This is a genomic window from Clostridium sp. 2218st1_F5_2218SCRN_220325 (assembly GCF_039062665.1).
Classification (GTDB): domain Bacteria; phylum Bacillota; class Clostridia; order Peptostreptococcales; family Peptostreptococcaceae; genus Intestinibacter.
The window spans coordinates 57,672-115,342 of the sequence record NZ_JBCLNH010000007.1; the positions used below are offsets into that span (position 1 = coordinate 57,672).

Sequence of the window (57,671 nt, forward strand, 5' to 3'; positions counted from 1 at the left end):
AGCCAACCGCCACCCCAAATCCAGTGACCTGATATAGGATAGATAAATGCACTTATTGCAATTGAATAAGCTAAATAAGATTTAAATTTTGTTCTTTCTGCCATAGCTCCTGAAACTATAGTTGCAGCAGTAGCGCAAAATACTGTTTGGAATATTACATATGCCCAAGAAGTATAACTACCTTCGACACCATAATTACCTTGGATAAAAAAGTCGAGTCCGCCTATTAGTTTACCACTGCCAGCAAACATCAAACCAAATCCAAATATCCAAAAGACTAACGCTCCACAAGCGAAATCCATCAAGTTTTTCATTATAATATTACCTGCATTTTTTGCTCTAGTAAATCCTGTTTCAACCATTGCAAACCCAGCTTGCATAAAGAATACTAAAGCAGCTCCTAATAATACCCAAATCGTATCGACTGATGAATACATAATAAATCCTCCTAATAATTAAATTTTCATAATTTCCAATATAAAAGATAAAGCAAATATTGAAAAATTTATAAATCCTAAATACATAAGTTAAAAAGAAATTAAAGGCGTGTACCCACCATTTATCTAGATAGAGTACACGCCTTTGTGTAGATAGTATTTAGTTATGTTAAAATATGAATTTAAATATTTTATACGCTAAATAATAAATCTGTATAAGTTGGGAATGGCCAGTAGCCTTTTCCTACTAATGTTTCTAGTTCGTCAGCTATAGCACGAACTTCATTCATTTGAGATAATACTGTATCATGATAGTATTTAGCTAATTTTTCGCTATCATCACAATCTTTTGCACCTAAAAGAACTTTTTCTAAATCAGCAGTTTTCTTAGCTAAACAGCTACTTAGTGAAGAGATTTTAGATACTAAATTAGTTTCTAAAGATATATCTATGTCTGAAGATAAGTCTTTTTTAGCTAAAGCAGATTCTGTTAAATCTTTAGAATAATTACATACAGCTGGTATAATATCTTTTTTGATCATTTCAAGCATTGTAAGTGCTTCAATATTTATAGTTTGAGAGTATTTTTCAAGCAGTATTTCTTTTCTTGATTCTAATTCTAATTTAGTATATACTCCGTGTTTTTCAAATAATTTTATATTTTTTTCATCTGTATAATGAGGTAGAGCTTCTGCAGAAGATTTTAAATTTAATAATCCTCTAGATTCTGCTTCAACTACCCATTCAGGTGCGTAGTTATTTCCATTAAATATTATAGCTTTATGTTCTTTTAATATTTTCTTTAGTACTTCATTTAAAGCTTTATCTATATCGTCTTTTCCTTCGATATAATCAGAAACATAATCAAGAGATTCAGCAACTATAGTATTAAGTATAGTGTTAGGGCAAGCTATATTAGCAGTAGAACCTAACATACGAAACTCAAATTTATTTCCTGTAAATGCAAATGGAGAAGTTCTGTTTCTATCTGTAGTATCTTTTTTAAATGATGGCAATACACCGACATCTATTGCTAATGAATTTAAAGTTTCTTCATTGTATGGAAGGTTTTCTTCAATACATTTTAATACTTTTTCTAAATCAGTACCTATAAACATTGATAATATTGCAGGAGGTGCTTCATTTCCACCTAGACGATGGTCATTTCCAGCATCTGCAACTGATATTCTAAGTAAGTCTTGATTTTCATGAACAGCTTTGATTATTGCTACTAAGAAAGTTAAGAATACTTTGTTGTTTATAGGGTCTTTACCAGGGCTTAATATATTTTTACCTGTATCTGTTGATATAGACCAGTTGTTGTGTTTACCAGAACCGTTGACACCAGCAAATGGTTTTTCATGTAATAAACACATTAAACCGTGTTTACAAGCTACTTTTTTCATAACATCCATAGTTAATTGGTTGTGGTCAGTAGCGACGTTTGTAGTTGTAAATATAGGAGCTAACTCGTGTTGAGCTGGAGCAACTTCGTTGTGTTTAGTTTTTGCTAAAACTCCTAATTTCCACAATTCTTCATCTAAATCTTTCATATATTTAACTACTCTTGGCTTTATTGCACCGAAGTAATGGTCATCTAACTCTTGGCCTTTTGGAGGTTTTGCACCAAATAAAGTTCTACCAGTAAATTTTAAATCTATTCTTTTATTGTATAAGCTTTTATCTATTAAGAAATATTCTTGTTCAGGACCAACTGTAGTAGTAACTCTTTTTACATCTGTTTCTCCTAAAAGATGTAAAAGTCTTACAGCTGATTTATTTATAGCTTCCATTGATCTTAATAAAGGAGTTTTCTTGTCAAGTACTTGACCTCCATATGAGCAAAAGGCTGTAGGAATACATAAAGTACCATTTCTCAAGTATGCATAACTAGTTGGGTCCCATACTGTATATCCTCTAGCTTCAAAAGTAGATCTTAAACCTCCTGAAGGGAATGATGAACCGTCTGGTTCACCTTTTACTAATTCTTTACCAGAGAACTCCATGATTACTTTTCCATCATTAGTTGGACTTATAAAACTATCGTGTTTTTCAGCAGTAATACCAGTCATTGGTTGGAACCAATGAGTAAAATGGGTAGCACCATGTTCTATTGCCCAATCTTTCATTGCAGTGGCAACTACATTTGCAACTTTTAAATCGATTGGTTTACCGTCTTTTATAGTGTTTTGTAATGCTTTATAGACATCTTTAGGCAGTCTTTCTTTCATCACAGTTTCGTTAAATACTAAACTTCCAAATATTTCTGGGACTTTTGTCATAATAATTACCTCCAAAATTTAAAAATAAAAAATATTTAATAAATATAGACTTATACATCATCATATAATCTAATAATTACTTAAATATCTTGAAAAAAAGAAAAGCGCTGTAGGATACTTATAACCTACAGCGCCTTTGCTGTTTTAATTAACTTTATAAAAATATTGTATGCTTGATGGAATAATATGTCAATCAAAAATAAAGAGTTTTTTTTATTTTATATAAAATTAAAATTTTTTAATTTATAAAAATAAAAAGACTACATTATATGCGTGAAATTGCTATTATATATAATATATTACAAAAAATATCAGGAGAAATAGGAACCATATTATCAATAAGTAAATATTGACATGTATTAATAAATATTTTATAATTATCACATTGAACAAGGGTGTTCATTATAGGGTATGAATATTTATTTAATACCCTATAATGAGCGCCCTTTTTTGGGTGTATTAACAAAATTTAGGGGTAAATAGGAGGAATTTGATGGATTATAAAACTAGTGAAGTTTTAGGATTTATAGAGGAGAATGACATAAAATTTATACGCTTGGCATTTTGTGATATTTTTGGGAATCAAAAAAATATAACTATAATGCCTACTGAATTAAAAAGAGCATTTGAAGAAGGCGTTTCTTTTGATGCATCGGCAGTAACTGGTTTTATGAATGTAGAAGAGTCAGATTTATTGTTAATACCAGAGGCTAGCACAATGTATCTACTACCGTGGAGAATGCAACATGGCAGAGTAGTTAGATTCTTTTGCAATATAAAACATCCAGATGGAAGAAATTTCGAGGGAGATTGTAGAAATATATTAAAACAAGTTATAAAAGAGAGTAGAGATAAAGGGTTTGTCTGCAAAATAGGTTGCGAAAGTGAATTTTATTTATTTGAACAAGATGAATTTGGAAATCCAACTATGATTCCTTATGATAGAGGAACTTATTGCGATATATATCCAAACGATAGATGTGAAAATATAAGACGAGATATTTGTCTTTCGCTTGAAGAAATGGGAATAAAAACTACAAGTTCACACCATGAGCAAGGACCTGGACAAAATGAAATCGATTATGAATATTCAGATGCACTTACTGCAGCAGATAATTTAATCAGCTTTAGGTCGCTTGTAAAAACTAAGGCTTGTGAAAATGGGCTCTTTGCGTCATTTATGCCGAAACCTTTAAATATAGAGTGTGGAAGTGGACTACATATAAATATTTCTTTATATAAAGATGGTGTAAATCTTTTTAAAGATAAAAGTTCTGATAATTATAAATATACTAAAAAGTTTTTAGCAGGGATATTAAACCGCATAGAGGAAATTACTTTGTTCTTAAATTCATCTACAAATTCATATGCTAGATTAGGAAAAGACAAAGCTCCAAAATATATAACATGGTCAAAAGAAAATAGATCACAACTTATAAGAATACCAGCATCAAAAGGAGATAGATGCAGGATGGAACTTAGATCACCAGATTCTAGTTGTAATCCATATATAGCATTTGCACTGCTTATTAAAGCTGGGATAGAAGGTATAGAAAATAATTTAGAACTTTGTGAACCTAAGAATATCAATTTATTTGACATAGATGAAAATAAAGTAAACGATTTAAAAAAACTACCACAAGATTTAAATGAAGCGATAAATCTAGCAAAAGATAGTGAGTTTATAAAAACAGTATTACCACAAAAGACTATTGAAAATTATATAAATGACAAGAAAAAAGAGTGGGATATATATAGTTCAATAACTGATAAATTTAAAGCTGAAAAAGAATTATATTTTGAAGTGCTTTAAATTATAAAAAGGGGGGACCTATATGAGTTGTGCGCTGATAGTGTCAACGTCGGAAAAAGGAAAGAGCTTTTTTAGTGATTTAATAAAGACAGTTGGAATTTCCAATACGGTCACTGTTGGCAGTGGTAGTGAAGCGAGGCGTATATTAAATAGAACTGAATTTGATTTAGTTGTAATAAATGCTCCATTATCAGACGAATTTGGACATGAACTTGCAATTGCAATAAGTAAAAATTATAATACAGGAGTTTTATTAGTAGTAAAAAATGATATAGCTGATGCAGTTTCAGCTAAGGTAGAAGACTATGGTGTATTTGTTATAGAAAAACCGTTAAATAGACAATTTGTGTATAAAAGTATTAAGTATATATATATTTCAAGAAAGAAATTTTTAGGTCTTCAAAGTGAAAATGAAAGACTTAAAGTAAAAATTAGTGAAATTAGACTTATAGATAGAGCAAAATGTATTTTAATACAGTACTTAAATATGAGTGAGCCCCAAGCGCATAGATATATAGAAAAGCAAGCTATGGATTTAAGAGTAACTAAAAAAGAAATTGCAGAAAATATTTTAAAGACTTATGAAATGTAAGTAATTTATTAAAAATTTTTATTCGTGTAGGAGGTATTAGTATGTCAAAGTATGTATTTGTAACAGGTGGTGTAGTATCAGGCTTAGGAAAGGGTATAACAGCAGCATCTTTAGGAAGATTATTAAAAGCGAGAGGATTTAAAGTGGCAGCACAAAAGCTTGATCCTTATATAAATGTAGACCCGGGGACAATGAGTCCATATCAACATGGGGAAGTATATGTAACAGAAGATGGAGCAGAAACTGACTTAGATTTAGGTCATTATGAAAGATTTATAGATGAGGATTTAAATAAATACTCAAATTTGACAACAGGAAAAGTATATTGGAATGTGTTAAATAAAGAGAGAAAAGGGGAATATCTAGGTGAAACTGTCCAAGTTATACCTCATGTTACTAATGAAATAAAGAGCTTTATATACAATGTAGGTGAAAAAAGTGATGCAGATGTAGTTATAACTGAAATAGGTGGTACGACAGGTGATATAGAGAGTCAGCCGTTTTTAGAAGCTATAAGACAGGTATCATTAGAAGTAGGAAGACATAATTGTCTATTTATTCATGTTACATTAGTACCATACATAAAAAGTTCAGGAGAACATAAATCAAAGCCAACACAACACTCAGTTAAACAATTACAAGGTTTAGGAATTATGCCAAATATTATAGTAACTCGTTCAGAAGCTCCTTTAGATGAAGTTATTAAAAAGAAAATATCACTATTTTGTAATGTAAAACAAGACTGTGTAATAGAAAATAAAACAATAGATGTACTATATGAAGTGCCGATGATGTTAGAAGAACAAAATTTATGCGATATAGTTTGTAGAGAACTTGATTTAAAATACGATAAATGTGATTTATCAGATTGGACTAATATGTTGAGTAGAGTTAAAAATAGAGATAAAACTGTAAAAATCGCTTTAGTCGGAAAATACACTAAACTACATGATGCATATTTATCAGTAGTTGAGGCTTTATCTCATGCAGGTTATGAAAATGGTGCGGCAATAGACATAAAATGGGTAGATGCAGAAGGTGTAAATAAAGATACAGTAAATTCATTATTAGGAGATTGTCAAGGCGTATTAGTACCAGGTGGATTTGGCGATAGAGGAATAGAGGGTATGATTTGTGCTGCAAATTATGCAAGAGTAAACAATATACCTTACTTAGGAATATGTTTGGGAATGCAAATAGCAGTAATCGAATATGCTAGATATGTTTTAAATATGAAAGATGCAAACTCTACAGAATTTAATTTAGAAACAAAATATCCAGTAATAGCACTTATGCCGGACCAATTTGGAAATATAATGGGTGGAACAATGAGACTTGGAGCATATCCTTGCAAAGTAAAAGAAGGCACTATGCTTTATAAATGCTATGGAGATTTAAATATTTCAGAAAGACATCGCCATAGATATGAATTTAACAACGATTTTAGAAAGCAAATGATAGAAAATGGGCTTACTATAGCGGGAACATCACCAGACGAAAAGCTAGTTGAAGCTGTTGAAGTAAGTAATAATAAGTTTTATGTTGGAGTTCAATATCATCCAGAATTTAAAAGTAGACCAAATAGAGCAAATCCAATATTTAAAGGTTTTGTAAAAGCATCAGTTGATATGCTGTAAAACGTGGTATAATAAAATATATTTGATGTATAATCATAATAATTATTTTTGTATATTTGTAAATAAAAATTCAAAATGGGGTGAAGATATGGACAGTAAAAAATTTGTAATGTCGTATAGTGGTGGAAAAGACTGTATGCTTGCAATGCATAGAAAGATAAAACAAGGATGGACACCAGTAGCATTAATAACTACAGTAAAAAAAGATTCAGTAGATTCTTGGACACACTCAATAAATAAGAGGTTATTAGATAAAGCCAGTGAAAACTTAAATATACCGATAATATATGTTGAATGTGCAATTGATGATTATGAAGAAAAATTTGAAGAAAAGCTAATAGAAGCTAAAAAAATGGGTGCGACTACTGTAATTTATGGAGATATAGATATAGAGCTTCATAGACAGTGGGATATAGATAGAGCGACTAATGCAGGTCTTGATTATGAGCTACCTCTATGGCAAGCAGATAGAGAAGAAGTTGTACATGAATTTATAGATAATGGATTTAAAGCAGTAATCAAAAAAGTAAATCTAGAAAATATGAATGGAGACTTTTTAGGAAAAGTGCTTGATAGAGAGCTTATAAAAGAAATCAAAAAAACAGGATCTGATGCATGTGGAGAAAATGGAGAGTACCATACATTTGTCATAGATGGACCGCTTTTCAATAGCCCTATTGAATTAGATATAACAGGTAAGACTTTTTCTAATGGATATGGTATTTTAGATATAAACTAAAATTTATGTATAGAATAAAAATGTGCTATTTAATTTAAATAGCACATTTTTATTTGCTTTCTACCCAAATCGGAGCACTTATAGTTTTTTTGTTGTTTTCTTGAACTATTATTAAATAGTAATATGAGGATTTACAAAATTCTTTTAATGTAAATTCAGATTTTGTCAAATATGAATTACATTTTATATTTTTCAAAACTTTATTGTTATTGCTTATAATATAAATATTTTTGATTTTATTTTGGTAAGTTGAATCTATGGCACTTATATTAAAATTTAATTTAGATGGGTTTTTTATAATTGAGCCCATATTAGAACTATTTATAGTAAATTCTAAATTTAAATTTTGGTTATTTGATACATAAGTTCTTCTATTTTTTAAGCTATTTAAAATACTATCTTTATTTAAATCAGTTGCTAGAGTTTTTGTAAAAAACTTAGTACTTATAGGTGATATATGCCACCCGTTGTCTAAAGCTTCGTTATATATATCTAGATAAAACGGTGATGTTGAGTTTAAGTCATGGTTACTTATATCTATAGATGTAAATATCACATCTCCATAATTTGAAAACTTCATGTAATTAAAGCAGTCTAAGTCGTTTGACTTAGGAGTAAATGAACATATTAAATCATCTATATAAAATAACTTTTTATATAAGTTTTCAAGCTTTAATTTTGATATTTCATTATAGTTATCTTTTATATTATCATTAAATACAATAAAATCATTAGTATCACGAGGTATATTGATTTTATATGCGTTTAGAGATAAAGAAGCATTTTTTTTGTATTTTTGAATCGAATTAGTATTTTCGCCTATGGTATTTTTATTACTATAAATTGTGTTACATAAAATATTATAATCGCAGTTTATGTAGATATTAGGGGTATTTTGAATATCTATAAAATTCCCAGTAAAATTTTTATAAATAGGAGTACCAACAGTAAAATACCATTCTAATGATGAAGAATTACTAGATTTATCGCTTATACAAATCTTGACAATTTGTGTTCCTCTTTTAAATTTTTTATTAGGAGTATACTCTATATTATTGTTTGTTATTATAGCTTTATGTGTGACATCTTTGTTATTTACATATAGTTTTATTGATTTTAAATCAACGCCACTTTTATCATAAAAACTAGCTTTTATAGTTGGTTTAGATATTATATAATCTTGTGATTTAGTAGGCGTAATAATTTTAATTGTTGGAGGAGTATTATCTTTTGATATACTATTTAATTCAATTAAATCTTTAGACATAAAAAATACAAATAATATAAAAAATACAGCTATAAATTTATAAAATTTCATAATTTCGTCCTTTCAACAATAAAATATTTATAAAAAGTAATAATTATTTTAAAATAAGAAATCTTTTAAAAGTAGTATGCTCATATAAATTTTATAAATTCAATAAAATAAAAAATATATTCGGGGGGATTCGTTATGTTGGTCGATTTAATAGAAGTTAAAACAAATGAAAAAGAAGCATTGAAAAATTTTTTAAAGAAGATTCCGCTTTTGAGTAAGGTTATACAATTTAACAGAGGGATAAATGATATAAATTTAAAATATATAGAGTATAAAATTTTGAAATATAAAATAAATAACTACGAAAGCAGTATTTTAAAAAATAATTATAGAATAGTAGTTTTAAATACTTATACAGGATATATGAAATGTGTCGACGAAGTGCCAACTACAGTAAAAAAATATATAGCTAGGGACTGTATTCAAAAATCAAAGATAAACGAATATATTTTAAAAAATAAAATAAAAGGACAGTTAGAAAATCAATGTAAAAAATATGAAGATGAAAAATTAGTTTTAGACGAGATTTTGAGTATTTATAAGCCATTTTGGACTTGTAAATACAACGGCAAAAAGATATTTTTAGATGCATAAAAAAACTTGAGGAGTTTTTCTCCTCAAGTTTTTTATTAAATTTATTCTAGATAAAGCAGTCTATTGATTAGGTGTGTTATATAGGTTTATTATTAATTTAAGATTTTTTATTAGTTAAATAATCTAAACTCTTTATAGTATAACCTTCTTGTTCCCAATGAGTTAAAACTTCGTCTAGTATCTCTGCATTAGTTTGGGAATTAGAATGAAGTAGTACAATAGCTCCAGGGTGGGTTCTAGAGTAAATTTTATTTTTTGCTTCTTCGTGGCTAGGTTGATTAGAGTCATACCAATCTACATATGCAAAGCTCCAGAATATAGTTGAATATCCTAAATCTTGTGTGTATTTTAGAGATCTTTCACTAAATTTACCCATAGGAGGTCTGAAATATTTAGGCATTTCTTTTCCAGTAACGTCTTTATATGCATCAGCTACTGAAACTATCTCTTTTTTGAATTTATCTAAATCATCAATACTAGCCATAGAAACATGACTTTTTGAATGATTGCAGACTAAATGACCTTCATTTACCATTCTCTTTACCAAGTCGGGGTTATTTCTTATATAGCTTTCAACTACAAAGAAGTTAGCAGGTGCATTGTGTTTTTTTAATGTATCCAAAAGTAAGTTTGTATATCCGTTTTCATATCCAGCATCAAATGTCAAATATATAACTTTTTCATTTGGATCGCCTACATAATAAGTATTATAGTCCCTAAAAAAGTCGGCTTCTTTTATGGGGTCTGGTTGTTTATGGTCTTGTCTTGGATTAAAGTACCAATTATACTCAGTGCTGTCTAAACCTGTATCAAAGATTTGAGTTTTAGATTTATTAAATAAGTTTGAGTTTGTTATGGCGATTATTCCAAGAAGAAGAACAAAAAATCCTATAATAAAATAATTTCCAACATTGCTTTTTTTCAATGGAAATCCTCCTTACAAATTAAATTAAATTATTAATATTTTCTTAAAATTAGTAAAAAATATTCATGTAATATATTAACTATCTATTTATTAAAAATTATATCAAATTTAAATTTGTTAAGTTCCAAAAACACAAACTATTAACACTTATAACAAACATTTAAATTTTCTTAACATAAGTTAAATATATTAAGTCGTAAAAATTTATTTAAACATCAAGAATTATGTAGTAAAGTATAATTTAGAATATAAATTTAGGAGGGAGGAATCATTATAAATATTATAAGTATTGTAAATAATGTAGTATTTCTAGATATAAAATCAAGTGAAATAAATAAAATAAATAGCGAAATTTTAGAAATTGCAACGATAAAAATAGATAAAGAAAATAATATATCTACCTTTGAAACACTTATAAAAAACAATCACAAAGTTTCAAACGAAGTTTTCTCTCTTTATAAAAACTTTACACAAGAAGATTTAGATAAGGCACCTAGATTAGATGATATCAAATCAGATTTTTTAGATTTTATAGAAGACAAGACTATAATATGTCACGATAAAAAATTTAAAAAAGCTTGTATTGATTTTAATATAGGAAAAATAGAAAATAAATTTTTAGATTCTATAAAACTTGCTGGAGTTTTAGAACCATTTCATTCAGAATTTAATTTAGATTATTTAAAAAGTGAAATAACTACAAAGAAAGATAATAAAAAACAAGGTGGGTTATATGATGTATTAGATAATATAGATGTTGTAAATTCACTTATACTTAGATTTAAAGATAAATTAGAAAAAGAAGATAAACTCACACTATATCCGATTACTTTTGAGATAGATTCATACTTAAATAAGTTTTCACTTGAAAACTGGGAGTGGTCTGAGTTTATAAATAATGCAGACTATAGTTTAAGCAATAAGACAAAAACACTTTATATAGATGATAAAAAAACTAAGAAAAAAGATAATTTAAAAGAACAAGAGATATTTGCATTAATAGGAGAAAACAAGTCACATTATGAAGAATTATTAAAAGACAAAAGTATTTGGACAAGCAAAAAGGGATTTATATACGAGTTTAGACAAGGTCAATATGAAATGACTAAATTAATAAGAGAGACTTTTAACAAAAATACAAGTAATATAGCTTGTATAGAAGCTCCAACTGGTATAGGGAAAAGCGTTGGATATTTACTTCCGGCAGTATTAGAAGCTAGATATGCAAAAAAAAGAATAATAGTTTCAACAGCGACAAAAGAGCTTCAAGTACAATTAATACATAAGGACTTGCCAAATATAATAAATTCATTAGGTCTTTCTGGAAAGGTGAGCTACGGATATATAAAAGGAAAAAACAACTATATATGCAAAAGCAAATTTTATGAATATAAAAAAGATTATAACCCAGAAAATGCGACTTATAACGATATACTATCTATAATAATTATCGAAAATCTAATTAAAGATGGAATATATGGAGATATAGAAGAAATAAATTATCTACTTTTAGAGACTTTTCCAAATCTGCAAAGTCATATAAACAAAGTAGTATGTGATGTTGATTTGTGTAAGCCTAAAAAATGTTTTGAGAGTTGTCTTTATAAAAAGAGAGTAGAAGAGTTAAAAGACGAGGACATCACAGTAGTAAACCACTCATTACTTGCTAGATGGCCGTATACTGATGAAAAACCTATGGAAAATATTATAGTCGACGAAGCACATAATTTAGTTGAAAAGGGATATGATTTTTTCTCTGAAGAAATAGAATACAACGCCTTAAGACATTTTTTAAAAGAAATTTATCCAAGTGAATTTCATTCAAGTTCTAAATATTATAAAGATATAAAAGACAAGCAAAAGAGAAAAGTTAAACTTATAGATAGATTTTATTCTGAAATAAAATTAGATAGAAATATAAAACAAAAGATAAGTCACAATATAAACTTTACATTTGAGAAGATGGAAGAAATATTGAGTTTTGGATTAGATGAAGGATATTTTTCGCTTACAAATTATGATTTAAATTGGGAGATAAATCTCCAACAAGATGACAAAGTAGGTGTTTTATATAAAAATAATGAATATATACAAATGACGTATAGACCATATACTCAAATTATTAAATCCAACTTTGAATCTATACTATCAAATCTACAACAGATAGTAGTATTATTTGATAGAAATATAGATGAGGACTTAATAGACAAAGAAAGCGACATATATAAATATGGAAAATCTAAAATAAAAGACTTAGAAGATATAACAATAACTATTGGAAATTTCTTAGAATACGACAAAGACGACTTAATTGCGAGAATCATGACTATATCTGGAAAATACAATAATTTCAACTTAAAAGTAGTGCCACTTAATTTAACAGACTTATTTAGAGAAAATATACTATCTTCATTAGATTGTGGTATTTTTGTATCGGCAACATTAAGTGTAGATGATAAGATGGATTATTTTATAAATACATTAGGTATAAATCAAGTTGAAAATACTAAAAAAATAATAAAGCCTATATATAACTATAAATCAAGAGTTCAAGTTATAAATACTACGGATATAGGTGGTTATAAGGGCGAAGATTTTATTCCAAATATGGCTGATAATATTAAACAATATGTAAAACTAAGTAATTCTAATGTATTATCATTATTTAACAGTAAAAAGAGATTAGAAGATACGTACAATATTCTTGCAGATGACTTATATGAAACAAATATAAATGTGTATATGAATAAAAAAGGGATTAAATGTTTAAAAAATGCAGAAGATAAAAGCATAGTATTAGGTTCAAAAGGTTTTTTTGAAGGAGTAGATGTGCCGGGAGATGGTCTGGTTTTTGTAACTTTAGATAAATTACCTAACTTAAATCCTACAGATCCACTTTATTTTAGTATAATGACTAAGTTCAACAAAAATTACTTTGATGTAAACTATCCTCAGATGATAATCAAGGTTAAACAAGCTTTAGGAAGACTCTTAAGAAGCAAATATGACTATGGTGTATTTGTATTATTTAATATGGGAAATAGTACTTACATCAATAAAAGATTAGAAAACAACCTTCATGGATGTATTATAACAGAGGCAAATAGAAATAATATACAAAGATATATATATCATCATCTAAAAAAGAGCAGAAAAGAAGTAATAACGACACTAATCATAGATATCTTAAAAAACAAAGATAATGAAAATAAAGTAGATTTAGTAGAATTTATAAACTCTGAAATAAAGAAACGCTCGATAAAAGGCAGCGTAAAATACTATGAAGACAAAAGTGATAAGTTATTAGTTGAATATTATAATATAAAATATATTGTAGAAATTGATAAAATATGTAAAAATTAGAATGATAGACTTTGTAGAAGGGAGAATACTCAAAAATTTTTGAGTTGAAGACAATGAATTATATTTTATTATTAGTAGGATTTGTATTTTTAATTAAAGGAGCAGATGGCTTTGTATCAGGAGCATCATCAATAGCCAAAAAATTTAATATACCGCCATTGATAATCGGACTTACAATAGTCGCATTTGGTACTTCTGCACCAGAAGCTGCAGTAAGTGTAACAGCGGCATTAAAAGGTCAAAATGATATGGCGATTGCAAATGTAGTTGGTTCTAATATATTTAACTTTTTAGTTGTAATAGGTATAACATCTATGATTAAGCCTATTAAAGTCCAAAAAAGTACAATAATAAAGGAATTTCCATTTGTGATACTGGCGAGTTTTGTATTTTCAGTGATATCACACGATACTAGATTCCAAGATGCATCACAAAACATGTTATCTAAAGCAGATGGATATATACTGCTATCATTATTCGCAATTTTTATGTACTACTTAATTGAAATGGCATTTACATCAAAAGATAATGAACAACAAGAGGAAATAGAAGAAATACCGCTTAATAAAAGTATTATCTACAGTATTTTAGGAATAATAGGAATAATAATTGGTGGACAATTAGTAGTAGATAGTGCAAGTAATATAGCTTTAGCATGGGGCATGAGCGAAAACTTAGTTGGATTAACTATAGTATCTGTTGGGACATCTCTTCCAGAACTTGTTACAAGTATAGTAGCTGCTAGAAAAGGTGAGAGTGATATAGCTATTGGTAATGCTGTAGGCTCAAATATCTTCAATTTACTATTTGTTTTAGGATTATCATCAGCAATACATAGTATAGCAATACATCCAGAAGTATTTTACGATATGCTTATAATGATACTTGCGACAATTTTAACTTATATATTTGCTATTACTAAAAAATGTATTAATAGATGGGAAGGAACAGTTTTATTTTTACTTTATGTAATTTATTTAATTTACATTATAATGAGATAAATATAATAAATAAAAAAGACTTGAAGAGTTTTTACTTCAAGTCTTTTTATATATATGATGAAAAATTTTTAATATAATAGAGGTATAATATATTATTTTAAGGGGGAAATTCTGTGAATATACAAGTTGTAATAAATCAGATGATTATACTTTTTTTAGTTATAATTATAGGATATATAGCAAATAAAGTGGGAATATTAGATAAATCCCAAAACCAAAAACTATCTTCACTAATTTTAAATATAACATGTCCAGCACTTATTTTAGCTTCTGTCAGTGATATTGAAAGTGGTGATTTTAAAATAGTTGTTCAAATATTTATAATTTCGATTATAATATATCTAGTCTTGCCGTTTATGGGGATTTTATTGGCAAAGATTTTAAAAGTACCTGAGGAAGATAGAAATTTATACAAGTTTATGACTATTTTTTCTAATATAGGTTTTATGGGATACCCTGTAATACAATCTATTTTTGGTACACAGGCTTTGTTTTTTGCATCAATATGCAATATGGTATTTAATATATTTTGTTATAGTTATGGCATTTATTTAATATCAGGAGATGACAAATTATCTTTTGATTTTAAACAACTTATAAATCCAGGGATTATATTTTCAATAATAGCTATTATAATCTACTTGACAAAATGGAAGATGCCTCAGATAATAGGGGAAACATCAAATTTAATAGGATCTATAACAACACCTCTTGCGATGATGCTTATCGGGTCTTCATTGGCAGATATACCTCCTAAAGAAGTAATAAACGATATAAGACTTTACCCATATACAATAATAAAGCAAATTATAATGCCTATTTTATTTTGGTGGGTATTGAAATTTATTGTTGTGGATAAAGTAGTTTTAGGGGTATTAGTTGTATTAGTAGCTATGCCTGTAGGTTCAAGCACAGTTATGTTTTGCAATCAATATGAAGGAAATGTAGATCTTGCATCAAAATCAATATTTATAACTACATTAGCTAGTGTATTTACTATACCAATTTTGGTATATTTACTATTTACTTGATTTTGTGTATTTTTATATATTAAACAAAGTTTAAAGTGATTAACATAAAAGGAGAAAATTATGGCAAAGAAAAAAGTATATGCTATAAAAGAAGGATTTGATTTTTCTAAAAATGAAAGAGTACAAAATAAATTAGTGGACTCATGGAGCGAGTGTCAAAAATATATAAAAGGTGTAAAAGGAGCTATCTATAAAAGTTTTGAAGATATAGATGAAGCTCAATCTTTTTTACAAAAAGGAAGTGAACTTCTTAGAAAGGGAAAAGATAAATACGACGAAGACTGTCTACATGTATATGTAGATGGAAGTTATAATTCTGCAAGCAGAAAATACTCTTACGGTGTAGTTGCTGTAAAAGATAATGTAGTAGAGTATATACATGGAGGTTCTGGTCAAAATCCAGAAGGAAATAATATAAGACAGATTGCAGGCGAGTTAAATGCAGCACTAGAAGCTACAAAATACGCATTAGATAATAAACACGATAAAGTAGTTATCTTCCACGATTATGAAGGAATATGCCACCATGCAACAGGATTTTGGCAAAGAAAAGACAAATCTTCACAAGAATACTATGAAAAGATGAATACCTTTATAAAACAAGGAATAAAAATTCAGTTTGTCCAAGTAAAAAGCCACGAAGAAGATTTATTTAATGAAATGGCAGATACAATATGCAAAAGGGAATTAAATATAGATAATGATGGAGTATTAGAAAAATATTTATCAAAAAACACTATAAAAGTAAAAGATGAAGAGATTAAGAAAAAGCTAGACAAATTAGTCATAAAAGGAAAAGAAAATATTATAGTACAAGGGCAAGAGACAAATATAGAAAAAACACCTCAGATAGAAAGTTTACATAAATCACAAGATACAGAAGATAAAAACGAGATAATAAAAAATATAAATCAAGTACTTAAAGATTTAGAATATGAAAGATTAGAAGAAGTGCTTAAGTATGTAAAAAGAAAGAAAAATCAAAAAAAATAATTTTAAAGAGGCTATTTTAAAACAGATTTTAGATGTTTATAGTAGCCTCTTTTTTATAACAATTTAAAAATGAAATTTATGGGATGGAAAGAAAAATAATAAAAAGGTATAGAAAAGTTATTTATTAGATATAACTGGTGATTCATTAATAAATAAATTGTTTATAGATATATAGTATATAAAATATGCTATATTGTAATTAGATACAAAATGACCTATTTTATCATCTGTAGATGTGAGAAACTCGCCTTTTTTTCGAGAGGGAGCAGTATGTATGATTTTTATTACTGTCCAATTTAAGTTGGACTCTTCTAAAAGATTAAATGTATGTTCAAAATCTTTTTTATAGCTTTTATACAAAATATTATTAAGTGAAATAGAGATTAGTGGATTGATTTTGCCTGTATTTTTATTGTTTATTAATCTAGAGATAGTTATAAATCTCTTTTTATCTAATTTAATCATTTCTTTTATTATCGTTTTATTAGAAATTTTATTTACATAGTAACTTCTGTTTTTAAACATCTTAAAATCGGGTCTAAATGCGTTTATTACGATATCTGCATTTTTTATTGCTTTATCTACTAAAAGTGGATCATATGCATGTCCAACTATTATATTTAGTTTTTTTGATGGAAGTTTTATTGAACCTGGCTTATCTATAAAAGCTGTAACTTTATGGTTGTCATTTATAAAAAATTCTATTAAGTATTTACCAATAGGACTATTTGCTCCAAATATAGTTATATTCATTATTAGATTGCCAAAATTATGGCCACTCCTTTCTGTATATTTCATATGAAAATTATTTTTATAAATTTATTATATACAAAACTCATAATAATTATATTGATTTTAATTTAGTAATTTTCTATATATTATAATCTTAATATATATACGTTTTCTAACTTAATATTATTATAATAAAAAAAGTTAGAAAAAGGTATTAAAAATATAAAATATATTTTACAATACCTTTCGAATTTATAAATAATTATAACAATTAATTGTCAGGTAAGCTAGGAACATCTCCATATATATCTCTAAGCTCATCTTCAAAATTATACATATCGTGTATAGCCAAGTACATTGCTCTTCCCAAGATATTGGCTTGGTCGTAAGTTGATGTCCATGAGAAAATACCTGCTAGACAATTTTGAATAACATATTCAGCTTTTAGGAATATAGATAAATCGTTGTCAAATGACATTGCAAATGTATTATCTTTAACTAAATAAGGTACTAGTGCTTGATTGTCAAATTGATAAACATATCCATTTTTGTTTATATAGTTTTCTCTAAGTTCATCATAAGACTTAGTATTTGTAGCACCTAGTCTTCCGTAAAATGGCACGCCTAAATTGATTTTTCTAGATGGCATACCAGCATTTATAAGATTGTTGACCATAGAATTTACACTATAACCAGGAAGAGATAAATTTGAATCATATAAATTAGCTTGATGTTTTCGTCCATTCTCACCAGTTTCGCCTGCAGTAAAATCATAGCTCATAAGGTTGAAGTAGTTTATTAAAGGTGCTATTTTATCTATTTCAACACTTCTATTGATATATGCAGTTTCACCAGTACCAGCGACACTAATCCATTTGTCTTCTCCTAAAACATCTCTTAGGGCAGTTATAAGAAGTGTGAAATTTTCTCTATCTTCTGGTCTTGATTTTATACCAGATGCACCATTACCAGGATATTCCCAATCTATATCTATACCATCTAAGTCATAATCACTTACTAGTTGATTTACATTTCTAGCAAAATTATATCTTGATGTTGGAGTCAATGCTGCATCAGAAAAACCATCAGCACCCCATCCACCGATAGCTGCAATTATTTTTAAAGAAGGTTTAACTTCTTTAAGTGCTAACATCTCATTTAGATATCTTGGTGCAGGTACATATAAGTTACCATTATCATCTATTTCTACAAATGCATATATTGCAGCATCTAAATAAGTAGGATCTAAGTTTCTAGGATTTCCTAATACATATTCAAATACTATAGGATTTAGATTTGGACAATTTGAATTTATATATTCTGTATTTTGTCTATCGTCTTTTGAAGATTTTGTTTTTTTACTAGATGAAGATATACTGTTTTTAGTTTTAGGATAAATGTATTTAGGTTGATTTTTTTGATTTATATATTCTGGCATATCTTTTCTGCTTTCTTCATTTATAAAACACAAGTACCAATCTAAACATGAATATTTTTTATCACAGTTTTTTATAGTATTTTTTAGTTCTTTGTATGTCTTTGGTGGCTTAGCTATAACTGAATTTCCTGGCAACCAATTAGCAGGAGTTACAACATTATCACAATCAGATTTTTGAAGAGCATCTATAATTCTAAGAATTTCAAAAATATTTCGTCCAGTAGTCATAGGATAATACAAAATAGTTCTAAGTATTTGTTTGTCATCTATAATAAATACAGCTCTAACTGTAGAAGATGAACTCATAGGCTCTGAAATCATTCCGTATAATTTTGCAATTTGCATATTAGAATCATCTATAATAGGAAATGGTATTTCAATTCCTGTAAGTTGACATATATTATAAACCCATGCTAAATGAGATGCATTACTATCTACACTAAGTCCGATTAATTGTGTATTTCGATTTTTAAATTCATTATAATACTTTGCAAAGCATATAAACTCAGTAGTACATACTGGTGTAAAGTCCCCTGGATGAGAAAATAAAACTACCCATTTACCTGTATAATCAGATAAGTTTATTGGGCCAAATGTCGTATTAACTGTAAAATCAGGAGCTTTTGAACCCAAGTTAGGCAAACATGGCATAATATCACCCCTTTTAAATTTAATCTTTATATTTATATTATTAAAAATAAGTAGGATTGTTACTACTTGATATATATGAAAATATAAAGTGAATAAATTGGAATAGTTAACAAATTATAACGAATTTATGTCAAAATTCTTATATGAATTGATATTTATGTATTATTTTGCTAATATATATATTGAAGGAAAATATAATTTTGGGAGTGGATAATATGAAAAGTGTTTTCAAAAAACTTTTTAAAACTTTATTAACGTCTTTTTTAATATGTTTTTGTGCAATGATAATTTTAATGATAAGCAACAGGATAATGGGAGTATATCGTGTGGGAATCGCTTATATATTATTAGGTGGATTAGGATTTATAATGTTGACGGCAGGTATGATTTTAGTGAGATTTGATTATATTTTCAAAAAGGAAAAGCCAAAGCGAGTTGCTAGAAGAACTACCGAAAATCCTAAACAAAAAACTCAAACACACCCAAAAAACATACAAAGAAAAAGCCGCAGACGAGAAATATCTTAGATATAGTTTATAAAAATCAATTATGTGAATATAAAATACCATTAAATTTAAAATTTAATGGTATTTTTTTTTATTGAACTAACTAAATAATAATAGAATAAAACTAGGAGGTAGAAGATTTTATGTGTATAAATATATTTGAAGGCAACACAGTTGGATATAAAAATGTAATAAAATCTTCTTGTTCACAAGATTTCTCTATTTATAAAAAATATAAAGACTACCTTATATGCTCAGTAGCAGATGGACATAGTATGGATATGTTTAAGTATAGTCATATAGGTTCTAGACTGGCTTGTAAGGCCATTTTAGATATATCAGAAAAATATCTACAAATTGATAGTGATTTATTTATAAATAATTTTAAAAAAGGTATAATTCAAAAACAAATAAAGCTGAGATGGAGAAATCTAGTATATGAAGATTTTTACAGTAGAAACTATAGAGCATATAAATTAAATTATGGACTTTACGGGACTACATTGACATTTTTTATATTATTGAGAGATAAAATGATATTTTTTAATTTAGGAGATGGCAATATTTTAATACAGCAAGAAAATGGCTATAATTTTATATTTGAAAATAATAATTATAGAGTTGTAAATTCACTAGCACATGAAAATTGTGAAGATAAAATGCAGTATAAAATACTAAACAGATATAAAGACCTAAAGCTAGCTATATTTACAGATGGATTTATAAACTGCTTTAATACATATGAAGAAGTAAAATCGGAATTAGACTCTACGTTCGAGATGTTAAATAAAAATATATTTAGACGATATAATTTAGAAAATAAATATAAAGCTCATTTAGAAAAATTGAGCAGGTATGGCTCACATGATGATATAAGTGTTATATTTGTATTACAAAATAATGCGAAATTATAGTATTATAAAAATAGGTTAGAAGAATCTAAAATTTGTCTTCCAACCTATTTTTTGTGATATAAAGTAAAAAAGTGCAGAAATACATAATGTCCTAATGAAATAATATGGTATAATAAATTATAAAACTAAAAACAACAGGAAGGTAAAGATGGATGAATTTAAAAAAAGGTTTCGACACATTAAAAAATCAAATTGAATATTTAATTGATAATATCAAGTATAATAAAAAATATTTGGTTAGTCTATCTTTGTCATTGGTGGCTTTTTTAATACTTTTAGTAGTTCTTTTTTTTAGTAATGGAGATTTCAGTGTAAGTAAAGAAGTTAATACTCTAGTAGATAGCATATCTAGTAGAAGATATACAGAAGCATATCAATATTATGAAAATCTAGAAAAAGAATTTTCAGCATCTAAAATGAATAAGTTTAACAAGTCAGCATCAAATAAATTATCTTCATTAGTTGCAAATAGTGGAGATAAATACATAAGCGGTGAAATGTCTAGAGAACAGTATTTAGGACTTATAAACACGATAAATGCTTTAGATCATATAGAAATTGATGTAAATCAATTATTAGATATATCAAGCAGGGTAGAAGAAATGTACATTGATGAAAATATAAGCTATGAAAAGGCATCTTCTTATATGGAAGTGACAACTTCACTAAAAGGAATCTATCAAGATTTAGATGAATATAAAAATAATATAGAAACAATATGCCAATCTAGAAAAGTATATCAAGAAGGTAGTAAGTTTCAACAAATAAAAAAATATAAAGAAGCTATAGATAAATATGACAAAGTAGTAAAAGAAGATAAAAAATACTACAGCTTAGCACAAAATAAAAAACAAGAGTGTATAAAAGCTATGTATGATTATTATATATCTCAATCAAAAAATTCTTCAAAAAAGGGTAATTATGAAGAAGCATTAGTTTATTTAACTTATTTAAAACCATATTATCCAAATGATGAAAAAATAGAAGAATTAGAAGATGAATACAAAGAAAAAATATCTGTATATACTCTTACGTCTGATGATATTTTAAATTTAATAAGTAAAAGAAGTAAAATCGACTCTAGTGAATTGTCAGTTATATCATATCAACAGACAATAGACGGAACTCTTTACTATTATGCAGAAGTTGTAAGAGACAATAAAATATACAATGAAGTTTTGGTTGAACCAAAAGAGAAAAAAATATATTCATATAAATCAGAAAAAGTTGATTATGATTGTGAATATAGTGATGGATATTATAAAGTAGATGAAGATGGAAAGTACATATTTGCAATAACTTCTAAAGATGCTGCATCTATAGTGAGGGATAGATTGAGCTCTAAAAAAGAAGAATTTAATGATTTAGAAGTTAAATTTAAATCAGATATTGAAAAATATGTAAATAAAGAACAATTAAACAAGCTAGTTGAAAAAAATAATAATATTTACTATTATGTACTTGTTAAAAAAGGATGGTTTTCTTTAACAAAAGAAGTGTATTTAGTAAATATGTATAATAAAACAGTATACAAATGTGTCGACGATAAAATAAGCAAAATTTAGTTTTACGAGGAGTTATTTATGAGGAAAAAGATTATTTTAGGTGTTTTATGTTTTGTATTGGTAATCCTAGGAGTAGGACTTTTCTCTACAAAAAGTGATAAAATATCTAAAAATGTATATGTAAAAAATATTAATATTGGAAAATTAACAAAAGACGAAGCAAAAGAAAAATTAAGCAGTGAATATAAAATGGAGCCTTTTAACTTCAAATATAAAGATGATGAGTGGAAAATATCACCGGAAACAATAGATGTAAGTTATGATTTATCTAAAACAGTACAAAATGCATATGATGTTAATAGAAAGGGAAACATAATAGTAAATGTATTCAAATCATTAAAATCTATGCTCGGAGTAAAAACGCACATAAACATAGCGATTGACTTTAATGAAGATAAATTAGTAAAAGAATTAGAAAAAATATCAAAAGAAATAAATATAGAAGTTAAAAATGCAACACTAAAAATCACAGGTGGAGAAATTGAAGTAGTACAAGAAGAAAGTGGCCTAGAATTAGACATAGAAGCGAGCAAGACAAACTTCATAAAAAACCTTGAAAATACAAATTTTGACGAGGAATTAATAGTTGCAAAAATAGAACCAGAAGTAAATAGTGATGACCTAGAAGGTATAGATACATTACTTGCTAGTTATTCTACAGTAGCATCTCCAGGAGATGCTAACAGATCTGAAAACTTAAGACTAGCGACAGAAAGAACAAGTGATATCTTATTAATGCCTGGACAAGAGTTCTCTTACAACAACTATACTGGCGAAAGAACTAAAGAAAATGGATATAAAGATGCACATGTTATAAGTGGCGGTGAAGTCACATTTGGAACAGGAGGCGGTGTATGCCAAGTTTCATCAACTATATTTAACAGTGTTTTATACGCTGGATTAGATATAGTAACTAGAATAAATCACTCTATACCTTCGACTTATGTAGGTCTAGGAAGAGATGCTACAGTAAATGATTCGGGTATAGATTTTGTATTTAAAAATAATTATGAAAATCCTGTATTTATAAAAAATTACTATAACAATGGAAAAATAACATGTCAGATATTTGGTGTTGAAAGCGATAAAAAAGACATAGAAATATCTACAACAGTAAATGCGACTATAGAATACAGTACTATAAAACAAGTAGATACGAACTTAAGCGAAGGTGCTACAAAGGCTTTAGAAAGTGGAAGAAAGGGATACAGTGTTACTACTTATAGAATTTTTTATGATAAAGATGGCAACGAAATAAAAAAAGAGACAGTATGCCAATCATATTATCCAAGTAAAAATGCAGTAATTGCAGTTGGATCAAATAAATCAAATTCAAATAATAATAGTAACAATCAAAATCCATCAGAAAATAATCCTGGACAAGGCGAAAACAACAATAATGGAGAAAGTAGTGACAAAAATAACAGCGAAACTCCAACTCCAGGAGATACTACACCACCTGCTTCAGGAGAGGTCCAAACCCCACAAATCTAACTTAATAAAAATCACAAAAGTGATTTTAATGGTTTAAAGACCAATAAAAATAAATATAAATTATAGGGGGTGTTGATTTGAAACTTAATGATATAACCCAGTATATTCAAGAGATTTGCCAAAATATCTCTAAAGTACTAGATGTTGATGTTACTGTAGTATCGAAAGATTTATATAGAATAGCGGGAACAGGCATATTTAAAGATAAAATAGGCGACAAAATATCAGAAGAAGCTGTATATTCAAATGTTCTAAAAACAGGAAATTCATATATTATCAATAAAGAAATTGAAAATAGATGCAAAACTTGTTCTAGCAGAGAACACTGCAAAGAACTAGCAGATATATGTACACCTATTAAACTTGGAAGTGAAAATTTAGGAATTTTAGGTATAGCCGCATTTACAGAAGAACAAAAACAAAAGATACTATCAAAAGACAAAGAGCTTAGAGAATTTATATCTAGTATGTCTGATTTAATATCATTTAAATTAGATGAGATGTATAAAGAAGAAATCAAGACAGTAGAACAATTAGAAAAAGAAGAAATCGAAAAAGCAATAAAAAAATACGGCAGTAATACTCAAGAAATGAAAAAAGTTGCAGATGCATTGAATATAGGTATTGCAACTTTATACAGAAAAGTAAAAAAATACAACATAAAATAATCATTTAAAAATCCTTCATCTATTGCGATGAAGGATTTTTTTGACTATAATTTATAAATATGTTATCTTAGAATATATGGAATATTAGGAGGCGATTATCATTTTAGGAGAAAATATAATTTTAGATATTGAAAATATGCCTAGAAAAATAATGGACATTTCTTTAGTTGAAGAAAATAAAAGCGATTATACATTTTTTAAAATAGATGAAGATGAAGGCGAAGATAATGACACATTAAAGGCATTAAAACAAACATATGTTACTTCAAACTATAAAAATGAAACAATTTTAAACTTACAAAAAGAACTTAATACAAATTCTACGGAAATATCAAAAGAAATTAAATTAGAGTCTTATAATAAATACAACAACGCACTTGATTTAGCTATAAGACATTACATTACAAATGCAGTAGAATTTATAGAAGAGGCGCTTAAATTAAATCCAAAAGACCCAGATATATTAAATTTAAAAGGTCTTTTATGTTTATTAAAATGTGACTTCTCTAAAGCATTTGAGAGTTTTTACACAAGTCAATGTTATGGAAATAATGAATTATCTAGAAAATACGTTAACTTGTTGTCATCAAAAGAATTTAAAGTATTCTTAGAGAGATATAATCATTCAATTAGATTTATAAATGAAGAATTAAATGAAGAATCTATAGAGATATTTGACTCTTTAATATTAGAAGAGCCAGATCTTATAGAGCCATATGTTATATCTATACTACTTTACGATAGAGTAGGAGATGAAAAGAAAAAGATAGAATTATTAGAAGAACTTAGATGCATAGATAAAAACAACCCTATCTTTGAAAAATTTAATGAAGAAGGTGTAAATCTTGAAAGTAAGTCAGAAGAAAAAGAAGAGACAAAAGTAAATAAAGACGATAATAAAGAAAATAAACCTAAATCTAAAACAAAGAAAACAGATAAAAAACATATAGTATTATATACTGTAATTGCTATTTTAATAGTTTGTATGGGAGGAGCTTACTTACATAATCAAAAGAAAATAAATGATTTAAACGAACAGATAAGTTCTAAAGATACTGAAATACAAGAAAATAAAAAGGCATTATCTGAAACAGAAGAAATGCTAAGTCAAAAAGAGCAAGAAGCAAAAGATGCACAAGAATCAGAGCAAAAAGCTAAACAACAAGAAGAAGAAACTAAGCAAATAGCAAGAGGTGCAGAAGCGCTTTATTTTGATGCAACTAAGTATAAAGCATCAGGTGATTATAAAACTGCTATAAAATACTATGAGTATACATTAAAAGCAAAAGATACATCTTCTTATAATGCAGATTCAATATATAATATAGCACTTTCATATAAGAAAATGGGCGATACTGAAAATGCTATAAAATACTACAAAAAATATGTAAGCTCATATTCAGCATCTCAAGAATATTATGATGATGCGTATTATCAGCTTGCTACAATATATTATGAAAATGATAGATTACAAGAAGCAAAAGATGCTTTACGTACTTTAAAAGCTACAGACCCAAATAGTGCATATAATAGAAATGAAAAAGTATTAGCAATTTTAAAACAATAATAAAAAAGTGATATTGTAGATTTATTTACAATATCACTTTTTTAATTATAAGGAAATTATATTTATTTTGGTAATATATCGGGAAATATCTATATAAATAAAATAATATAAAAAAATTATCTTTTACAAATAATGAATGTATATAAAGACTCCCTGCATTAAATGCAAGTTAATATATTAAAAATTGCTTAAATTAGAAATTTTATAAGTAAAATACATGTGTTTAAGATATAAAAATGAAATAAAAAATAAAATAAAATCATATTAAGATTGAATAAAAACAGTGAAAGCAAAATTTCACAAATTGTATATAGAAAAAGAAAAATGACGCAAAAGTTGCACTTTACAGATTGAAAAAAGATATTATAATAATAGTTAAAGAAAAGCAAACAGGGCGATGCTTATAAAAGATATTGAGAAAGAAGGGAGAAATCAAAGTTAAGACAAAGGGGATGACTTTGATTGATAAATATTATGAGTAAGGTCAATAACATAGTAGAAAAAAATATTTTTGCAAGATATAGCATTATACTAGCAGGTATGATTATATCAAGTATAGGAATAAATGGATTTATAAGACCAGCACATCTTTTAAGTGGAGGTGTTACAGGACTTGCTACTATGATTAATTACATGACAAATATAAATGTAGGGTTACTTACATTTTTAATAAATATACCAATATTTATACTTGGATTTATATATTTAGACAAAGATTTTTGTATTACTAGTTTAATTAATATGGTATTATTTTCTCTTATATTAGGTGTAACACAAGATATAGGAACTTATATCAAAGTAGACGATATACTACTTCAAAGTGCATTTGGTGGAGTTTTATGTGGTATAGGTATAGGACTTACATTTAGAGCAAAATCATCACAAGGTGGGACAGATATTATAGGAGCTATTTTAAAAGTAAAAAGAAATGTAGAAGTTAAAAATACAGCTTTAGCTGCTAATATAGCAATAGTCTTATGTGGAAGTTTTTTATTTGGAATAAACTTAGCATTATACACATTAATAAGTATGTTCTTAAATGCACAAACAATGTCAGTAGTAAAAGATGCATTCTTTGAAGAAAAAGCAGTAATGGTATTTACAGAAAAATCTCAAGAAGTTGCACATGATATAATGCATGATTTAGTCAGAGGTGTTACATTCTTTGATGCAGAAGGTGGATATACACGTGAAAAGAAAAAAATAGTATATTGTGTAGCATTAGCAAAAGAAATACCAAAAATAAAAGAAATAGCACTTAAATACGATGAAAAAGCATTTATATCAGTAAATGATTTAAATGAAGTAAAAGGTAAAGGATTTAAAGAAAGATATCTATAAAATATAAAAAGAATATAAAAAAGTCTTCTAAAAAAAGGAGACTTTTTTTATTTGAAGGAAATTGATATTGATTAAAAGAAATCTTTATTGTTATAAAACTATTATGATTATATAATTATATTATAGAAATATGACTAATAGTTTTAATCTAAAGAAAGGGAGCATTTTATATGAGTGATACAAAAAATAATGTTTCAATATATAATGAGTATTTAAAATCTATAAATGATGTGAAGAGAAAAGTAAGAAATGCACAAAATATAAAGAGAAAAGCATTAAAAAAAGATATAAACGCAAGTGAAGAAGATATAAAATTAATAGAAAATAAAGCTCTTACAAATGAGAAAATAGGTTTTAATTGTAACGATATTAAAATTTATTGCTTTAGTAATGGAGATAAATATATAGGAAAAATAAAAGATGCACAGATGAATGGTATTGGAGTATATTCTTTTTTTACAGAAGATGAGAGAATACTTGAATATTCAGGGGAGTTTAAAGATAATATAAAAGAAGGTTGTGGTCAATATATATTCCCTAATGGAAATATATATACTGGACACTTTAAAGATGATGTAAGAGACGGTATAGGCCAGATACTTTATGCAAATGGAGATGAATATATCGGCAACTTTAAAAATGGCAAAAAAAATGGAAATGGCATTTTTAAGTGGAATGATGGATGTATGTATTATGGAGACTATAAAGATAATAAAATGGATGGCGATGGATCGTGTTATAATCCTTCTGGAATTTTGATTTATGAAGGAACTTGGAAATCAAATCAAATTCATGGATTTGGAACTTATATTTGGAGTGAAAATAAAAAATACATAGGCGAATTTAGAAATGGTAAAAAACATGGCTTTGGAAAATTCTATTTAGATGGCGAATTAGTATATGAAGGGACTTGGAAGTTTGATAAGCCATCTATATTTGGAAGAAGTTTAGAAGAAATATTCACAGTTAAATTTTAAAAAATAACTTATTTAAAAATATAATTTTAATAAAAATTATATTCAATAATGTAATTTAAAGTGAATTATAAAGTTATATTTAGGGTATGCTATCTATTAACAAAAGCATTTTTATAATAAATGTTTTAATACAATTTTATAGAACTTAAAATAAATCACCTTTTTAAGTATTAAAATGTTAAAACTATGAAAGGATAAAATTATGAACTATAAAAAGTATTTTAAAAAAGCTATTGCGATAGCACTTTTATTTTTTTTAGTAAACGCACCCTTAATATTAGCTTATAAAAACATAGATGATAAAGACAATATAATAAAAAATAATTCAAATAACAGCAAAGAAATTGCTCTTACATTTGACGATGGGCCACATCCAAAAGAAACAGCTAAAATTCTTGACATCTTAAAGAAATACAATGCAAAAGCTACATTCTTTGTTGTAGGAAAACACGTTAAATGGTATCCAGACTCTGTAATAAGGGCGAGTAAAGAAGGTCATGAAATAGGAAATCACACATTTACTCACCCGGATATAAGTACATTGTCAAATGAACAATTAAAAACCGAAATTAAAAATTGTGAAGATATAATAATTGAAAAGACAGGTAAAAAGCCAGTTTTATTTAGACCACCGTTTGGAAATTATAACGAGAGATGTCTAAAAGAATTATCTCAAGATTTAGGTTATACAGTTGTATTGTGGAGTGGAGTAGATGCAAAAGACTGGAGGAATCCTCCAGCATCTCAAATTGCAGATAAAATAATAAAAAATGTAAAACCAGGAGATATAATACTGTTGCATGACTATGGAACAGAAAATACAATTATAGCACTTGACACAATATTATCCACATTATCACAAAAAGGATATAAATTTGTTACGGTATCTGAACTTTTAGATAAAAATAATAGATAAATTTTAAAAATATGTAATTACTTTGAAAAAAGTTAATATTATATATTAAGAATATTTTTAGAAGGATTTGATTAAATGTATAATAAAATCTATGAAAAGAAAGAATATATAATTTTTCAAGTAAGGGGAGGTTATATAGCTTACAACACAAAGAAATGTTTTCAGGATGGTCATACACATTTAAGACATTTTGATGCAGCTAAAACGGCGATAGACCTAGTGATCAAAAAAAAGTCCCTAAAAGTACAGATGAATACTATCTAGTAAGTTTAATAAGATTGAGTGAAGACAATAATTATATCGAAAAAATATATGAATTAATGAATACTAGAAGAAACAAAGGTAAAAAAGATAAATATTACAATGTAACATGTAAATTAATAAAAAGGGGCTTATAGTCCCTTTTGTGGCGTTAAGACATTACAAAATAATAACTTTAGGTTTTGTAAAGAAATTTTATAAAAAATATACTACAATATATTATATGACAAACTTTTTTTTTGAAGATAAATGACAAATATAATAATAAATAATATTAAAAAAGACGAAAAATGTTTTAATTTATATTAAAATTACTATTTAAATATATACAAAATTATATTATTACAAAAAAAACAGTAAATAAATTATAAAAAATAATTTTTATTAGAAGGAATTTAACAAAAAAAGTCGAATTATGTATAATAGTATTTGACAAATATGTATTATAAGGTAAAATAGAAATGTTAATAAAAAATAACACCGGAAGGTGATAAATTTGAATGATTTAAAAGATATTATAGAAGAAATAAAAAGTAGATGTGACATTGTAGACGTAATATCAGACTATATGCAACTTAAAAGCTCGGGTTCAAATTACACAGGATTATGTCCATTCCATTCAGAAAAGACAGGATCTTTTATGGTCAGTAAGTCAAAACAAATATACAAATGTTTTGGATGTAATGCTGGTGGAGATGTAATTAGTTTTGTAATGAGATATGAAAATGTAGACTTTATGGATGCTGTGAAAATATTAGCTAGAAGATGTGGAATTACTTTAGAAAGAAATATAAGCGAAGAAGAAAAGCAAAAAATACAAGAAATAAATAAATTTAGAGAAATTCACACAGAAGCGGCAAGATTTTATTTTGCAAATTTATTAGGTACAAAAAATCCAGGATACGAATACCTAAAGAAAAGAGGATTAAGCGATAAAATAATCAAAAAATTTGGATTAGGATATTCGCTAAATTCATGGAATAGCCTGATGAATTATTTGCTTGCTAAAGGCTATGATAAAACAGATTTAGTAAAATGTGGTCTAGTTACTCATAAAACTGAGACAAATAAGTATTTTGATAGATTTAGAAATAGAGTAATGTTTCCTATATTTAATTACAATGGAAAAGTGATTGGATTTGGGGGGAGGGTACTTGACGACTCGCTTCCTAAATATTTAAATTCACCGGAGACTTTAGTCTTCAATAAAAGATTAAATTTATATGGACTTAATATATCTAAAAAAAGTATAAAAGACGATACATTAATCCTAGTTGAGGGATATATGGATTTAATTTCACTTTATCAAAATAATATAGAAAATGTTGTAGCTACTTTAGGGACGGCTTTAACAATAGAACAAGCGAGATTAATTAGAAAATTTGCAAAGAATGTTATTATATCTTATGATTCAGACCAAGCAGGGCAAAATGCTACTTTAAGAGCAATTGATATTTTGCTACAAGCAGATATAAAAGTAAAAATATTAAATTTAAAAGATTGCAAAGACCCGGATGATTTTATAAAGAAATATGGTTTTGAAGGGTATAAAAAGGCAATGGAAGATTCAGACTATTATATTAAATATAAAATAGATATATTAAAGAAAAAATACAATTTAAATAACGATAGTCAAAAAATGAGCTTTGTAGAAGAAGCAACTTTTATGTTGAAAAAATTAAAAAGTCCTATAGAAAAAGATTTATACGCTAAATATTTGAGTGATTTAACAAATATAAGTATAGAATCAATTAGAGCTAGTGTAGGAATAAAAGTAAATAGCAATTATAATAAAACTAATAAAAGAAATACAAATGTTCATAAAAAAATAGAACAAATGTCAAAAATCCAAGATGGTTATCTAAAAGTAGAAGCTAAGTTTATAAAGTTATTGATGGAAAACAAAAACTTGAGAGAATCTGTATTACAAGATATAAATGAACAACAGTTTTTATTTGATGAAACAAAAGAAATTTTTAATTACATAATTAAAAATAGAGAATTGGACAAAATAACTATTGACAAAATTAAAAGTTTAAACATATCTGAAGAATATGTAAACAATATACAAAATATCCAAATTGAAGAAATTAATACTTATACTCTTGAGAGCACTAAAAACATAATTAAACAAATTAAGAAAAATATAATAGACAATGAGATAAAATCAATGTCCTATCAAATAAAAGAGCTATCAAGCAAGCTTGAATTATTGAAAAAAACCAATGGCAATACGAAAGAGGTAGATGAGAAAATTATGAATTTAAGTTTAGAAATTTTGAAAAAAGAAAAAATAAAAAAAGACTTATAGAAAGGAGGAGAAGTATTTATGGCAAGTAAAAAAGACAATAAAAGGTTAACGGCAAAAACATTAATAGACAAAGGTAAAAAGCAAGGTTCTTTAACATTATCAGAGATTATGGAAGCATTCTCGGAGACAGAACTAGACAAAGACCAAGTAGAAAATCTTTATGAAACACTTGGGAACTTAGGTATAGAAATAATAGAAGATAAAACTCAAAAAGCTGATGTTGATTTTTCTGATAATGATAACGATTTAATGGTAGACGATCATTTTGATGGAGTATCTGATGACGAACTTAAAAAAGAAGACGATGTAGAAATGGATAAAATAGACTTATCTCTTCCTAAAGGAATAAGCATAGATGACCCAGTTAGAATGTACCTTAAAGAAATCGGGAAAATTCCTCTTCTTAAACCGCATGAAGAAATAGAATATGCAAAGAGAATGATGGAAGGCGACGAAGTAGCAAAACAAAGATTAGTAGAAGCCAACTTAAGATTAGTTGTAAGTATAGCTAAAAGATACGTTGGTAGAGGGATGCTATTCCTTGATTTAATTCAAGAAGGAAACCTTGGATTAATAAAAGCTGTTGAGAAGTTCGACTATGAAAGAGGATTTAAATTCAGTACTTATGCAACATGGTGGATAAGACAAGCTATAACTCGTGCTATAGCTGACCAAGCTAGAACTATAAGAATACCAGTTCATATGGTAGAAACTATAAATAAATTAATAAGAGTATCTAGACAATTACTTCAAGAATTAGGACGTGATCCAAAACCAGAAGAAATTGCAAAAGAAATGGATATGTCTGAAGAAAAAGTAAGAGAAATAATGAAGATAGCACAAGATCCTGTATCTTTAGAAACACCAATAGGTGAAGAAGAAGATAGTCATTTAGGAGACTTTATACCAGATGAAGATGCTTTAGCACCTGCAGAAGCTGCTGCTTATTCTCTACTTAAAGACCAAATAGAAGAAGTACTTGGCTCATTAAATGAAAGAGAACAAAAAGTATTAAAATTAAGATTTGGTTTAGAAGATGGTAGAGCTAGAACGTTAGAAGAAGTAGGTAAAGAATTTGACGTAACTAGAGAGAGAATTAGACAAATAGAAGCTAAAGCACTTAGAAAACTTAGACATCCAAGTCGTTCTAAGAAATTAAGAGATTATTTAGACTAAGATAAGAATTCGCCTGAAAAGGCGAATTTTTAAATTAATAATTATTTATAAATACACAATTTAAACTAGAGAGGATGAAATATTTGAAACTTACAGACAGACTATTAAAGATTGCATCATTAGTAGATAAAGATAAAAGATTAGCAGATATAGGTACTGACCACGGATATATACCAGTATACCTTTTAAATAAAAATACAATACAATACGCTATTTTAGGGGATGTAAATAAAGGTCCTTTAGATAATGCAAAAAAAGAAGTTATGAGAAATAACTTAATAGATAAAGTTGACTTGAGATTAGGTTCGGGAATAGAAGTTCTAAAACCAAATGAAGTAGATGAAATAATAATAGCAGGTATGGGTGGTATGCTTATAAACGATATATTAAAAGCAAATGAAGCAGTTGCACACACAACTGAAAAGCTAATACTTCAACCTATGCAAGCTCCAGAAGAACTTAGAATGTTCTTATACAAAAATGGATACAAAATAATAGATGAACATTTAGTTAGAGAAGAACACAGATTATACGAAATAATAGAGTGTAAATATGAAGGATTAAAGGAGCAAGATATAGAACCTATTTACTATGAAATAGGTCAAAAATTAATAGAAAAACAAGATCCTCTACTTAAAGATTTTATAGGAAATAAAATAAGAATAAACGAAAACATATTAAGAAAATTAGACGGAAAAGATGGAGATGCAGTTTCTCATAGAAAATCTATTATAAATAAAAAGATAGAGGAATTAAATGATTTATTGAATAAATAAGGAGGAATATATGAAACTTCGAAATTTAATTAATAAAATTGAAAGCAAATATCCTACTAATTTAGCATATTCATGGGACAACGTCGGGTTATTAGTTGGAGAATACGAACAAGAAGTAAAAAAAATATTAGTTACATTAGAAGCTAATGAAAAAGTAGTAGATGAAGCAATAGAAAAAGGTGTGGACTTAATAATAACTCACCATCCATTTATTTTTTCAAAAATAAATAGAGTTAACTCAGGTGATTTAAAGGGAAGACTTATCTTAAAATTAATAAAAAATGATATAAGTCTTTATTCAATGCATACAAATTTTGATATTGCAAAAGACGGACTAAATGACTACTTTATGGAGATTATGGGCTTTGAAAATTGTGAGATACTAGAAGAGACTCACAGAGAAAAATTATATAAACTAGCTGTATATGTTCCAAAAGGTTATGAAGACGCTATTAGAGGCGTTTTAGGGCAAAATAAAGCAGGTTATATAGGAAACTATAGCCACTGCACTTTCAACATCTCAGGAACAGGTACATTTAAGCCAGAAGAGGGTACTAATCCGTTTATAGGAAAGATAGGCGAAGTTGAGAAATCAGATGAAGTTAAAATAGAGACTATTGTGCCTAAAAGCATACTAAATAAAGTAATTAAAGAAATGATAAAAGCACATCCATATGAAGAGGTAGCATATGACGTATATGAACTTCAAAATGAAGGTGAAAAACAAGGTCTAGGAAGAATTGCAAACTTAGATTCAGAAATAACTTTAGAAGAGCTTGCAAACAAAATAAAATATACTTTAAATATGGATAAGATAAGACTAGTTGGGGATTTAAATTCTAAAATAAAAAGAATTGCACTTTGCACAGGTGCTGGATCTGACTTAGTTAAATTATCAAAAATAAAAGGTGCTCAAGTTTTAATAACTGGAGATATGAAGTATCACGAAGCACAAGATGCTCTAGATATAAATATGAATGTAATTGACTGTGGACACTTTGACACAGAAGATATATTCAAAGATGTTATGAAGAGATTTATAGATGGCTTTGAAGAATTTGAAACAATTAAAAGTGATATTTATCTAAATCCATTTAAAATAATTTAATTTAAATATAAAAACTGTTGACAAAATTTACAAAACTGAATACTATATAAGTATGAATAATATAACTTAAATCCTTTGAAAAGGAAGAGTAGTTAAATTTAGGTTCAATATAGAGAGTTGAGGATGGTGGAATCTCGACAAGAAGAAATTTAATGAATGGGCCTTAGAGGAGTAAATTGAAATCAACTTTTGAAAGTAGACTTTACCGTGATCGCACGTTATAGCGAAAGAGTATGTTAGTACTTTAATAAGAGGTATATATTTATATACAATCTAGGTGGCAACGCGGATATTATCTCCGTCCTATTAATATAATAGGACGGAGTTTTTTAATTTTAAGAAAAATTAATATAAAAATACAAATTAAACAAATTTATAAACTTTCAAAGTGTTGATAAATTTATAATAAGTATCGAAATGAGGAAAAAAGGAGGTGTTAAAATGTTGTGAACTCCATTAGAAGGACTTGAGAAGATTGAATTTAAAGAAAATTTCAAAAATAAGAATTTTAGGAGGGTTTTAAAAAATGAGAACAAAAACAAATACGAGAAAATTAACATTAAATGCGATATTATTAGCTATGGGGTTAGTACTACATCAAGTAACACCACCTATATTTACAATTAAACCAGATACAACATTGATAATGTTATTTACACTTATGGTTATAAATAGAGATAGTTATAAAACTTGTTTAGTAGCAGGTATTATAGCAGGAATATTTGCAGGAATGACTAGTGCATTTCCAGGAGGGCAAATACCAAATGTTATAGATAAATTTATAACTACAAATATAATGTTTTTAGTTATGACACTTTCATATAAACTTCCTTTTATAAAATCTTTAGGAGATAAAGTTAAAGATATAATAGTTACAGGTATAATGATGGTAGTAGGAACTTTTGTAAGTGGAACAATATTTTTAACAGCAGCTCAAATAATAGTCGGGCTTCCAGGAAACTTCACAGTGTTATTTATGTCAGTAGTAGTTCCAGCTGTAGCTATAAACTTAATAGTGGGAGTATTGATTTATAAAATAGTAAATGTAACTGTTCAAAAGGCAATATTAAATGCTTAATAAATATAAAATAATATATTAAAATCAAAATGAAAGAATACTGTTTTATCAGTGTTCTTTTATTTTTGATTTTAATAATATAAGTATAAAATATAAGTTAATATAAAATTATTGAGAAATTTATGTCAATATATTAAAAAAATTTAATATTATATAAAAATATGCTCCAAAATACTTGTAAATAAAGGCAAAAAGAAAATATAATATAAGGTATATAGGGATGTAAATATGATTTGCTCTTTTATACGATAAGGTTTATAGGGGGGGACTTTATGAAATTTTTAAATAGAAAGAGTTATTTAATTGACTTTGTTGGGGTTTATATTTTAATAATAGGGGGAGTTTTTACTGTTTTAAAAGATATGAATATATATTATATGTATCTTATCCTAATTATAATCAATGGAATAATTGGAATGTTTGCGTATATTATGAGTATTGTAACACTAAGCACATCAGAAGACGGTATTTATAAGGATTTAGCTAGAATTTTTGGAATAGTCTCAATAACGAATGCATTATTTGCAATATATGTATTTGATAATTTAAATTATGATACTTTAAATAAAGAAATTGAAATTACGCTAGTTAATTTAGGCGTACAAGCTTCACTATATATTTTATTTGTGTATATTTATAGTAAAAAAAATAAAATATATAAATTTAATAATATTGCTAATGTAATTGCGATATTTATACCAATACTTTATATACTTATAACTTGGACAAGCATAATACCTGATATATCTGATTATGTTAAAAATATATTTTGCAGTATTTTTTTAATCAAGTATATATATTGCATCTTAAAAATAGATAAGTTAAATAAACAATTTTATAATTATAACACTATAAGAGATATGAAGATTTTATTTATATGTAGAATTATCATATTATTATTTATGATTTTCTTAGGTGCTGTAGAATTTACAAATATATATCCACAGACATCATTTGGCAATAAGCTCAACTGCATAGGGCTTATATTTTTAAATTTTATTCATGTATATTTAGTATATACTATATGTTTTAGAGATATTATAAAAAGACCAAATAGAAATCTTTACTACAATTTATTAGATGAAAGAGAAAAACTAAAACAAAATATAGAAAAAATAGAAGAAGTAAATTTCAATATGGAATACTACAAAATAATCTATGAACAGCTTTTAAAAAACATGCCCAGTGGGATAATAATATCTCACAAACACAAGATAATGTTTGTAAATAATAAAGTACTAAAATTATTTAAATTAGATTCTGAGGAAAATATAATAAATAAAAATATATCGGATTTAATTTATAAAGAAGATAGAGAAAAATACGATAAAACAATAAAATCTATAGATAAAAACGAAAAAAAAGAAAGTGTAATTCACACTAGATTTTCATATAATAACGTGATGTTTGAAGCACAAGAAATAAGATTTTATGAAACTGTACATCAAAAGACATTTCAAGTTTCCATAATAGACAGTATAGAAGACAAGATAAAATTAGAAGATGCCAAAAGAGAATTACAATTAAGAGATGTAATGGAGAAAACAAGGGATGAAGTTTTGTCAAATATATCACATGAATTTAAAACACCTGTAAATGTAATATACTCAACCGTTCAAATACAAGATTTAAACCTACAAAAAGGAGATTATGATAAAATTTTAGAGTTTAACAAGCTTATAAAGCAAAACTGCAATAGACTTATTAGACTTATAAATAACTTTATAGATTCTACAAAACTAGAGAATAATAAAGTTGAAATACATAAAAAACGTGTAAATATAGTTTCTATTACAGAAGATATTACAATGTCTGTTATAAATTTTGCTAAAAGACAAAAAATAGATGTAGTATTTGATGCAGAACAAGAAGAATTATATTGCGATATAGATATAGACCAGATGGAAAGAATAATGTTAAATATACTTTCTAATGCTATAAAATATAATAATCCAAATGGCAATATAGATGTGATTGTAAAAGACCGAAAAGAAAAAGTATATATAGATGTTATAGATAGTGGAATTGGAATACCTAAGGACAGAATAAACACTATATTTGACAGATTTGAGAGAATGGAAAACAAAAATGCTGTAATAAAAGAAGGAAGTGGCATCGGACTTAGTATAGTCAAAAAACTTGTAGATGCTTTAGATGGAGAGATAAATATAGAAAGCGAAGTTGATAAAGGAACTACAGTAAGACTTATTTTCAAAAAATCTAAAAATCAAAATGGAATAGAAGAAGTATACGATATATCACAACATTTAGAAGAAAAGGTAAATCTAGAAATGTCTGATATTAGCTGATAATATTTCTTGATTTTATATAAAATATTATTTTTTAAAATACAAATACTATTACTAATTTAAACTGATGAGGTGATTAGTGATGTTTTGTTGTGATGATAAAAGAAAAAAACAACAGGAATGTTGTTGTAAAGGCCTAGTAATAGGTGGTATACTTGCCGTTGCTTCCATAGTTGTTGTAAAAATATGCAAAAAAATAAAATGCAGAAAAATAGAAAAGATAATAGAAGAATTAGAAATGGAAGAAATGGACGAAAAAGATAAAGGAGAAGACGATACAAAAAAAAATACAGAATATGATCCAGAATTAAAAGAAAAAATAGACGAATTTAATTCTAGAAGACTGACAACAGAAAATGAAACTCTACATGAGAGATTATAAACTACAGTTTAAATCAAAATAAAAATAAATAAGTATTAAAACAAATACTTAAAAAACTAAACAAAATAGATATGTTATAATTTAATTAAAAAGATTATGGCATATCTATTTTTATGTATAATATTAAAATTAAATATATAGGGGGAATCAAGGTGGATATGAAAATTTATAATAATAAAAATGAAATTGATACATCTAATTTTAGAGCATGGGCAGAAATTGATTTATCAAAACTTAAACACAACGTAGAAGTTATAAGAAAACTTTTGCATGATGATGTAGATATAATTGGTGTTGTAAAAGCTAATGCATATGGTCATGGAGATATAGTTGTATCAAAATATCTTGAGAGTATAGGTGTAAAACATTTTGCAGTTGCTTTTATAGAAGAAGCTATAAAGCTCAGAAAAAGTGGGATAAAAGGTGAAATAATAATTTTGGGATGGACCCCTTGTTGTCGAAAAGACGAATTAATCAAGTATGATTTATGTCAAACATTAGTAAGCGAAGAATATGCAGAAGAATTAAATAAACTACCAGGCGTAGTAAAGGGATATATAAAATTAAATACAGGAATGAATAGATTAGGCGAACCAAAGGAACATCTTGATTTAATAAAAAAGATGTTTGATTTAAATAATATTCAAATAGAAGGAATCTTTTCTCATTTATCTAGATCAGACAGTAATTTAGAAGTTGATATAGAATTTACTAAACAACAAATTTCCAACTTTGACTTTATATTAAATAAATTAAAAGAAGATGGGTATAACCCTAAAAATATACATCTTCAAAATAGCTACGGAATAGTCACTTATAGGGATTTACATTACAACTTAGTCAGACCAGGTATAATACTGTATGGAGTTCCAAGCGACCCATTAGACGATACCTTAAATCATCTTCCAGATAATATGAAATTTGAGGCGACACTTTCTCTTAGATGTAAGGTAGCTATGGTAAAAGAAATAACACAGGGAGAGTCAGTCGGCTATGGAAACAACTACACTGCCACAGAGCATGTAAAAGTAGCTACTATAACTATAGGTTATGCAGATGGATTATCAAGACTTATATCTAAAAAAGATATGAAAGTCTTAGTAAATGGAAAATTTGCAAAACAAATAGGAAATGTATGTATGGACCAAATGATGATTGATGTAAGTGGGATAGATGTATGTGAAGGCGATATTGTTACATTAATTGGACAAGATGGTGATAATTATCTGTCTGTAAATCAGATAAGCTTACTTAGCAATACTATAACTAATGAGACACTTAGTGTTATAGGTGAACGTGTTAATAGAGTATATCATTTATAAGATAAACGTATAAAAAGTATTCCTGTATATAATAAAATTATAGGAATACTTTTTATATAAACCATATAAAAATAGCATGTCTTATTTTTAATAAAATATTTTCGATATAAAATGAATATGTTCATTTAATATACTAGCGCCGATAAAGATTAAAATAACTCCACCTATAATTTGAGCGTAATTTTTAAATACAGAGCCTAATTTTTTACCTATTAATACTCCTAAAAAGCAAACGATTAAAGTTATAAGAAAAATACTAAAGCAAACAGGAAAGATTGATATACTTAAAAATGCAAAACTCACACCTACAGCTAGTGCATCTATACTAGTAGCGATAGATAATATAAGAATTTCTTTATTGTCTATTGTCGATATACTTTTCATATACGTGTCTTTTTCAGATTCATTTTTAAAATCTATTCTATTGCTTTCAACAGCTTCAAGAATCATTTTAAGACCGATAAAAGATAGTAAGAAAAAAGCTATCCAGTGGTCGATAGATTTTATGTAAGATTCAAATCTAATTCCTAAAAACCAACCTATAAAAGGCATTATACCTTGGAAAAAGCCGAAAGAAAATGCAATTTTAAAAGCAATCTTGGAATTTATATTTTTTAGAGTTATACCTTTAGTTACAGAGACTGCAAATGCATCCATAGAAAGTGCAAATCCAGTTAAAAAAATATTAAGAAAACTCATAGAGACCTCCTTAGATAAATTGTATATTCGTGTATATTTTTTGAGTGATTAGACCAAAATATACCTAGAATTAGATGTAAATAATTTATCTAATATGTAAATATACATAAAAGAATATATAAATAAATATGAAATTTTTTTTATATCTATTCTTAGTAAAATACAAAGGAGAGGTTTTAATATGAAAAAATGGGTATGTACAGTATGTGGTTATATATATGAAGGTGAAGAACCACCAGAAAAATGTCCAGTCTGTGGTGTTGGAAGTGATAAATTCATAGAAAAAAAAGATAAGTTAGATTGGGCAGATGAACATCATGTCGGCTCTGCTAAAGGAATTGACGAAGAATTAGTAGAAGACTTAAGAGCAAACTTCTTAGCTGAATGTACAGAAGTAGGTATGTATTTAGCCATGGGTAGAGTTGCAGATAGAGAAGGATATCCAGAAATAGGTGCAGCTTACGATAAAATAGCAGGAGAAGAAGCTCTGCATGCTGCTAAATTTGCAGAACTTCTAGGCGAAGTAGTAGAACCATGTACAAAATCAAATTTAACTGCTAGGGTTGAAGCTGAGTATGGAGCTGCTGAAGGTAAATTAAAATTAGCTAAAAAAGCAAAAGAATTAGGACTTGATGCTATACACGATACAGTTCACGAAATGTGTAAAGACGAAGCTAGACATGGTAAAGCATTTTTAGGACTATTAGAAAGATATTTCGGCGAATATAAAAAATAAAATACAAAAGGTATGGGGTATATTTTTATATCCCATAACTTTTGTATTTAGATGTAATTTAAAATTTACTTTTAAAATTATTTAAAAATACTTAAATCATTCCAAATTAGTTTTTGTGAATTTCAATATTATATAATTTTAATATAAAATTGTATAATTTTATAAAAAGCAGATATAATATAAATATAAATTTAGAGAAAATTAAAAAAATACGAAAAAAATAAAAAATATTGTTGCGAATATATATTTTTTATCCTACAATGTATACATAATAAGAAATCAATAAGCTAAATACAGTGAAAAAGAAAGTAAATTTAAGATAGATTTACAGAGAGTAGAGGATGGTGGAAGCTCTATATGATACTTAAATTGAAATAACACTTTGGAGTAGTTAGAAGAAATTATACTTTATAAGAGTAAAGCTAAACGGAGTCTCACCGTTAAAGGAGAAAAAGTATATTAGTACTTTGCAGAGTTGGGCTTTTAGCCAACTAGGGTGGTACCGCGGAAATTATCCCGTCCCTATACATTAGTATAGAGACGGGTTTTTTAATTGAAAAAATTAAGGGGAAAATAATAATTAGTATAAAAGAAAGGGTGAAATTTATGCAGACAATAGAAAAAACATTAGATAGAACTTTTATAAGTGAACTTAAAGTTTCAGATGATGAAGTTGTGCTACTTAGAGGTTGGATATATAAAATTATCGATTTGAGTAGTGTAGTATTTATAAAATTAAGAGATAAAAGTGGTATTGTACAACTTGTAACAGATAAAGATCAAATAGAAGGATTAAAACTTGAAAATGCTGTAGAAGTAGTAGGTAAAAAAAGTGAAAATGAAAAAGCACCAGGTGGAATAGAAATAATTGTAGATAAAATTAAAATACTAGGAAAAACATATTATGATAAACTTCCTTTTGAAATAAATAGTTTTAAAAATAAAGCAGCTTTAGAAACTCAATTAGACCATAGAACGATAGCACTTAGAAGGCCAGAAATAAGGGCAATATTTAAGGTACAAAATGAAATAGAGCAAGCGTTTAGAGATTATTTAAGAAGTAAAAACTTTGAACAAATACACACAGCAAAAATAATAGATTCATCTACTGAAGGTGGTTCAGAGATGTTTACAGTAAACTACTTTGATAGAAGATCTTTCTTAGCTCAATCACCACAATTTTATAAACAAATGATGGTGGGAGCAGGATTTGAAAGAGTATATGAAATAGGTCATGCATATAGAGCAGAACTTCACAACACTTGGAGACATTTAAATGAATATGTGAGTTTAGATGTTGAGATGGGATTTATAAAAGATGAATTTGAACTTATGGATTTAGAAGAAGGCTTTTTAGATTATTTATTTAAACATCTAAATAGAGTTTGTAAAAAAGAATTAGAAATGTATAAAGTAAAACTTCCTGATGAAGTTAAAATACCTAGAATAACTTTAGATGAAGCTCACAAAATCCTTCTTGAAAAATACAATAAAAAATCACCACTTGGAAATATAGATGCAAAAGGTGAAGAATTAATTTGTGATTATGTTAAAAAAGAATACGGCACAGAATTTGTATTTTTAACTAAATACCCAGTTACAAAAAGACCTATGTATACTATGCCTGATGATAAAGACAAAACTTTGACAAAGAGCTTTGATTTAATATACGATGGGCTTGAAATAACTACAGGTGGTCAAAGAATACATGATTACGAAATGTTAAAGGCAAATATAATTAAATTTGGATTAAACCCAGAAGATTTTGATTTTTATCTAGAAACATTTAAATACGGTATGCCCCCACATGGTGGATTTGCTATAGGTCTTGAAAGACTTACTATGAAAATACTAAAACTTTCAAACATAAGAGAGGCTGCCCTTATACCTAGAGATATGAAGAGATTAACTCCATAAGATAGTTATGGTAATATATAAATATAAAGTAGTATATAAAATTTAAAACTTGATAAATATCATATTTAAATAGAGTTTTAAAATAAAAATTAAAAGGAGAAATTATTATGGCAATTAGTAAAGATGAAGTTAAATATATTGCGCAATTAGCTAAGCTACATTTTGACGAAGATGAAGCTGAAAAATTTGCAAAAGAATTTGAAAATATATTACAACAATTTAAAACACTAGATGCACTAGACTTAGACGATGTTGTAGAAATAAGACCTACAGTATCTGTAACTAGAAAAGACATTCCTAAAAAATGTGAGATAGAAGATTTATTTAGAAATGTAAAAACAATGAGAGGTACTGCAATAGAAGTGCCAAAAATCATTGAGTAGGAGGACTTTATAATGAGTATAAAACAATTAGTAGCTAAAATAAAATCTGGCGAAGTAAAAAGTTATGATCTTGTTAAATCATATATAGATACAATAGATAAAAGAGAAGATAAAGTAGATGCTTTCTTATTACTTCAAACTGATGAAGCTCTTAAAAAAGCACAAGAAATAGATGAAAAAGTAGCTAAAGGTGAGAATTTAGGATTACTTGCTGGGATACCTATAGCGATAAAAGATAATATATGTACACATGGTGTAAAGACAACTTGTGCCTCAAAGATGCTTGAGGATTTTGTGCCACCATATGATGCAACAGTAATTAAAAAATTACAAGCTGAAGATGCAATACTTATAGGTAAGACAAATTTAGATGAATTTGCTATGGGATCTTCAACAGAAAACTCAGCTATGAAGGTTACAAAAAACCCAATCGATTTAACTAGAGTTCCTGGTGGGTCTTCTGGTGGTTCTGCGGCTGCTGTTGGAAGTGAAATGGTTCCACTAGCACTAGGTTCTGATACTGGTGGCTCAATAAGACAACCTGCATCATTTTGCGGTATAGTAGGTATGAAACCAACTTATGGATTAGTATCTAGATTTGGGCTTATAGCTTTTGGTTCATCACTTGATCAAATTGGGCCATTTTCAATGAATGTAGAAGATAATGCTTATCTATTAGATATAATTGCAGGAGAAGACGACTTAGATTGTACTACTGCAAAAGGACGCGAAAAGGTAGATTATACAAAACAATTAGGCCAAGACATAGCAGGTATGAAAATAGGTATACCAAAAGAATTTATAGAAGAAAAGGGATTAGACCCTGAGATAAAAGAAATAGTACTTAAAGATTTAGACGCATTGAGAGAATTAGGATGTGAAGTAGAAGAATTTTCCCTACCGATAACTAAAGACGGGCTTGCTCCATACTACATAATATCTTCTGCAGAAGCTAGTTCTAACTTAGCTAGATTTAACTCAGTTAGCTACGGATATAGAGCAAAAGACTACACATCAGTAGACGATATGATAGAAAAAAGTAGAAGTGAAGGTTTTGGTAGTGAAGTCAAAAGAAGAATAATGCTTGGAACATATGCATTATCATCAGGATATTATGATGCTTATTACAATAAAGCTCAAAAATTCAGAACAAAATTAAAACAAGACTTCAAAGAAGCATTTAAAAAATACGATATAATACTTGGACCAGTTTCTCCAATACTTCCATTTAAAATAGGAGAAAGGTGTGAAGACCCTACTGCAATGTATTTAGCTGATATATATACAATAAATATAAACTTAGCTACAATGCCAGCATTGTCAATGCCAGGAGGAAAGAGCAAAGAGGGACTTCCAGTAGGTATCCAATTAATAGGAGATACATTTAGCGAAGATAAGATATACAAAGTTGCTTATCAACTTGAAAAGAAATTAGCACTACAATTTGATAGAGAGGTGTAGATTATGGTATATGAAACAGTCATAGGGCTTGAAATACATGCCGAATTAAAAACAAAAACAAAGATATTCTGTAGCTGTTCTACAGAATTCGGTAAAAAACCTAATGAAAATACTTGTCCAATATGCTTAGGTATTCCAGGGACTTTACCAGTATTAAATGAAGATGTAATAAAACTTGCAGTAAAGGCTGGAACTGCTCTTGGTTGCAAGATAAATAACTACAATAAGATGGACAGAAAAAACTACTTCTATCCAGACTTGACAAAAAACTTCCAAACATCACAATACGATATACCTATGTGTGGTGAAGGTTTAGTTAAATTCGATTTTGAGGGAAGGGAAGTAAAAGTAAGAATAAACAGAATACATATAGAAGAAGATGCAGGTAAACTTGTGCATTTAGAAGATGAACCATTTTCACTAATAGATTACAACAGATGTGGTGTACCTCTAATAGAAATAGTTACAGAGCCAGATTTAAGATCTCCTGCAGAAGCTGCAGAGTTTATGAGACAATTAAAAGGAATACTTGAATATGCTGAAGTATCTGACTGTCGTATGGAACAAGGTTCAATAAGATGTGATGCCAATATATCTATAAGACCTGTTGGACAAGAAGAATACGGAACAAAAGTCGAAATAAAAAATATAAACTCATTTAGAGAAGTTCAAAAAGCTCTAGAGAGAGAAGAAAAAAGACAAAGAGAATTATATCAATACGGTGAAGAGTATAAAATAAGACAAGAGACTAGAAGATGGGATGCAGCAAAAGCCAAAACTTTACCAATGCGTTCAAAAGAAGAAGCTCATGACTATAGATATTTCCCAGAACCAGATTTAACACCTATTATAATTGAGCAGTCTTTTGTAGATAAAACAAGAGAAAATCTTCCAGAAATGCCTGCAGAGAAAAAACAAAGATTTATAAGAGATTATAAAATACCTCAAAAAGATGCATCTATAATAATATCTAATAAAACTCTAGCTCATTTTTATGAAGATACTGTAGCTTTTGGTGTAGATCCTAAAGTAGTAGACAACTATATCTTAGGAGATATGTTGAGACTTCTAAACGTTAAAGGATTAGAACCAGAAGATATAAAAATGGAACCTGAAAACTTAGCTCATCTAATTAAAATTATTGATGAAGGCAAAATAAGTAAGACAGCTGGTAAAGAAGTATTTGCAGAGATGTTCGATACTAATAAATCACCAGAAGTTATAATAAAAGAAAAAGGACTTACTCAAATAAGTTCATCTGACGAACTTGAAAAATTAGTTGATGAAGTTTTACAAAATAACCCACAATCAATACAAGACTTTAAAGCTGGTAAAAAACAAGCTGCAGGTTATTTAATGGGTCAAGTGATGAAAGCTTCAAAAGGACAAGCAAATCCTCAAATTGCTAAAAAGATGCTAGAAGATAAATTATCTATTTTAGTTTAGTTAAAAAATTGATACACATTATAAATTGATTTAAAAGAACCATTATGTAATAATTATTCATATAGTGGTTCTTTTTAAATTTATATCAGTACTGAAATAAAAACATATAATAATAGTGAATATATTGCAAAAGAGGGGAATTTATGAATATTTTATTTAAAAGATCTGTACAGAGAATAATACTTCTGGCAATTTCGTTTTTAATACAAGTAGCAATAATAATATTTTTCTTATTACAATATAGTGAGTATTTCTTTAACTTCTATATAGCTTCTCTAGCACTTAGCATTGTAATAGTTTTTATAATTACTAATAGTAAAAGTAATCCTAGTTATAAAATTGCATGGATTATTCCTGTGATGATTTTCCCTGTATTTGGTGGGCTTTTTTATCTACTATACGGTGGAAATAAACTCAGTGCAAGAGAAAAGCTTAAGATGGCGATACAAAATATAGAGATGACACACTCTTTAAAACAAAATGATAAAATAATACAAAAACTACAAGAAGATAATATATATGCAAAAAATCAAAGTGAATATATATTAAATTATGCAAAATGCCCTGTTTATAATAATACAGAGACGACTTATTTTAAAATTGGGGAGGAGAAGTTTGAAGCTCTTTTGAAAGAATTGAAAAAAGCTAAAAAGTTTATTTTTTTAGAGTATTTTATAATACAAGAGGGAAAAATGTTCAACTCAATATTAGAAATTTTAGAAGAAAAAGTAAAACAAGGTGTTGATGTGAGGGTTATTTATGATGATGTAGGGTGTATAATTACACTACCACATAATTATCAAAAAAAATTAGAAGCTAAGGGTATAAAATGCAAGGTATTTAATCCGGTTAAACCCTTTTTTACAAGAAGGCTTAATAATAGAGACCACAGAAAAATAGTAGTGATAGATGGGGATGTAGGATTTACAGGAGGTATAAACTTAGCTGATGAATATATAAATGAATATGAAAAGCATGGATATTGGAAAGATGCAGCTATAATGTTAAAAGGTGATGCAGTTTGGAATTTGACTAGAATGTTTTTATCTATGTGGGACTATATAGATAATCGAGAAGAAGATTATATGAGATTTAAACCATCTAAAGATAAATATTACAACACAAATGGATATGTACAGCCTTTTGATGACAGTCCTCTTATAAATGAACCAATAGGTGAGACTGTATATTTAAACTTGATAAATAAAGCAAAAGATTATATTTATATAAATACTCCATACTTAATAATCGACAATGAGATGGCGACTGCACTTAAAATAGCATCAAAATCTGGCGTAGATATTAAGATAGTAACACCTTATATACCTGATAAAAAATTTGTCCACGCTGTTACAAAATCATATTATGAATCATTTATAAAAGATGGGATAGAGATTTATGAATTTATACCTGGGTTTATGCATGCCAAGACCTTTGTTGTAGATGATGAATACGCAGTAGTTGGAAGTATAAATTTGGACTTTAGAAGTTTGTACTTACATTATGAATGTGGTGTATGGCTTTATAAAACAGATAGTATAAGTGATATAAAAAAAGATTATTTAGATACATTGAAGAAATGCCATAAAGTTACTATGGCCGAATGTAAAAATACTAGTGTGATAAGAAAGTTTGGAAGGTTAATTATAAGGATGTTTGCTCCACTACTATAAATTTATTTAATATATATAATTAAAAGAGAAAGGTGTATATTTATACAAAATAAAAATATGTTAAAAAAATATATAGACTTAATAATAGGTTCTTTACTTATTTTTTACTTTTTTATTATAAATATAATGTCGTTTTTAAGATTTAAATATTTATTTTTAGTTTTAGGGATGTTTTGTTTTATATATCATTTTACAAAAAAGTATTTAATAAAAAAAGAAAAATTATATAAATTTGCCAAGAAAATACTTATGATATTTATTTCTATATTTATCTTAGTTGAATCTATAATGGTATTTTATCCAAAGCAAAATTTAAACTCAGATTGCGACTATATAATAGTCTTGGGTGCATTAGTAAATAAAACAAATATAAGTAAGAGTTTGCAAGATAGATTAGATACTTGTATAGAATACTTAAATAAAACAAAACAAGAAAAAATGATAATAGTCTCAGGCGGTAGAGGAAGAGGAGAGGATATAACTGAAGCCTCTGCAATGAAAGACTATCTAGTATCAAAAGGTATAAATAAAGATATGATTATAATGGAAGATAAATCTAAAACAACAAAAGAGAATTTTGATTTTTCTAAGAAAATAATAGAAAATCTATCTAATAAAAAAATAGAAGACCTAAAAATAAAAGTTATAACGACTGATTTTCACACTTTGAGAAGTAAAGTTATTTCTAGAAAGAGTGGATATAAACAAATGAGTTTTTATACATCAAAATCAAATTCAAAATTAGCAATTTTAAATTATACAAGAGAATTTTTTGCATTAATAAGCAATATAGTTCTTAGCTATTAAAAAAGTAAAATATGATTAACAAATTAAATATAAATAATGATATCTATGTATTATAAAAAACAAAAACACCTTTAAAAGGTGTTTTTATTTTTTGTTAATTGATGAAGTTGACATTTAAGTCGATTTCATCGCTAGTTATATGTAAATCATCTTCTATTAGATAATTTAAAGTATTTTTAAAGAAGTATTCATCCTTTCTTGATAAGATAAATGGACACTCCTTCTTGTTTAGTATATCCCCATTGATCTCTTCTATTAAGTAACCATCTTTTAATTCGACATTAATTTTTAAATTGTATATAGATTTAGTGTGGGTATGTTTGAAATATGTATCTAAAGATTTAAAAATTAAGTCAAATAAATTATTTTTTAAAGCGATTTCTTTGTTTTCCCCGCAATTTTCACAATAAAAATAATTAGATGAACTTTCTGATATTATACATGAATTTTCTCCTTTGCAATTACTACAAAAATCATTCATTTGTATTCCCCCCTGATGTATATAATATATGAAATTTAATGTTGATTAAATAATAACTCAAATATTGGTAAAAATCAAAGGTAAGAAATGTAAAAACAGGATTAACTGTAAAATAATATTATATTAAAAGATAAAAAATATATATCTCCAATATTTTTTGAAAATATGTTATTATATATGAGACAAAAAAGTATGGAGGAGGAAATAAAGTGGAAGAAATCTCGAATATGAACTTTGATCACTTATCTTTTGCAACAGTTATGAAGAAACTGTCAAATTGGGTATTAGATGACGGTATAAATATGGGTGTAAAACTTATAATAGGTGTTCTAGTAATAATTATTGGATTTAAAGTGATAAATAATATATCTAAGAGATTTTTAAAATTTGCAGAACTTAAAGCTGTAGATGTAACAATCGTTAAGTTTTTAAAATCATGTATAAATATATCTCTAAAATGTATATTATTATTAGTAATAGTAGGCGGATATTGGGATATTAAACTTACAGGACTAGCTGCAATATTAGCTTCTGCTGGGGTTGCTGTAGGTTTAGCGCTTCAAGGAAGTCTATCAAACTTTGCTGGAGGATTTATAATCCTATTTTTAAGACCATTTAAAGTAGGAGATTATATACAAACATCAGGATTTGAAGGTACAGTAGAGCAAATAGGAGTATTTTACACAAATTTAGCTACTATAGATAATAAATTAGTTATGATACCAAATGGTACATTATCCAACGGAAGTCTGATAAATTATTCAGCTAAAGAAACTAGAAGAGTAGATTTAGTATTTTCAGTTGCATATGATTCAGATTTATTAAAAGTTAGAAAAGTATTAAAAGAAATAGTGGACAATCATAAACTTATCTTATCAAAACCAGATCCATTTATAGGACTTATCCAACACAATGCAAGTTCTCTAGATTTTGCAGTTAGAGTGTGGGTGAAAAATTCAGATTACTGGCCAGTATATTTTGATTTATTAGAAACAGTTAAAACAAGATTTGATAAAGAAGGTATAGATATACCTTATCCACAAATGGATTTACATTTTAAAAACCAACAATAAATAAAAGAGCTAAAAGTATTTAAATATATTTTTAGCTCTTTTTTGTTTATTACAATTTTCTTAAATATATTCTTACATAATTGTTATTAAAATGTAAGAATAATTAAATAAAAAATACATTTAAATAGGTTATAATCATATTATAAGATAATTCTAAAAAAGAGCATATTTATAAGAGATTTAAAATATAAAATAAATAAGTGGTTAAAATAAAGATGAATCTCTTTAAAATACAAGTTTTATAATGTTAAAACTAAGGAGAAAGATATTATGGAATATATACAAGCTTTACAAAATTTAGTTCAGGATTATTGGGTACTTTCATTATGTGTAGGATTTTTCAGCACATTTATAGAGAGTTTTATACCTATGCTACCATTAGTTGCATTAATAACTGCTAATGCAGCATTATTTGGGATGTTAAAAGGTTTTTTAATATCGTGGTTAGGCTCTGTTATGGGGACAATATGTTTATTTTTAATAATTTATAAAATAGGTGAAAATAGTAAAATACTAGATAAAATTAAAAGCGATAAAATACAAAAGGCTATTTTATGGATAGAAAAAAGAGGATTTAAACTATTATTTATAGCTTATGCATGTCCATTTTTACCTGCATGTGTGATTACTATTGCGTCTGGAATAAGTAAAAGACACAAGACTACATTTATCTCAGCAGTATTATCAGGTAAATTCATCATGTTTTTAGTTATAAGTTATATAGGTCAAGATATATATGGATTTATCACAAGTCCAGTTAAGATTATAGGTTTTTGCGCAGTAGTATTTATAGCATGGAAATTAGGTAATAAATTAAATAAAGATTTAGATTATATAGAAGAAAAAGTAGTTAATAAAGAAAAAGAAGAGCAAGAACAAGAAGAATATATTGAAGCGAATAAAAAAGTTAGATAAAAGTATATAGATAATAAAATTAGAGGTTATTTTAACCTCTAATTTTGTTTAATAACCTATTTTGATTGTAATTTTGAGAAGCTTGTCGCCAATTTACAAAATTAAAGAAGTTATCCACAAGTGCGCTTTTATTGGAATAAAGCTCTTCGTCTATATTTAAACATAAGATTATTTGATGTTTATAAATTATTGGACAAGAGATTTCTTTGGAGGTAGTCAAGTATAATTCATTTTGAGAATTTTTGGCTAAGAAAATCCAAGTCGATTTTGAATCTAAAGCTAATTTTTTAAATTCAGATTTAAAGTTATCAAAAGATGAAAATGACTTGTTTATTTCTTTTAAAAGTTTACCTTTTACGAATGTTTTTTCAGGAGATAAACTTTTAAAAAAATACTCATAATTTAGAGCGTGTGAAGCATTCATCTTTACTTTTAAGGCTATATTATCTGGCATAGAATCTAAATTAGTTAAAATCTCTTCTAAAGAAGCATCTTTAAATTCTTTATTATCTTTTAACTCATAATTTAGATTATCTAAATAAGCGTTGTATTGACAATATGAGTACTTTAATGTATCTGTGTCTATAAATTTATTTAAGTCATAAAAGTTATAGCTTAGCTCAATAGGCCTTAAATTAAATGATTCTAGCGCATAGGAATAATCAAGATAGTTATTAATATTTAATATAAAAATAAATATTAATAAAATTAAATTTCTCATTATAATCACCTCGATTATATTATGTTACAAAATAGAAAAAAGTATTATAAATTGATTTAATATCAAAACCTAAATAATAAGTTTAGAGATGCTAATAATATTTCCTATATGATGTAAAAAATGATATAATAGTATTTAATAGGGTATTATATTTAACAAAAATTTAAAAAGGAGAGATCATAATGGCGATTACATTATCAAAAGGTCAAAAAGTTAGTTTAACTAAAGGAAACCCAGGTCTTAAAAACATAGTTGTAGGGCTAGGATGGGACACAAATAAATACGATGGAGGGTTTGATTTTGACCTAGATTCAGCAGCATTTTTATTAGGAGAAAATGATAAAGTAAACAGTGATTCTGATTTTATTTTCTACAATAATTTAAAACATTCATCAGGAGCCGTACAACATTTAGGTGATAATTTAACTGGAGAAGGAGACGGCGATGATGAGCAAGTAAAGCTGGATCTAAGTTTAGTGCCACAAAATGTAAATAAAATTGCTTTTACTGTAACTATACATGAAGCACAAGAAAGAAGACAAAATTTTGGACAAGTAAATAACTCTTATGTAAGAGTTGTAAATGCAGATACTAATCAAGAACTTCTAAAATATGAATTAGGCGAAGATTTTTCTATAGAAACTGCAGTAGTTGTATGTGAAATATATAGACATAATGGAGAGTGGAAATTCAATGCATTAGGTTCAGGATTTGAAGGTGGACTTGAAGCTCTTTGTAAAAATTTTGGAGTTAACGTATAAAAATAGTTTTTTGGGGGGAGAATTATGGCAATTCAATTAAAAAAAGGACAAAAAATCAATTTAACTAAAGGCAATCCAGGACTTAAACATATTAAATTAGGATTAGGTTGGGATACTAATGTGTTTGATGGAGGAGAAGACTTTGACCTTGATGTAAGTTTATTTATGGTAGGTAAAAGTGGAAGAGTAGAAAATGACGAAGATTTTATATTCTACAACAACTTAAAACATCCATCAGGAGCTGTAGAACATCTAGGTGATAACAGAACTGGTGATGGCGATGGAGATGACGAAGAAATACTAGTAGATTTCTCAAAGATGCCAAACACAATAGAAAAAATAGCTGTAACAGTTACTATATATGAAGCTAAAGAAAGAAGACAAAACTTTGGACAAGTAAATAATTCTTATGTAAGACTTCTAAATTCAGACAATGATGAAGAATTGCTTAGATATGATTTAGGGGAAGATTTCTCAATAGAAACTGCAGTAGTTGTATGTGAAATATATAAAAATAATGGAGAATGGAAATTCTCAGCAGTGGGCGCAGGGTTCGAAGGTGGACTTGAAGCTCTTTGTAAACAATACGGATTAAACGTATAAAACAAATTCTATGGAGGAAAGCTATGGCGATAAATCTTAAAAAAGGACAAAAAATCGATTTAAAAAAATCTAATCCAGGACTAAGTGCAATAAGAGTTGGCTTAGGATGGGATCCAGTTGAACAAGGTGGGGGCTTTTTTAAAGCTTTATTTGGTTCGGGAAACGCTGATATAGATTGTGATGCTTCTGTATTTTTATTAAATGAAGATAGCACACCAGTTGACTTAATTTACTTTGGTAACTTAAGAACAAAAAACGACTCTATAATACATACTGGAGACAACTTAACTGGAGAAGGGGCAGGAGATGACGAAGTAATTTTAGTCGACTTAGATAAAATACCTTCTCAAGTTAGTAAATTATTATTTGTTGTAAATATATACGACTGTGTCAGAAGAAATCAAAACTTCGGCATGATTAAAAATGCATATATAAGAATGAATGATGCAAAAAACAATTCAGAAATTGCTAGATACAACTTATCTGACGACTACAATGGAAAGACTGCATTAATAGTAGGTCTTATATATAGACATGATAACACTTGGAAGTTCTCTGCAATAGGTGAAGGGACAAATGACACAGGATTAAACGACATGAAAAGAAATCTTGAAAGAAAAGCATACGGAGTGTAAAAATGAAATTTTATAGTGAAAGTAAAGAAAATGTACTAAAAGAGCTCGGTGTAAATAGAGACAGAGGTCTTTCTACTGAAGATGTAAAATCGAGAAGAGAAAAATACGGCCTAAATGAATTTACACCAATCGAAGAAGGTAGTTTTTGGGATGATTTAAAAGATGCACTATCAGAGCCTATGATAGTAATACTTATAATAGCAGCTATAATAAGTGCTGTTATTGGAGAGTTCCACGATGCAATAGGTATAGTTTGTGCCATTGCAATAGGTATAGCGATAGGAATGATAACAGAAGGTCGTTCTAAAAAGGCAGCAGAAGCACTATCAAAATTAACTGAAAATATAGAAGTTAAGGTGCTTAGAGATGGTGAAGTAGAACAAGTTTCAAAATCAGAATTAGTTCCTGGAGATATAGTATTTATAGAAACAGGAGATATGATTCCAGCAGATGGTAGACTTATAAAAAGTATAAACTTAAAAGTAAGAGAAGATATGTTGACAGGTGAGTCTGACGATGTATCTAAAAAATGCGATGCTATCATCAATATGGAAAAAGTAGAAACTAAAGATGGTATAAAAGAACTTGAGCCAATACCAGCTAAACAAATAAATATGGTATTTGGCGGAACACTAGTAGCTTATGGTACAGGTATGATGGTTGTAACTTCTATAGGAGATAATACTCAAATGGGAGATATAGCAAGACATCTATCAAATGATGAAGAAGAGACACCACTTCAAATAAAACTTGGAAATTTAGGTACAATGATAGCTAAAATTTCAAGTGCAATAGCAGGTTTACTATTTATATTTATGGTAGCAAAAATGGTGTTAAATGGACTTAAAGTAGATACATCAAATGTATTTGCATTTTTAGATTCAATAGACGGAATAAAAACTGCATTTACAGTTTGTGTAGCGTTAATAGTTGCAGCAGTTCCTGAGGGACTTCCAACTATGATAAATATGACTTTAGCAATAACAATGCAAAAAATGGCTAAAATAAATGCCTTAGTAACTAAAAAAGAAGCATGCGAGACTATAGGTTCAGTTTCAGTTATATGTTCAGATAAAACTGGTACATTAACTCAAAATAGAATGACTGTAGAAGTTGCATATATAGACGGTAGATATATACAAGACAAAATAGAATCAAACAGTTACTTCTTAGAAAACTGTACAGTAAACTCTACAGCAGATATAGAAATAACAGAAGATGAAACTAAATATTTAGGTAGTGCGACAGAATGTGCTCTACTTCTTAGAAATAAAGACACTGATTATAGAAAAATGAGAAAAGAAGCTGTAGTAGTAGCCCAAAATCAATTCTCATCTAATTTAAAAAGAATGTCTACTATAATAAGTGAAGAAAATAAATATGTATTACTTACAAAGGGAGCTCCAGAAATAGTTCTTGAACTTTGTAAATATGTACAAGAGCCAGACGGTATAAAAGAACTTACTAAAGAAAGAAAAGAAAAAATACTTTCTGAAATAGCAAAATTACAAGAAAAATCTATGAGAGCTTTAGGATTTGCATATAAAGAAATGCCTCTTTATAATGAGTCGCAAGAAGCAGCCCTAGCTCTTGAAGAAGACGAAATAAGTATAGAAAAATGTGAAGAAAGTTTAGTATTTGGAGGCTTTGTAGGAATAAGAGATCCACTTAGACCAGATGTTAAAGAAGCTGTAGAAACTGCAAATCATGCAGGTGTTGCTGTAAAAATGCTTACAGGTGACAATATAAATACAGCTAGAGCAATAGGAGAAGATTTAGGCCTTCTTAAAAATAATATGAGAGCTGTAGAAGCATCATATATAGATACTTTAACTGATGAAGAACTAAAAGAAGAAATCAAAACTATATCTATAGTTGCGAGAAGTAAACCAGACAGTAAAATGAGAATAGTTCAAGCTCTACAAGCAGATGGTGAAGTAGTAGCTGTAACAGGTGATGGTATAAATGACGCTCCTGCATTATCAAAAGCTGATGTAGGTATAGCTATGGGTATATCAGGAACAGAAGTTTCTAAAAATGCAGCAGATATAATACTTACAGATGACTCATTCTCAACAATAGTAAGCGGTATTAAATGGGGTAGAGGAATTTACGACAACTTCCAAAGATTTGTTCAATTCCAGCTTACAGTTAATATAATAGCATTCTTAGTTGCTATAATTTCACAAGTAGTAGGCCAAGAAATGCCTTTTACAACAATCCAACTTTTATGGGTTAATATAATAATGGATGGACCACCAGCTCTTGCTTTAGGTCTTGAACCAGTTAGAAAACATGTACTTGATAGAAAACCAGTAAATAGAAATGCAAGTATAATCACAAAATCTATGATATTCACAATTGTAGGTAATGCTTTATTTATAACATTAATACTTATGTTACAATCTTCACTTAACATACTAAATGTTTCAGAAGCAAAAGGTGAAACAGTAATGTTTGGTATATTTGCATTTAGTGCATTATTCAATGCATTTAACTGTAGAGAATTTAACTTCGACAGTATAATACCTAATTTAACTAAAAATAAATTAGCACTACAAATAATAGCAATTACAGGAATAGCACAAATCTTCTTTACACAAGTGTTTAGAGATTTCTTCAATGCAGTTCCTCTAAGTCCTATGGAATGGATAAAAGTAATAGCTTTATCATTTAGTGTTATAATAGTAGATGAAGTAGTTAAATTTATATTTAGATTATTTAAAAAAGAAAATAAATATGATGAAAATATGCCAAAAGTAGAGGCATAATAAGTTTTAGCTACTTTGTTTTTTATTAAAATGAAGTAGCTAAAATAATAAATGGCAGATTATAAGGAGGATAAAATGGAGTTAGGTAATAAATCAAATATATTTAGTAAAATATTCTCCAGCCAATCAGACAGGGGTAACTATACATCAGCTAAAGGATATGAAAATTATTTTATATCTTATATAGGAATTGATAATGAAGATATTTATAATTCAGAAATATACAATTTAAATAGAGAAATAAAAAATAAAAAAAACATATGCCTATTTAAAAATAATATACTAAATCCAGATGATTTCGATATAATATCTTACTTAAAAAGCAAAGTATCTAAATACAATGGTAGTGTATTTGATCTAGATATAGACTTA

The 57,671-nt window shown here is 27.4% G+C and carries 49 protein-coding genes and 2 other annotated features (2 of these 51 cut by a window edge); of the genes, 40 read left to right on the top strand and 9 right to left on the bottom strand.

Going from position 1 to position 57,671, the window contains the following annotated elements; translation table 11 throughout:
* Together ABCM86_RS05900 and ABCM86_RS05905 are read right to left on the bottom strand one after the other, a co-directional pair.
* On the bottom strand, positions 1–437 hold the 5' portion of the coding sequence (locus tag ABCM86_RS05900) for an ammonium transporter (RefSeq protein ID WP_295676366.1). It extends 1,267 nt beyond the left edge of the window; only the first 437 of its 1,704 coding nucleotides appear in the window; it begins with the start codon at positions 435–437; the stop codon falls past the left edge of the window.
* Positions 438–628: 191 nt separating this feature from the next.
* On the bottom strand, positions 629–2,719 hold the full coding sequence (locus tag ABCM86_RS05905) for a glutamine synthetase III (RefSeq protein ID WP_195930865.1): 2,091 nt from the start codon (positions 2,717–2,719) through the stop codon (positions 629–631).
* A gap of 493 nt (positions 2,720–3,212) precedes the next feature.
* Between ABCM86_RS05905 and ABCM86_RS05910 the strand changes: the two genes are divergently transcribed.
* The 4 genes from ABCM86_RS05910 (at position 3,213) to ABCM86_RS05925 (ending at position 7,500) form a co-directional block, all read left to right on the top strand.
* Positions 3,213–4,532, top strand: coding sequence for a glutamine synthetase family protein (locus ABCM86_RS05910; protein ID WP_295732710.1), 1,320 nt, complete (start codon positions 3,213–3,215; stop codon positions 4,530–4,532).
* A gap of 22 nt (positions 4,533–4,554) precedes the next feature.
* Positions 4,555–5,124 (top strand): ANTAR domain-containing protein, encoded by a 570-nt coding sequence (locus ABCM86_RS05915; protein ID WP_195931619.1) that lies wholly within the window; start codon positions 4,555–4,557, stop codon positions 5,122–5,124.
* Between the two features lie 41 nt (positions 5,125–5,165).
* Complete coding sequence (locus tag ABCM86_RS05920; protein WP_295732708.1) at positions 5,166–6,761, top strand: CTP synthase; 1,596 nt, start codon at positions 5,166–5,168, stop codon at positions 6,759–6,761.
* Between the two features lie 88 nt (positions 6,762–6,849).
* On the top strand, positions 6,850–7,500 hold the full coding sequence (locus ABCM86_RS05925) for a diphthine--ammonia ligase (protein ID WP_195931621.1): 651 nt from the start codon (positions 6,850–6,852) through the stop codon (positions 7,498–7,500).
* Positions 7,501–7,549: 49 nt separating this feature from the next.
* On the opposite strand, the gene ABCM86_RS05930 is transcribed toward ABCM86_RS05925, so the two are convergent.
* Entirely contained in the window at positions 7,550–8,818 is a 1,269-nt protein-coding gene (locus ABCM86_RS05930) for a hypothetical protein (RefSeq protein ID WP_295574548.1), read from the bottom strand.
* A gap of 135 nt (positions 8,819–8,953) precedes the next feature.
* On the opposite strand from ABCM86_RS05930, the gene ABCM86_RS05935 reads away from it, so the two are divergent.
* The gene (locus tag ABCM86_RS05935; protein ID WP_295676652.1) at positions 8,954–9,412 is read left to right on the top strand and encodes a hypothetical protein; all 459 of its coding nucleotides are present in this window, start codon (positions 8,954–8,956) and stop codon (positions 9,410–9,412) included.
* A gap of 97 nt (positions 9,413–9,509) precedes the next feature.
* Here ABCM86_RS05935 and pdaA read toward each other — a convergent pair whose 3' ends face one another.
* The gene (gene pdaA, locus ABCM86_RS05940; RefSeq protein ID WP_295676650.1) at positions 9,510–10,337 is read right to left on the bottom strand and encodes a delta-lactam-biosynthetic de-N-acetylase; all 828 of its coding nucleotides are present in this window, start codon (positions 10,335–10,337) and stop codon (positions 9,510–9,512) included.
* Positions 10,338–11,438: 1,101 nt separating this feature from the next.
* On the opposite strand from pdaA, the gene ABCM86_RS05945 reads away from it, so the two are divergent.
* The 4 genes from ABCM86_RS05945 (at position 11,439) to ABCM86_RS05960 (ending at position 16,725) form a co-directional block, all read left to right on the top strand.
* The gene (locus ABCM86_RS05945; protein WP_343003681.1) at positions 11,439–13,700 is read left to right on the top strand and encodes an ATP-dependent DNA helicase; all 2,262 of its coding nucleotides are present in this window, start codon (positions 11,439–11,441) and stop codon (positions 13,698–13,700) included.
* Between the two features lie 53 nt (positions 13,701–13,753).
* Entirely contained in the window at positions 13,754–14,701 is a 948-nt protein-coding gene (locus ABCM86_RS05950) for a calcium/sodium antiporter (protein ID WP_195931547.1), read from the top strand.
* A 113-nt stretch (positions 14,702–14,814) separates the two neighbouring features.
* The gene (locus tag ABCM86_RS05955; RefSeq protein WP_195931548.1) at positions 14,815–15,732 is read left to right on the top strand and encodes an AEC family transporter; all 918 of its coding nucleotides are present in this window, start codon (positions 14,815–14,817) and stop codon (positions 15,730–15,732) included.
* Between the two features lie 60 nt (positions 15,733–15,792).
* Positions 15,793–16,725, top strand: coding sequence for a ribonuclease H family protein (locus ABCM86_RS05960; RefSeq protein WP_195931549.1), 933 nt, complete (start codon positions 15,793–15,795; stop codon positions 16,723–16,725).
* A gap of 117 nt (positions 16,726–16,842) precedes the next feature.
* On the opposite strand, the gene ABCM86_RS05965 is transcribed toward ABCM86_RS05960, so the two are convergent.
* Both ABCM86_RS05965 and ABCM86_RS05970 read right to left on the bottom strand, forming a co-directional pair.
* The gene (locus ABCM86_RS05965; RefSeq protein ID WP_195931550.1) at positions 16,843–17,478 is read right to left on the bottom strand and encodes an NAD(P)H-binding protein; all 636 of its coding nucleotides are present in this window, start codon (positions 17,476–17,478) and stop codon (positions 16,843–16,845) included.
* A gap of 250 nt (positions 17,479–17,728) precedes the next feature.
* Entirely contained in the window at positions 17,729–19,546 is a 1,818-nt protein-coding gene (locus ABCM86_RS05970; RefSeq protein WP_195930923.1) for a peroxiredoxin, read from the bottom strand.
* Positions 19,547–19,872: 326 nt separating this feature from the next.
* Here ABCM86_RS05970 and ABCM86_RS05975 point away from each other — a divergent pair, with 326 nt between their 5' ends.
* From ABCM86_RS05975 to vanT, 17 genes are all read left to right on the top strand, one after another.
* On the top strand, positions 19,873–20,073 hold the full coding sequence (locus tag ABCM86_RS05975) for a hypothetical protein (protein ID WP_195930924.1): 201 nt from the start codon (positions 19,873–19,875) through the stop codon (positions 20,071–20,073).
* Positions 20,074–20,195: 122 nt separating this feature from the next.
* Positions 20,196–20,966 (top strand): PP2C family serine/threonine-protein phosphatase, encoded by a 771-nt coding sequence (locus ABCM86_RS05980; protein WP_195930925.1) that lies wholly within the window; start codon positions 20,196–20,198, stop codon positions 20,964–20,966.
* Between the two features lie 152 nt (positions 20,967–21,118).
* Positions 21,119–22,531, top strand: coding sequence for a UbiD family decarboxylase (locus ABCM86_RS05985; RefSeq protein ID WP_195930926.1), 1,413 nt, complete (start codon positions 21,119–21,121; stop codon positions 22,529–22,531).
* Positions 22,532–22,549: 18 nt separating this feature from the next.
* On the top strand, positions 22,550–24,025 hold the full coding sequence (locus ABCM86_RS05990) for a VanW family protein (protein ID WP_195930927.1): 1,476 nt from the start codon (positions 22,550–22,552) through the stop codon (positions 24,023–24,025).
* Positions 24,026–24,102: 77 nt separating this feature from the next.
* Entirely contained in the window at positions 24,103–24,693 is a 591-nt protein-coding gene (locus ABCM86_RS05995) for a helix-turn-helix domain-containing protein (protein WP_195930928.1), read from the top strand.
* A 136-nt stretch (positions 24,694–24,829) separates the two neighbouring features.
* Complete coding sequence (locus tag ABCM86_RS06000) at positions 24,830–26,260, top strand: tetratricopeptide repeat protein (RefSeq protein ID WP_195930929.1); 1,431 nt, start codon at positions 24,830–24,832, stop codon at positions 26,258–26,260.
* A 462-nt stretch (positions 26,261–26,722) separates the two neighbouring features.
* On the top strand, positions 26,723–27,601 hold the full coding sequence (locus ABCM86_RS06005; protein ID WP_330605523.1) for a YitT family protein: 879 nt from the start codon (positions 26,723–26,725) through the stop codon (positions 27,599–27,601).
* Positions 27,602–27,771: 170 nt separating this feature from the next.
* Complete coding sequence (locus ABCM86_RS06010) at positions 27,772–28,578, top strand: hypothetical protein (RefSeq protein ID WP_195930930.1); 807 nt, start codon at positions 27,772–27,774, stop codon at positions 28,576–28,578.
* A 202-nt stretch (positions 28,579–28,780) separates the two neighbouring features.
* Positions 28,781–29,494 (top strand): polysaccharide deacetylase family protein, encoded by a 714-nt coding sequence (locus tag ABCM86_RS06015; RefSeq protein ID WP_195930931.1) that lies wholly within the window; start codon positions 28,781–28,783, stop codon positions 29,492–29,494.
* Between the two features lie 757 nt (positions 29,495–30,251).
* Positions 30,252–32,066, top strand: a complete 1,815-nt coding sequence (dnaG, locus tag ABCM86_RS06020) for a DNA primase (protein ID WP_195930972.1) — start codon at positions 30,252–30,254, stop codon at positions 32,064–32,066.
* Positions 32,067–32,084: 18 nt separating this feature from the next.
* Complete coding sequence (gene rpoD / locus ABCM86_RS06025) at positions 32,085–33,242, top strand: RNA polymerase sigma factor RpoD (RefSeq protein WP_195930973.1); 1,158 nt, start codon at positions 32,085–32,087, stop codon at positions 33,240–33,242.
* A 74-nt stretch (positions 33,243–33,316) separates the two neighbouring features.
* Positions 33,317–34,018: a class I SAM-dependent methyltransferase gene (locus ABCM86_RS06030; RefSeq protein ID WP_330593149.1), complete on the top strand. Its 702-nt coding sequence runs from the start codon at positions 33,317–33,319 to the stop codon at positions 34,016–34,018.
* A 10-nt stretch (positions 34,019–34,028) separates the two neighbouring features.
* On the top strand, positions 34,029–35,126 hold the full coding sequence (locus ABCM86_RS06035; RefSeq protein WP_195930974.1) for a Nif3-like dinuclear metal center hexameric protein: 1,098 nt from the start codon (positions 34,029–34,031) through the stop codon (positions 35,124–35,126).
* A 66-nt stretch (positions 35,127–35,192) separates the two neighbouring features.
* Positions 35,193–35,435: a binding site (T-box leader), on the top strand.
* Between the two features lie 217 nt (positions 35,436–35,652).
* Positions 35,653–36,204 carry a tryptophan transporter gene (locus ABCM86_RS06040; RefSeq protein WP_195930975.1) on the top strand — a complete coding sequence of 184 codons (552 nt, stop codon included), beginning with the start codon at positions 35,653–35,655 and terminating at the stop codon, positions 36,202–36,204.
* Between the two features lie 272 nt (positions 36,205–36,476).
* Positions 36,477–38,513, top strand: a complete 2,037-nt coding sequence (locus tag ABCM86_RS06045; RefSeq protein WP_195930976.1) for an ATP-binding protein — start codon at positions 36,477–36,479, stop codon at positions 38,511–38,513.
* Between the two features lie 82 nt (positions 38,514–38,595).
* On the top strand, positions 38,596–38,895 hold the full coding sequence (locus ABCM86_RS06050) for a hypothetical protein (protein ID WP_195930977.1): 300 nt from the start codon (positions 38,596–38,598) through the stop codon (positions 38,893–38,895).
* 158 nt (positions 38,896–39,053) lie between these two features.
* A complete protein-coding gene (gene vanT, locus ABCM86_RS06055) occupies positions 39,054–40,217 on the top strand; it encodes a serine racemase VanT catalytic subunit (protein WP_243269597.1) in 1,164 nt (387 codons plus the stop codon).
* A gap of 87 nt (positions 40,218–40,304) precedes the next feature.
* Here the strand turns inward: vanT and ABCM86_RS06060 are convergent, their stop codons facing one another.
* Positions 40,305–40,916 carry a manganese efflux pump MntP family protein gene (locus tag ABCM86_RS06060; RefSeq protein WP_195930979.1) on the bottom strand — a complete coding sequence of 204 codons (612 nt, stop codon included), beginning with the start codon at positions 40,914–40,916 and terminating at the stop codon, positions 40,305–40,307.
* Positions 40,917–41,097: 181 nt separating this feature from the next.
* On the opposite strand from ABCM86_RS06060, the gene ABCM86_RS06065 reads away from it, so the two are divergent.
* The 7 genes from ABCM86_RS06065 to ABCM86_RS06095 all read left to right on the top strand — a co-directional run bounded on the left by ABCM86_RS06065 (position 41,098) and on the right by ABCM86_RS06095 (position 49,339).
* Positions 41,098–41,652, top strand: coding sequence for an NADH peroxidase (locus ABCM86_RS06065; RefSeq protein WP_195930980.1), 555 nt, complete (start codon positions 41,098–41,100; stop codon positions 41,650–41,652).
* 287 nt (positions 41,653–41,939) lie between these two features.
* Positions 41,940–42,179: a binding site (T-box leader), on the top strand.
* Between the two features lie 79 nt (positions 42,180–42,258).
* The gene (gene aspS / locus ABCM86_RS06070) at positions 42,259–43,569 is read left to right on the top strand and encodes an aspartate--tRNA(Asn) ligase (RefSeq protein WP_195931545.1); all 1,311 of its coding nucleotides are present in this window, start codon (positions 42,259–42,261) and stop codon (positions 43,567–43,569) included.
* Between the two features lie 107 nt (positions 43,570–43,676).
* Positions 43,677–43,952, top strand: a complete 276-nt coding sequence (gene gatC, locus ABCM86_RS06075) for an Asp-tRNA(Asn)/Glu-tRNA(Gln) amidotransferase subunit GatC (RefSeq protein ID WP_195931544.1) — start codon at positions 43,677–43,679, stop codon at positions 43,950–43,952.
* Positions 43,953–43,964: 12 nt separating this feature from the next.
* Positions 43,965–45,413 (top strand): Asp-tRNA(Asn)/Glu-tRNA(Gln) amidotransferase subunit GatA, encoded by a 1,449-nt coding sequence (gatA, locus tag ABCM86_RS06080; protein WP_195931543.1) that lies wholly within the window; start codon positions 43,965–43,967, stop codon positions 45,411–45,413.
* A gap of 3 nt (positions 45,414–45,416) precedes the next feature.
* The gene (gene gatB / locus ABCM86_RS06085; protein ID WP_195931542.1) at positions 45,417–46,859 is read left to right on the top strand and encodes an Asp-tRNA(Asn)/Glu-tRNA(Gln) amidotransferase subunit GatB; all 1,443 of its coding nucleotides are present in this window, start codon (positions 45,417–45,419) and stop codon (positions 46,857–46,859) included.
* A 143-nt stretch (positions 46,860–47,002) separates the two neighbouring features.
* Positions 47,003–48,532 carry a cardiolipin synthase gene (gene cls / locus ABCM86_RS06090; protein ID WP_343003683.1) on the top strand — a complete coding sequence of 510 codons (1,530 nt, stop codon included), beginning with the start codon at positions 47,003–47,005 and terminating at the stop codon, positions 48,530–48,532.
* Positions 48,533–48,781: 249 nt separating this feature from the next.
* Positions 48,782–49,339: a YdcF family protein gene (locus ABCM86_RS06095; protein ID WP_295732682.1), complete on the top strand. Its 558-nt coding sequence runs from the start codon at positions 48,782–48,784 to the stop codon at positions 49,337–49,339.
* A 94-nt stretch (positions 49,340–49,433) separates the two neighbouring features.
* Here the strand turns inward: ABCM86_RS06095 and ABCM86_RS06100 are convergent, their stop codons facing one another.
* Entirely contained in the window at positions 49,434–49,820 is a 387-nt protein-coding gene (locus ABCM86_RS06100; RefSeq protein ID WP_195930862.1) for a hypothetical protein, read from the bottom strand.
* A 227-nt stretch (positions 49,821–50,047) separates the two neighbouring features.
* Here ABCM86_RS06100 and ABCM86_RS06105 point away from each other — a divergent pair, with 227 nt between their 5' ends.
* Both ABCM86_RS06105 and ABCM86_RS06110 read left to right on the top strand, forming a co-directional pair.
* Positions 50,048–50,893, top strand: a complete 846-nt coding sequence (locus tag ABCM86_RS06105) for a mechanosensitive ion channel domain-containing protein (protein WP_343003694.1) — start codon at positions 50,048–50,050, stop codon at positions 50,891–50,893.
* A gap of 270 nt (positions 50,894–51,163) precedes the next feature.
* Positions 51,164–51,808 carry a VTT domain-containing protein gene (locus ABCM86_RS06110; RefSeq protein ID WP_195930861.1) on the top strand — a complete coding sequence of 215 codons (645 nt, stop codon included), beginning with the start codon at positions 51,164–51,166 and terminating at the stop codon, positions 51,806–51,808.
* A gap of 31 nt (positions 51,809–51,839) precedes the next feature.
* On the opposite strand, the gene ABCM86_RS06115 is transcribed toward ABCM86_RS06110, so the two are convergent.
* Positions 51,840–52,529: a Fe-Mn family superoxide dismutase gene (locus ABCM86_RS06115; protein ID WP_195930860.1), complete on the bottom strand. Its 690-nt coding sequence runs from the start codon at positions 52,527–52,529 to the stop codon at positions 51,840–51,842.
* A 182-nt stretch (positions 52,530–52,711) separates the two neighbouring features.
* Between ABCM86_RS06115 and ABCM86_RS06120 the strand changes: the two genes are divergently transcribed.
* The 5 genes from ABCM86_RS06120 to ABCM86_RS06140 form a co-directional block, all read left to right on the top strand.
* Positions 52,712–53,290 carry a TerD family protein gene (locus ABCM86_RS06120; protein ID WP_195930859.1) on the top strand — a complete coding sequence of 193 codons (579 nt, stop codon included), beginning with the start codon at positions 52,712–52,714 and terminating at the stop codon, positions 53,288–53,290.
* 24 nt (positions 53,291–53,314) lie between these two features.
* Positions 53,315–53,893, top strand: coding sequence for a TerD family protein (locus tag ABCM86_RS06125; protein WP_195930858.1), 579 nt, complete (start codon positions 53,315–53,317; stop codon positions 53,891–53,893).
* Positions 53,894–53,916: 23 nt separating this feature from the next.
* Positions 53,917–54,528: a TerD family protein gene (locus ABCM86_RS06130; RefSeq protein WP_195930857.1), complete on the top strand. Its 612-nt coding sequence runs from the start codon at positions 53,917–53,919 to the stop codon at positions 54,526–54,528.
* A gap of 2 nt (positions 54,529–54,530) precedes the next feature.
* A complete protein-coding gene (locus tag ABCM86_RS06135; RefSeq protein WP_295732678.1) occupies positions 54,531–57,299 on the top strand; it encodes a calcium-translocating P-type ATPase, PMCA-type in 2,769 nt (922 codons plus the stop codon).
* A gap of 75 nt (positions 57,300–57,374) precedes the next feature.
* On the top strand, positions 57,375–57,671 hold the 5' end (the start) of the coding sequence (locus ABCM86_RS06140) for a YceG family protein (protein WP_295572202.1). 1,296 nt of this gene lie beyond the right edge of the window; 297 of the gene's 1,593 nt are visible here — the first part of the coding sequence; the start codon lies at positions 57,375–57,377; its stop codon lies beyond the right edge, outside the window.

What these genes read in the sequence shown, in the direction of transcription:
- ABCM86_RS05905 (WP_195930865.1), bottom strand. Translation starts at nt 2,719, where the DNA reads ATGACAAAAGTCCCAGAAATATTTGGAAGTTTAGTATTTAACGAAACT.
- ABCM86_RS05910 (WP_295732710.1), top strand. Translation starts at nt 3,213, where the DNA reads ATGGATTATAAAACTAGTGAAGTTTTAGGATTTATAGAGGAGAATGAC.
- ABCM86_RS05915 (WP_195931619.1), top strand. Translation starts at nt 4,555, where the DNA reads ATGAGTTGTGCGCTGATAGTGTCAACGTCGGAAAAAGGAAAGAGCTTT.
- ABCM86_RS05920 (WP_295732708.1), top strand. Translation starts at nt 5,166, where the DNA reads ATGTCAAAGTATGTATTTGTAACAGGTGGTGTAGTATCAGGCTTAGGA.
- ABCM86_RS05925 (WP_195931621.1), top strand. Translation starts at nt 6,850, where the DNA reads ATGGACAGTAAAAAATTTGTAATGTCGTATAGTGGTGGAAAAGACTGT.
- ABCM86_RS05930 (WP_295574548.1), bottom strand. Translation starts at nt 8,818, where the DNA reads ATGAAATTTTATAAATTTATAGCTGTATTTTTTATATTATTTGTATTT.
- ABCM86_RS05935 (WP_295676652.1), top strand. Translation starts at nt 8,954, where the DNA reads ATGTTGGTCGATTTAATAGAAGTTAAAACAAATGAAAAAGAAGCATTG.
- ABCM86_RS05945 (WP_343003681.1), top strand. Translation starts at nt 11,439, where the DNA reads ATGACTAAATTAATAAGAGAGACTTTTAACAAAAATACAAGTAATATA.
- ABCM86_RS05950 (WP_195931547.1), top strand. Translation starts at nt 13,754, where the DNA reads ATGAATTATATTTTATTATTAGTAGGATTTGTATTTTTAATTAAAGGA.
- ABCM86_RS05960 (WP_195931549.1), top strand. Translation starts at nt 15,793, where the DNA reads ATGGCAAAGAAAAAAGTATATGCTATAAAAGAAGGATTTGATTTTTCT.
- ABCM86_RS05965 (WP_195931550.1), bottom strand. Translation starts at nt 17,478, where the DNA reads ATGAATATAACTATATTTGGAGCAAATAGTCCTATTGGTAAATACTTA.
- ABCM86_RS05970 (WP_195930923.1), bottom strand. Translation starts at nt 19,546, where the DNA reads ATGCCATGTTTGCCTAACTTGGGTTCAAAAGCTCCTGATTTTACAGTT.
- ABCM86_RS05980 (WP_195930925.1), top strand. Translation starts at nt 20,196, where the DNA reads ATGTGTATAAATATATTTGAAGGCAACACAGTTGGATATAAAAATGTA.
- ABCM86_RS05985 (WP_195930926.1), top strand. Translation starts at nt 21,119, where the DNA reads ATGAATTTAAAAAAAGGTTTCGACACATTAAAAAATCAAATTGAATAT.
- ABCM86_RS05990 (WP_195930927.1), top strand. Translation starts at nt 22,550, where the DNA reads ATGAGGAAAAAGATTATTTTAGGTGTTTTATGTTTTGTATTGGTAATC.
- ABCM86_RS06000 (WP_195930929.1), top strand. Translation starts at nt 24,830, where the DNA reads ATGCCTAGAAAAATAATGGACATTTCTTTAGTTGAAGAAAATAAAAGC.
- ABCM86_RS06010 (WP_195930930.1), top strand. Translation starts at nt 27,772, where the DNA reads ATGAGTGATACAAAAAATAATGTTTCAATATATAATGAGTATTTAAAA.
- ABCM86_RS06015 (WP_195930931.1), top strand. Translation starts at nt 28,781, where the DNA reads ATGAACTATAAAAAGTATTTTAAAAAAGCTATTGCGATAGCACTTTTA.
- rpoD (WP_195930973.1), top strand. Translation starts at nt 32,085, where the DNA reads ATGGCAAGTAAAAAAGACAATAAAAGGTTAACGGCAAAAACATTAATA.
- ABCM86_RS06030 (WP_330593149.1), top strand. Translation starts at nt 33,317, where the DNA reads ATGAAATATTTGAAACTTACAGACAGACTATTAAAGATTGCATCATTA.
- ABCM86_RS06035 (WP_195930974.1), top strand. Translation starts at nt 34,029, where the DNA reads ATGAAACTTCGAAATTTAATTAATAAAATTGAAAGCAAATATCCTACT.
- ABCM86_RS06040 (WP_195930975.1), top strand. Translation starts at nt 35,653, where the DNA reads ATGAGAACAAAAACAAATACGAGAAAATTAACATTAAATGCGATATTA.
- ABCM86_RS06045 (WP_195930976.1), top strand. Translation starts at nt 36,477, where the DNA reads ATGAAATTTTTAAATAGAAAGAGTTATTTAATTGACTTTGTTGGGGTT.
- ABCM86_RS06050 (WP_195930977.1), top strand. Translation starts at nt 38,596, where the DNA reads ATGTTTTGTTGTGATGATAAAAGAAAAAAACAACAGGAATGTTGTTGT.
- vanT (WP_243269597.1), top strand. Translation starts at nt 39,054, where the DNA reads ATGAAAATTTATAATAATAAAAATGAAATTGATACATCTAATTTTAGA.
- ABCM86_RS06060 (WP_195930979.1), bottom strand. Translation starts at nt 40,916, where the DNA reads ATGAGTTTTCTTAATATTTTTTTAACTGGATTTGCACTTTCTATGGAT.
- ABCM86_RS06065 (WP_195930980.1), top strand. Translation starts at nt 41,098, where the DNA reads ATGAAAAAATGGGTATGTACAGTATGTGGTTATATATATGAAGGTGAA.
- aspS (WP_195931545.1), top strand. Translation starts at nt 42,259, where the DNA reads ATGCAGACAATAGAAAAAACATTAGATAGAACTTTTATAAGTGAACTT.
- gatC (WP_195931544.1), top strand. Translation starts at nt 43,677, where the DNA reads ATGGCAATTAGTAAAGATGAAGTTAAATATATTGCGCAATTAGCTAAG.
- gatA (WP_195931543.1), top strand. Translation starts at nt 43,965, where the DNA reads ATGAGTATAAAACAATTAGTAGCTAAAATAAAATCTGGCGAAGTAAAA.
- gatB (WP_195931542.1), top strand. Translation starts at nt 45,417, where the DNA reads ATGGTATATGAAACAGTCATAGGGCTTGAAATACATGCCGAATTAAAA.
- cls (WP_343003683.1), top strand. Translation starts at nt 47,003, where the DNA reads ATGAATATTTTATTTAAAAGATCTGTACAGAGAATAATACTTCTGGCA.
- ABCM86_RS06095 (WP_295732682.1), top strand. Translation starts at nt 48,782, where the DNA reads ATGATATTTATTTCTATATTTATCTTAGTTGAATCTATAATGGTATTT.
- ABCM86_RS06100 (WP_195930862.1), bottom strand. Translation starts at nt 49,820, where the DNA reads ATGAATGATTTTTGTAGTAATTGCAAAGGAGAAAATTCATGTATAATA.
- ABCM86_RS06105 (WP_343003694.1), top strand. Translation starts at nt 50,048, where the DNA reads ATGAACTTTGATCACTTATCTTTTGCAACAGTTATGAAGAAACTGTCA.
- ABCM86_RS06110 (WP_195930861.1), top strand. Translation starts at nt 51,164, where the DNA reads ATGGAATATATACAAGCTTTACAAAATTTAGTTCAGGATTATTGGGTA.
- ABCM86_RS06115 (WP_195930860.1), bottom strand. Translation starts at nt 52,529, where the DNA reads ATGAGAAATTTAATTTTATTAATATTTATTTTTATATTAAATATTAAT.
- ABCM86_RS06120 (WP_195930859.1), top strand. Translation starts at nt 52,712, where the DNA reads ATGGCGATTACATTATCAAAAGGTCAAAAAGTTAGTTTAACTAAAGGA.
- ABCM86_RS06125 (WP_195930858.1), top strand. Translation starts at nt 53,315, where the DNA reads ATGGCAATTCAATTAAAAAAAGGACAAAAAATCAATTTAACTAAAGGC.
- ABCM86_RS06130 (WP_195930857.1), top strand. Translation starts at nt 53,917, where the DNA reads ATGGCGATAAATCTTAAAAAAGGACAAAAAATCGATTTAAAAAAATCT.
- ABCM86_RS06135 (WP_295732678.1), top strand. Translation starts at nt 54,531, where the DNA reads ATGAAATTTTATAGTGAAAGTAAAGAAAATGTACTAAAAGAGCTCGGT.